Annotated in this window: 43 protein-coding genes, 2 tRNA genes and 1 pseudogene (1 of these 46 only partly in view); 28 read left to right on the top strand and 18 right to left on the bottom strand. The window is 58.2% G+C overall.

Annotated elements, in window-relative coordinates; translation table 11 throughout:
* Both N4Q37_RS07105 and ribBA read right to left on the bottom strand, forming a co-directional pair.
* Positions 1-216, bottom strand: the beginning of a protein-coding gene (locus tag N4Q37_RS07105; RefSeq protein ID WP_260956355.1) for an ABC transporter substrate-binding protein. The gene continues 810 nt to the left of window position 1, outside the view; the window shows 216 of its 1,026 coding nt (coding positions 1-216); the start codon lies at positions 214-216; the stop codon falls past the left edge of the window.
* 271 nt (positions 217-487) lie between these two features.
* Positions 488-1,597: a bifunctional 3,4-dihydroxy-2-butanone-4-phosphate synthase/GTP cyclohydrolase II gene (gene ribBA / locus N4Q37_RS07100; RefSeq protein ID WP_260956352.1), complete on the bottom strand. Its 1,110-nt coding sequence runs from the start codon at positions 1,595-1,597 to the stop codon at positions 488-490.
* Between the two features lie 84 nt (positions 1,598-1,681).
* Between ribBA and N4Q37_RS07095 the strand changes: the two genes are divergently transcribed.
* Positions 1,682-1,978 (top strand): DUF1330 domain-containing protein, encoded by a 297-nt coding sequence (locus N4Q37_RS07095; protein WP_260956350.1) that lies wholly within the window; start codon positions 1,682-1,684, stop codon positions 1,976-1,978.
* A gap of 46 nt (positions 1,979-2,024) precedes the next feature.
* Here the strand turns inward: N4Q37_RS07095 and N4Q37_RS07090 are convergent, their stop codons facing one another.
* The 8 genes from N4Q37_RS07090 to N4Q37_RS07055 all read right to left on the bottom strand — a co-directional run bounded on the left by N4Q37_RS07090 (position 2,025) and on the right by N4Q37_RS07055 (position 8,886).
* On the bottom strand, positions 2,025-2,588 hold the full coding sequence (locus tag N4Q37_RS07090; RefSeq protein ID WP_260956348.1) for an NUDIX hydrolase: 564 nt from the start codon (positions 2,586-2,588) through the stop codon (positions 2,025-2,027).
* A gap of 2 nt (positions 2,589-2,590) precedes the next feature.
* Positions 2,591-3,343: a GntR family transcriptional regulator gene (locus N4Q37_RS07085; protein ID WP_260956347.1), complete on the bottom strand. Its 753-nt coding sequence runs from the start codon at positions 3,341-3,343 to the stop codon at positions 2,591-2,593.
* Between the two features lie 81 nt (positions 3,344-3,424).
* A complete protein-coding gene (locus tag N4Q37_RS07080; RefSeq protein WP_260956345.1) occupies positions 3,425-3,814 on the bottom strand; it encodes a carboxymuconolactone decarboxylase family protein in 390 nt (129 codons plus the stop codon).
* A gap of 21 nt (positions 3,815-3,835) precedes the next feature.
* Positions 3,836-5,287, bottom strand: a complete 1,452-nt coding sequence (locus N4Q37_RS07075) for an NAD-dependent succinate-semialdehyde dehydrogenase (RefSeq protein ID WP_260956344.1) — start codon at positions 5,285-5,287, stop codon at positions 3,836-3,838.
* A 153-nt stretch (positions 5,288-5,440) separates the two neighbouring features.
* Complete coding sequence (locus tag N4Q37_RS07070; RefSeq protein WP_260956342.1) at positions 5,441-5,926, bottom strand: flavin reductase family protein; 486 nt, start codon at positions 5,924-5,926, stop codon at positions 5,441-5,443.
* Positions 5,927-5,938: 12 nt separating this feature from the next.
* Positions 5,939-7,420 carry an aldehyde dehydrogenase gene (locus N4Q37_RS07065; RefSeq protein ID WP_260956340.1) on the bottom strand — a complete coding sequence of 494 codons (1,482 nt, stop codon included), beginning with the start codon at positions 7,418-7,420 and terminating at the stop codon, positions 5,939-5,941.
* On the bottom strand, positions 7,417-8,250 hold the full coding sequence (locus N4Q37_RS07060) for an alpha/beta fold hydrolase (RefSeq protein WP_260956338.1): 834 nt from the start codon (positions 8,248-8,250) through the stop codon (positions 7,417-7,419). The genes N4Q37_RS07065 and N4Q37_RS07060 overlap by 4 nt, the downstream gene beginning before the upstream one ends.
* Before the next feature lie 45 nt (positions 8,251-8,295).
* Entirely contained in the window at positions 8,296-8,886 is a 591-nt protein-coding gene (locus N4Q37_RS07055) for an amino acid synthesis family protein (protein WP_260956336.1), read from the bottom strand.
* Positions 8,887-9,423: 537 nt separating this feature from the next.
* Between N4Q37_RS07055 and N4Q37_RS07050 the strand changes: the two genes are divergently transcribed.
* From N4Q37_RS07050 to nudC, 15 genes are all read left to right on the top strand, one after another.
* On the top strand, positions 9,424-10,284 hold the full coding sequence (locus N4Q37_RS07050) for a DMT family transporter (RefSeq protein ID WP_260956334.1): 861 nt from the start codon (positions 9,424-9,426) through the stop codon (positions 10,282-10,284).
* Positions 10,285-10,419: 135 nt separating this feature from the next.
* Complete coding sequence (locus tag N4Q37_RS07045) at positions 10,420-13,446, top strand: AMP-binding protein (RefSeq protein WP_260956332.1); 3,027 nt, start codon at positions 10,420-10,422, stop codon at positions 13,444-13,446.
* A 46-nt stretch (positions 13,447-13,492) separates the two neighbouring features.
* Positions 13,493-16,045, top strand: a complete 2,553-nt coding sequence (locus N4Q37_RS07040) for a type I polyketide synthase (protein WP_260956329.1) — start codon at positions 13,493-13,495, stop codon at positions 16,043-16,045.
* Between the two features lie 117 nt (positions 16,046-16,162).
* Positions 16,163-18,856, top strand: coding sequence for an SDR family NAD(P)-dependent oxidoreductase (locus N4Q37_RS07035; RefSeq protein ID WP_260956327.1), 2,694 nt, complete (start codon positions 16,163-16,165; stop codon positions 18,854-18,856).
* Between the two features lie 10 nt (positions 18,857-18,866).
* Positions 18,867-19,898, top strand: a complete 1,032-nt coding sequence (locus N4Q37_RS07030; protein ID WP_260956325.1) for a glycine betaine ABC transporter substrate-binding protein — start codon at positions 18,867-18,869, stop codon at positions 19,896-19,898.
* Between the two features lie 594 nt (positions 19,899-20,492).
* On the top strand, positions 20,493-21,902 hold the full coding sequence (locus N4Q37_RS07025; RefSeq protein WP_260956324.1) for a circularly permuted type 2 ATP-grasp protein: 1,410 nt from the start codon (positions 20,493-20,495) through the stop codon (positions 21,900-21,902).
* A gap of 3 nt (positions 21,903-21,905) precedes the next feature.
* On the top strand, positions 21,906-22,856 hold the full coding sequence (locus N4Q37_RS07020) for an alpha-E domain-containing protein (RefSeq protein WP_260956322.1): 951 nt from the start codon (positions 21,906-21,908) through the stop codon (positions 22,854-22,856).
* Positions 22,857-23,093: 237 nt separating this feature from the next.
* Positions 23,094-23,765, top strand: a complete 672-nt coding sequence (locus N4Q37_RS07015; RefSeq protein ID WP_260956320.1) for a DUF3313 domain-containing protein — start codon at positions 23,094-23,096, stop codon at positions 23,763-23,765.
* Positions 23,766-23,875: 110 nt separating this feature from the next.
* Positions 23,876-24,376, top strand: a complete 501-nt coding sequence (gene tpx, locus N4Q37_RS07010; protein ID WP_260956318.1) for a thiol peroxidase — start codon at positions 23,876-23,878, stop codon at positions 24,374-24,376.
* 190 nt (positions 24,377-24,566) lie between these two features.
* Complete coding sequence (locus tag N4Q37_RS07005) at positions 24,567-25,883, top strand: MdtA/MuxA family multidrug efflux RND transporter periplasmic adaptor subunit (RefSeq protein ID WP_260956316.1); 1,317 nt, start codon at positions 24,567-24,569, stop codon at positions 25,881-25,883.
* Positions 25,880-28,975, top strand: coding sequence for an MdtB/MuxB family multidrug efflux RND transporter permease subunit (locus N4Q37_RS07000; RefSeq protein ID WP_260956314.1), 3,096 nt, complete (start codon positions 25,880-25,882; stop codon positions 28,973-28,975). The genes N4Q37_RS07005 and N4Q37_RS07000 overlap by 4 nt, the downstream gene beginning before the upstream one ends.
* A gap of 103 nt (positions 28,976-29,078) precedes the next feature.
* Positions 29,079-32,183, top strand: a complete 3,105-nt coding sequence (locus tag N4Q37_RS06995; RefSeq protein ID WP_260956312.1) for an efflux RND transporter permease subunit — start codon at positions 29,079-29,081, stop codon at positions 32,181-32,183.
* Positions 32,180-33,655 carry an efflux transporter outer membrane subunit gene (locus tag N4Q37_RS06990; protein ID WP_260956309.1) on the top strand — a complete coding sequence of 492 codons (1,476 nt, stop codon included), beginning with the start codon at positions 32,180-32,182 and terminating at the stop codon, positions 33,653-33,655. Before N4Q37_RS06995 ends, N4Q37_RS06990 begins: the two co-directional genes overlap by 4 nt.
* Positions 33,656-33,902: 247 nt before the next feature.
* Positions 33,903-34,715, top strand: coding sequence for a crotonase/enoyl-CoA hydratase family protein (locus N4Q37_RS06985; protein WP_260956307.1), 813 nt, complete (start codon positions 33,903-33,905; stop codon positions 34,713-34,715).
* 6 nt (positions 34,716-34,721) lie between these two features.
* Positions 34,722-35,555, top strand: a complete 834-nt coding sequence (gene nudC / locus N4Q37_RS06980; protein WP_260956306.1) for an NAD(+) diphosphatase — start codon at positions 34,722-34,724, stop codon at positions 35,553-35,555.
* On the opposite strand, the gene N4Q37_RS06975 is transcribed toward nudC, so the two are convergent.
* Positions 35,523-36,302 carry a TSUP family transporter gene (locus N4Q37_RS06975; protein ID WP_260956304.1) on the bottom strand — a complete coding sequence of 260 codons (780 nt, stop codon included), beginning with the start codon at positions 36,300-36,302 and terminating at the stop codon, positions 35,523-35,525. The two genes, nudC and N4Q37_RS06975, sit on opposite strands and share 33 nt — an antisense overlap.
* Before the next feature lie 339 nt (positions 36,303-36,641).
* Between N4Q37_RS06975 and N4Q37_RS06970 the strand changes: the two genes are divergently transcribed.
* The 3 genes from N4Q37_RS06970 (at position 36,642) to N4Q37_RS06960 (ending at position 38,943) form a co-directional block, all read left to right on the top strand.
* A tRNA-Cys gene (locus N4Q37_RS06970) sits at positions 36,642-36,715 on the top strand.
* Between the two features lie 193 nt (positions 36,716-36,908).
* Positions 36,909-36,995, top strand: a tRNA-Leu gene (locus tag N4Q37_RS06965).
* Between the two features lie 382 nt (positions 36,996-37,377).
* The gene (locus N4Q37_RS06960; RefSeq protein ID WP_260956303.1) at positions 37,378-38,943 is read left to right on the top strand and encodes a BCCT family transporter; all 1,566 of its coding nucleotides are present in this window, start codon (positions 37,378-37,380) and stop codon (positions 38,941-38,943) included.
* A 66-nt stretch (positions 38,944-39,009) separates the two neighbouring features.
* On the opposite strand, the gene N4Q37_RS06955 is transcribed toward N4Q37_RS06960, so the two are convergent.
* Positions 39,010-39,372, bottom strand: coding sequence for an NUDIX hydrolase (locus tag N4Q37_RS06955; protein WP_260956302.1), 363 nt, complete (start codon positions 39,370-39,372; stop codon positions 39,010-39,012).
* Between the two features lie 248 nt (positions 39,373-39,620).
* On the opposite strand from N4Q37_RS06955, the gene N4Q37_RS06950 reads away from it, so the two are divergent.
* Positions 39,621-39,806: a hypothetical protein gene (locus N4Q37_RS06950; RefSeq protein WP_260956300.1), complete on the top strand. Its 186-nt coding sequence runs from the start codon at positions 39,621-39,623 to the stop codon at positions 39,804-39,806.
* Positions 39,807-39,918: 112 nt separating this feature from the next.
* Here the strand turns inward: N4Q37_RS06950 and N4Q37_RS06945 are convergent, their stop codons facing one another.
* Together N4Q37_RS06945 and N4Q37_RS06940 are read right to left on the bottom strand one after the other, a co-directional pair.
* A complete protein-coding gene (locus N4Q37_RS06945; protein ID WP_260956298.1) occupies positions 39,919-40,149 on the bottom strand; it encodes a hypothetical protein in 231 nt (76 codons plus the stop codon).
* 150 nt (positions 40,150-40,299) lie between these two features.
* Entirely contained in the window at positions 40,300-40,554 is a 255-nt protein-coding gene (locus tag N4Q37_RS06940) for a DUF6555 family protein (protein WP_260956296.1), read from the bottom strand.
* Positions 40,555-40,793: 239 nt separating this feature from the next.
* On the opposite strand from N4Q37_RS06940, the gene N4Q37_RS06935 reads away from it, so the two are divergent.
* Entirely contained in the window at positions 40,794-41,693 is a 900-nt protein-coding gene (locus tag N4Q37_RS06935) for a polysaccharide deacetylase family protein (RefSeq protein WP_260956294.1), read from the top strand.
* Positions 41,694-41,798: 105 nt separating this feature from the next.
* A complete protein-coding gene (locus tag N4Q37_RS06930; RefSeq protein WP_260956292.1) occupies positions 41,799-41,990 on the top strand; it encodes a DUF2188 domain-containing protein in 192 nt (63 codons plus the stop codon).
* Positions 41,991-42,041: 51 nt separating this feature from the next.
* On the opposite strand, the gene N4Q37_RS06925 is transcribed toward N4Q37_RS06930, so the two are convergent.
* Positions 42,042-43,829: a DAHL domain-containing protein gene (locus N4Q37_RS06925; protein ID WP_260956290.1), complete on the bottom strand. Its 1,788-nt coding sequence runs from the start codon at positions 43,827-43,829 to the stop codon at positions 42,042-42,044.
* Between the two features lie 254 nt (positions 43,830-44,083).
* Positions 44,084-44,938: a prohibitin family protein gene (locus N4Q37_RS06920; protein WP_260956289.1), complete on the bottom strand. Its 855-nt coding sequence runs from the start codon at positions 44,936-44,938 to the stop codon at positions 44,084-44,086.
* A gap of 1,296 nt (positions 44,939-46,234) precedes the next feature.
* Between N4Q37_RS06920 and N4Q37_RS06915 the strand changes: the two genes are divergently transcribed.
* The 3 genes from N4Q37_RS06915 to N4Q37_RS06905 are packed head-to-tail and all read left to right on the top strand — an operon-like array spanning position 46,235 to position 51,606.
* Positions 46,235-47,599 carry a tyrosine-type recombinase/integrase gene (locus N4Q37_RS06915; RefSeq protein ID WP_260956287.1) on the top strand — a complete coding sequence of 455 codons (1,365 nt, stop codon included), beginning with the start codon at positions 46,235-46,237 and terminating at the stop codon, positions 47,597-47,599.
* Positions 47,596-50,937 (top strand): hypothetical protein, encoded by a 3,342-nt coding sequence (locus N4Q37_RS06910; RefSeq protein ID WP_260956285.1) that lies wholly within the window; start codon positions 47,596-47,598, stop codon positions 50,935-50,937. Before N4Q37_RS06915 ends, N4Q37_RS06910 begins: the two co-directional genes overlap by 4 nt.
* Positions 50,938-50,940: 3 nt before the next feature.
* Entirely contained in the window at positions 50,941-51,606 is a 666-nt protein-coding gene (locus N4Q37_RS06905; RefSeq protein WP_260956283.1) for a hypothetical protein, read from the top strand.
* A gap of 120 nt (positions 51,607-51,726) precedes the next feature.
* Here the strand turns inward: N4Q37_RS06905 and N4Q37_RS06900 are convergent, their stop codons facing one another.
* Positions 51,727-52,896, bottom strand: a complete 1,170-nt coding sequence (locus tag N4Q37_RS06900; RefSeq protein WP_260956281.1) for an HNH endonuclease — start codon at positions 52,894-52,896, stop codon at positions 51,727-51,729.
* A gap of 101 nt (positions 52,897-52,997) precedes the next feature.
* Positions 52,998-53,174, bottom strand: a complete 177-nt coding sequence (locus N4Q37_RS06895; protein ID WP_260956279.1) for a DUF3606 domain-containing protein — start codon at positions 53,172-53,174, stop codon at positions 52,998-53,000.
* 245 nt (positions 53,175-53,419) lie between these two features.
* Between N4Q37_RS06895 and N4Q37_RS27840 the strand changes: the two are divergent.
* From N4Q37_RS27840 to N4Q37_RS06885, 3 genes and pseudogenes are all read left to right on the top strand, one after another.
* Positions 53,420-53,548, top strand: a pseudogene (locus N4Q37_RS27840) (pPIWI-associating nuclease domain-containing protein); the annotation flags it as partial.
* Between the two features lie 246 nt (positions 53,549-53,794).
* The gene (locus N4Q37_RS06890; RefSeq protein WP_260956277.1) at positions 53,795-55,636 is read left to right on the top strand and encodes an ATP-dependent nuclease; all 1,842 of its coding nucleotides are present in this window, start codon (positions 53,795-53,797) and stop codon (positions 55,634-55,636) included.
* On the top strand, positions 55,633-57,396 hold the full coding sequence (locus tag N4Q37_RS06885) for an ATP-dependent helicase (RefSeq protein WP_260956276.1): 1,764 nt from the start codon (positions 55,633-55,635) through the stop codon (positions 57,394-57,396). Before N4Q37_RS06890 ends, N4Q37_RS06885 begins: the two co-directional genes overlap by 4 nt.
* Positions 57,397-57,671: the final 275 nt, after the last annotated feature.

The following is a 57,671-nucleotide window of genomic DNA, read 5'->3' as shown; positions in this document are numbered from 1 at the left end:
CATGGCCTTGAGTTTGCCGTAGTCAGTCGGGCCATCCTGAACCACCGTGATGCCGCTGGCCTTGCTGAACGGGTCGGCCCAGGCCTGTTTCTGTGCATCCTGGGTGGTGCCACCCCAACTGACGAAGTTGACGCTTTCAGCCGCCATCGTCGTCTGGCTGGTGATACCCAGCAAGCCAGCAAAAAGAACGGCTACTGCACTTTTCTTCAACACCATTTTCACGCCCTCATTGTTGTGTTTATTGAGCGGGCTTGTGTGTGCCCGCTTATCGGGAGCTATAGGTCCATCTGGTTTTGCAGGACCGTGCCAAGGGCTGGATGTGTGTGCTTTCCCTGTCGGGTGCACTTGGCTGAAGCGTTCGGTCTATGGAATATCATATTATGGTATTCCAAACTTTCTGCAAGCATTTTGCCGTACCGGCTATCTGTCTGGAGCAGATTTTTTTCTAGGGTTTTTTCAGGCAGCACTTTCCTTGTGGGGGCGGGGTTCACCCGGTAAACGGAATGCTCTCCACCACCTCCAGGTCATACCCGGTCAAACCGGCATACTTGAGGGGCGGCCCCAGGTGGCGCAACTTGCCGACGCCCAGGTCCTGGAGGATCTGCGCCCCGGTACCAACCTCTGAATAGATGCGCGATTGGGAGCGGCTGAACTGTCGGGGCGGCTGGGTGAGTTGCGGCACACGCTCAAGCAGTGCCTGGGACGACTCGTGATTGGCGAGCACGACCACCACGCCGCTGCCTTCTTCGGCGACCCGCTGCAATGCCGCCCAGAGTGTCCAGTTGGAAGGGCCGTTGTATTCGGCGCCCACCAGGTCCCGCAGGGGGTCGATCACATGCACCCGCACCAGGGTCGGCTCTTCCCGGCGGATGTCGCCCATGACCATGGCCATGTGTACGCCGCCTTCGATGCGGTCTTCGAAGGTAAACAGGCGGAAGGTGCCATGCACGGTGGGCAGTTCCCGTTCACCAATGCGTACCACGGTGTGTTCGGTGCTCAGGCGATAGTGGATCAGGTCGGCGATGGTGCCGATCTTGATCCCGTGTTTGCGGGCGAACACTTCCAGGTCGGGGCGGCGGGCCATGGTGCCGTCGTCGTTCATCACTTCGACGATCACCGACGCCGGTGTGAAACCGGCCAGGCGCGCCAGGTCGCAACCGGCTTCGGTGTGGCCGGCGCGGGTCAGCACGCCGCCTTCCTTGGCCCGCAACGGGAAGATGTGCCCTGGCTGGACGATATCGGTAGGTCCGGAATCGGCGGCCACGGCGGCGGCGACGGTTCGCGCCCGATCAGCGGCGGAGATGCCGGTGGTCACTCCCGTGGCCGCCTCGATGGACACGGTGAACGCGGTGCTGAAGACGCTGCCATTGCTTGGCACCATCTGCTCGAGCCCCAGGCGCTGGCAGTGTTCGTCGGTCAGGGTCAGGCAGATCAGCCCGCGGGCTTCCCGGGCCATGAAGCTGATGGCCTGGGCGCTGCAGCGGTCGGCAGCCAACAGCAGGTCGCCTTCGTTTTCCCGGTCTTCGTCGTCCACCAGCAACACCATCTTGCCTTGGCGGTAGTCTTCGATGATTTCCTGAATACTGTTAAAGGCCATGTCGGGTTCTCTTTGTTTTGAATGGGGTGCAGGGTAGCAATGGCTTGTGGTATACCATAATACAAATTAACCCGAGAGGTCACTATGAAGGCGTACTGGATTGCTCATGTGGATGTCACCGACCTAGATCAATATAGCCAATACACCCAGCGGGCTCCGGCGGCGTTTGCCTTGTACGGCGGTCGGATGCTGGCCCGGGGTGGGCGTAGCGAGGCGATGGAGGGGCGGGTCACGCCGCAGCGCAGCGTGGTGATCGAGTTCGATTCCTACGAGCAGGCGCTGGCCTGTTATCACTCGGAGCAGTATCAGGAGGCCAAGCGCCACCGCAAGGATGTGGCGCGGGCCGAGGTGATCATCGTCGAGGGCGTGGCGCCCCTGTAGGCGTTGGCGTTTGCGAGAGCGAGCAGGCTCGCTCTCGCATCAGGGATCAGCGGATGAAGTGGATCTTGCCGCTGTCGTCGTTGCCGATGTAGATGCCGTAGACCCCGGCCTGGCGTTCCTCGATGTAGCGCTCGAGGATCTGCCGGATGGCTGGGTAGTAGATGCTGTCCCAGGGAATGTCTTGCGGGGCGAAGAACTGGCAGGCGAGGGTTTCCGGGCCGAACTGGTCGGTGATTTCCAGCGCGACGGCGCGGAAGATGATGTACACCTCGCTGATCTTCGGCACGCTGAAGATCGAGTAAGGCGAGACGATGTCGGCGCGCACGCCGGTTTCTTCCCAGACTTCCCGCAGCGCCGCCTGCTCGGTGGTCTCGTTGCCCTCCATGAAACCGGCCGGCAGGGTCCAGGTGCCGGGACGTGGAGGGATGGCGCGCTGGCACAACAGGTACTTGCCATCCTGCTCGATGATACAGCCGGCAATGATCTTCGGGTTGACGTAGTGGATGTAGCCGCAGCCACCGCACATCAACCGCTCATGGGTATCGCCCGCCGGCAGGCGCTGACTCAGGTCGCTGCCGCCACACTTTGGACAAAAGCTCGGGCTGAACATGTTCAGTGTCCTATGCGAGGTTCTTTCAGGGCGATGGGGGTCATGATTTCAGGAATATCGCCGGTCTCTTCCTGCTTGCGCTTGAGGTACTCCAATGCAACCTTGGCCGCGGCCCGTACATGATCCACCGACGCCTGGTGGGCGGCCAGCGGATCGCCGCTCTTGATGGCCTCGACGATACGTTCCATTTCCTGGTTGCTGGCGCCGCGGCGGTTTTCCTGGGATACCGAAGTGGCCCGCAGGTAGCTGATACGCGCTTGCAACTGACGTAGCTGGGTCGCGGCCACATGGTTGCCGGAGCCTTCGAGCAGCACATCGTAGAAACCCTGCACCGAATCCAGCACCTGTTGCAGCTCGCCGTCCTTGAGGGCCTCGCGATTTTCCTTGAGGGCGTTTTCAAGGGCCTTGATGTCCTTGGCACTGGCGCGCAGGGTGAACAACTGGACGATCAGCCCTTCGAGCACGCAACGCAGTTCATAGATGTCACCGGCATCGTCCAGGGTGATGATCGCTACCCGTGGGCCCTTGGCATCGGCGAACTCCACCAGACCCTCGGATTCGAGGTGGCGCAAGGCTTCGCGCACCGACGTGCGACTCACACCCAGGCGATCGCACAGGTCGCGCTCGACCAGGCGATCGCCCGGCAGAAGCTGGAAGTTCATGATGGCGCTTCGCAGCTTATCCAGCACGATTTCGCGCAGGGTAACGGGGTTGCGATTGACCTTGAAGCTGTCGTCGAGTGGCAGGCGTTTCATGGGCATTGCTCTTTGGGTGGCTGTCCACGCAAAAAGAGCACGTCGATCATCATCACGTGCTCTGTCCGGAAACAGCCAAGGTTAACTGGAGGCCTCGGCATCGGCTTCAGCGAAGGCTTCGCGGGCGAGCCGGAAACTGTCGACGGCTGCGGGTACACCGCAATAAATACCGACCTGAAGCAGAATTTCGCGTATTTGTTCACGACTCAGGCCATTGCGCAAGGCGCCGCGCACATGCAGCTTGAGTTCGTGAGGCCGATTGAGGGCCGAAATCATGGCCAAGTTTATCATGCTGCGTTCCTTGAGCGACAAACCCTCGCGACCCCAGACATGGCCCCAGCAGTATTCGGTGACCATCTCCTGCAAGGGGCGGGTGAAGTCGTCGGCGTTTTCGATGGAGCGCTTCACATAGGTTTCGCCCAGCACCTGGGTGCGGATCTGCAAGCCTTTCTCGTATTTCTCGTTGTTCATTTCGATTGTCTCCCGTGGGGCTCAGAGCCCGCCCATCAGGGTGTATTTGAGCTCAAGGTAATCCTCGATGCCATATTTGGAGCCTTCGCGCCCCAGGCCTGAAGTCTTGACGCCACCGAACGGCGCTACCTCGGTTGAAATCAGCCCTTCGTTGATGCCGACCATGCCGTACTCCAAGGCCTCGCTCATGCGCCAGGCCCGACCCAGGTCGCGGGTGTAGCAATAGGCGGCGAGCCCGGAATCGGTGTCGTTGGCCATCTGCACGGCCTGGGCCTCGCTGTCGAAGCGAAAAACCGCTGCCAGCGGCCCGAAGGTTTCTTCCCGGGCGACTTTCATCTGCGTCGTGACGCCGGCCAGCACCGTCGGCTGGAAGAAGCCGTGACCCAAGGCATGGCGTTCGCCGCCGCAGAGCACCCGGGCGCCGTGGACGAGGGCGTCCTGGACATGATCCTCGACCTTGGCGACGGCTCGCTCGTTGATCAGCGGCCCCTGGCTGACGCCGGCCTCGAAACCGCTGCCAACCTTCAGTTGTGCCACGCGCTCGGACAGGCGCGCGACAAAGGCATCGTGAATGCCATCCTGGACCAGGAAACGGTTGACGCAGACGCAGGTTTGTCCGGCATTGCGGAACTTGGCGATCAACGCACCGTCCACCGCGCGCTCCAGATCGGCGTCATCGAAGACGATAAAAGGGGCGTTGCCGCCCAGCTCCAGCGAGACCTTCTTCAAGGTTGGCGCGCACTGCGCCATCAGCAGTTTGCCAATGGCCGTGGAGCCGGTGAACGACAGCTTGCGTACCAACGGACTGCCCGTCAGCTCGCCGCCGATGGCCACGGCATCGCCGGTAATCACGTTGAAGATCCCGGCTGGAATCCCGGCTTGTTCCGCCAGGGCTGCCAGGGCCAGGGCCGAGAATGGTGTTTCCGGCGCAGGCTTGACGATGCAGGGACAGCCGGCGGCCAGGGCGGGGCCGGCCTTGCGGGTGATCATCGCCGCCGGGAAGTTCCACGGGGTGATGGCTGCGACGACCCCAATGGGCTCCTTGCTCACCACGATGCGGGCGTCGCCCTTGTGGCTGGGGATGGTGTCGCCATAGATGCGTTTGGCTTCCTCGGCGAACCATTCGATGAAGCTGGCGGCGTAGAGAATTTCGCCTTTGGCTTCGGTCAGCGGCTTGCCTTGTTCGAGGGTGAGGATTTCTGCCAGCGCATCGGCGTTTTCAAGCATCAGCCCGTGCCAGCGCTTGAGGATCTGGCTGCGCTCCTTGGCGGTCAGTCCGCGCCAGGCCGGCCAGGCCCTGTCGGCGGCAGCGATGGCCTGGCGGGCGTGTTCGGCGCCCAGGTTCGGGACGCGGCCGATCAACTCGCCGTTGGCCGGATTGAAAATGTCCTGGCAGGCACCATCGGGCGCTTCGACCCATTGGCCGTCGATATAAGCCTGCTGGCGGAACAGTTGCGAGGCTGCTGGACTCATGCCGGCTCCTGAAAATGCTGAAAAAGGTTCAGTTGGTGGGGAAATATCTGTGGGAGCAAGGCTTGCTCGCGATGCAGGCGCCTGGATCTTTGCAAAATTGCCTAGCACTCATCGCGGGCAAGCCTTGCTCCCACAGGTCCGGACCGATTCGGCTCAGCCCAGCGCGGGCAGGGCGCCCAGCTTGCCCTTGTGGTAGATCATCGGCGTGACCGGATCTTCGGGCAGGATCAGGTGCTTCACCGCGCCGACGATGATCGCGTGGTCGCCGCCGTCGTATTCGCGCCACAGTTCGCACTCGATGATCGCCGTGGCCTTGGCCAGGATCGGATTGCCCAGATCGCTCAAGTGCCAGTCGATGCCTTTGGCCTTGTCCTTGCCTTTACCGGCAAAGGCGTAGGCCTCGGCGGTCTGGTCGGCGGACAGCAAGTGGATCGCGAACTGTTTGCTGTCGCGCAGGATCGGGTAGGTGTCGGAGGCGTAGTTGGGGCAGAACAGCACCAGTGCCGGGTCGATCGACAGCGCGCTGAACGCGCTGGCAGTGATGCCGACGATGTTCCCCTCCGGGTCCAGGGTGGTGACCACCGTGACGCCGGACGGGAACGAGCCCATGACTTCTTTGTAAATGCCGGGTTCGATCATTTTTCAGGACTCCTAGCGCATCACGAACGGGTCAGGCATCGGGGCCTGGGAAAGGTTGATCCACACGGTTTTGAGTTCGGTGTAGGCGAGCACCGAATCGATGCCGCTTTCGCGTCCGTAGCCACTGTTCTTGAAGCCGCCGATAGGCGCCATGGCCGACACCGCGCGGTAGGTGTTGACCCAGATGATCCCCGAACGCACGTCCCGGGCCAGCCGATGGGCGCGGCCGAGGTCGCGGGTCCAGATACCGGCGGCGAGGCCGAACTGCGAGTCGTTGGCGATGGCCAGGGCTTCGGCTTCGTCCTTGAAACGAATCACCGAGGCCACCGGGCCGAAGACTTCTTCCTGCATGATCTTCATCGAATTGCGGTCGCATTCGAACAGGGTCGGCTCATAGAACCAGCCTTCGCCCAGATTCTGCGGACGCTTGCCACCGAGGCGCAGGCGCGCACCCTCGGCGATGGCGTCGGCCACCAGGCCTTCGACCACGGCCAATTGCTGGGCGGTGGCCATCGGGCCCATTTCGCTGCTGTCGTCTTGCGGGTTGCCGATGCGGATGCGCTTGGCGCGCTCTTCCAGGCGCGAGACGAACTCATCGTAGATTTCGTCCTGCACCAACAGCCGCGAGCCAGACACGCAACTCTGGCCCGACGCCGCATAGATCCCGGCAATCGCACCGTTGATGGCGCTGTCGAGGTCGGCGTCGGCGAAGATGATATTGGGCGACTTGCCCCCCAGTTCCAAGGACAGCTTGGCGAAGTTATCCGCGCTGCTGCGCACCACATGGCGAGCCGTGGCGGCGCCGCCGGTGAAGGCGATCTTGCGTACCAGCGGATGGCGGGTGAGGGCGGCGCCGGTGCTTGGACCGTAACCGGTCACGACGTTGACCACGCCGGCTGGAAACCCCGCCTGCAGGGCCAGGCGCGCCAGCTCCAGGATGGTCGCCGAGGCGTGTTCGGACGGCTTGATCACGATGGTGTTGCCGGCTGCCAGTGCGGGGGCGAGCTTGATCGCGGTCAGGTACAGCGGGCTGTTCCAGGGAATGATTGCCGCCACCACGCCCATGGCTTCATGCACGGTGTAGGCAAACATGTCCGGCTTGTCGAGGGGCAGGGTGCCGCCTTCGAGTTTGTCGGCCAGGCCCGCGGTGTAGTGGAAAAACTCCGGCAGATAGCCCACCTGGCCGCGGGTTTCGCGGATCAGCTTGCCGTTGTCGCGGCTTTCCAGCTGGGCCAGTTGTTCCTTGTTCTCGGCGATCAGGTCACCGAGACGGCGCAGCAATTTGCCACGGGCGGTCGCGGTAAGGCCACGCCAGGCAGGGCTGTCGAACGCCGTCTGCGCGGCCTGGACGGCGCGTTCGACATCGGCTTCGCCGGCATCGGGCAGTTCGGCCCAGGCCTGGGCCAGGGCGGGATTCAGGCTTTCGAAGGTCTTGCCGGACAGGGCATCGACCCATTCACCGCCGATGCACATCTGGAAGCGTGCGAGCGTCATGCAACGATCCCCTTTATTGGATTTTGTCGGGAGTACGCCTTGTCGAGAAACTCCAACAGCAACTGGTTGACCAGGCGTGGCGATTCCACCGGCATCATATGCCGTTGCTCGGCGAGTACGGCAACGGCGGCGCCGGGAATGCGCGCGGCCAGTTGTTCGGCCATTTCCGGGGTCGAGCCCGGGTCCAGTTCACCGGTGGCGATCAACGTCGGCACCTGGATGCTGCCCAGGTCATCGGCGCGATACATGTCCTGGGTGGCGAACAGTTCATAGGTGGTCAGGTAGCCCTGGGGGTCGTTCTTGGCCAGGGTCTGACGCAGTGCGGCGATCTGCGCCGGGTTGGCCGCCTGGTATTCGCGACTGAACCAGCGCGACAGCGCGGCCTCGGCGTTGGCGTCCGGGCCATGCTCGGCCGCCTGGGCGGTCCGGGCGATGACACCGGCGCGTTGCTCCGGGCTGCGATTGAACACACTGTTGAGTACCACCAGGCTTTGCAGGCGCTGCGGGTAATGCAGGGCAAATGCTCGCGCCACCAGCCCACCCATGGAAAATCCGATCACCGTGGCTTGAGGCAGTTGCAGGTGATCGAGCAGTTCCAGCAACTGATCGGCATAGCCCAGCAGCGACGTGCCATTTTCCGGACGTGGGCTGGCGCCATGGCCGAGCATGTCGTAGGCAATGACCCGGTATTTCGTGGCCAGGCCAACGATCTGGCCGCCCCACATTTCTTTGTTCAGGCCCACGCCGTGGATCAAGACCACGGGCTGGCCTTGGCCGGTCGCCAGGTAACTGGTGCCGGCCGGGGTGAGTTCAGCGGTGAGCCGAATCATTGAGCGCTCCTGCATGCCTTTTCTTGTTGTGGGTGCCGGGTCGGATTACTGCGCCTTCTCGGCAGCCAGTTCTTCCAGATCGATGTAACGGTTACCGATACGCGGATGTACGCGGCCGCCATCGGCGCAACCCAATACCACCACGATTTCATCGGCGCGCGGTGCGTCTTCGATCTGCATTTCCAGGGTGATGTAGTGCGAACGCAGGCCTTCGTCGTCCTTGTGCATCATCGGGATCTGGATCGAGGTGCCAGGGCCGCCGCGCTTGTTGGTGAAGCTCAGGTAGCTCTTGGCCTTGACCGCTTCGCGGTAATGGTTGCCGAAGCGCAGGGTATGGATCACGGCAGAGGCGTGCTCGATTTCACCGTCGGCGCCGACGACAGCGGCCTTGCCGTAGGCCTCGATTTTTTCTGCGCCGCCAATGATGCCCACCAGACGCTCGACCATCAGTGCGCCGAGGTCCGAGCAATTGGCACGGATTTCCGGCTTCAGGTCTTCGACGAAACCACGGCCCAGCCATGGGTTCTTGATGACGACTGCCAGCCCGACCATGGTCACCGGCTTATCGGTGGCCTTGCCGCCTTCGATAAAGGTTTCTTCGACATAACTGACGATCTTGCGGATTTCGAAACTCATGAGCTGCTCCATGGGAGGGGTGGGAAAAGTTGATACGTATGATGGTATACCATAATACTGTAAGCGCAAGTGGTCCGTTGAGTTTGTTCGCGAGCGGGCGACAGAAGGACTAGCCAGACAGGGCAGGCCCATCGCTCGGAGGGGCATGGGCGGCGGAGAACGACGAGAGAGGGGGGGGCGCTCGGAGTGGTTTTTCGCCTAGGGACTCTGCTTTGGGGGGTGGGGGCGCATGGCTCTTTCTCGTTGTATTAGGCTCTGTATGAAAAACCTTGATACTCGTTCATGCTGCGTTGAAAACAGCCTCGGAATGCTCATTGACAACCAGTCAACTCCGCTTTCTCGGCTGTTTTCGCCTTGCCTGACCTTCGTCTCAAGACTTTTCATACAGAGCCTAAGGCATAAGCTAATCGCAAATCGAGCTAAGAGAAAAAATTGACAATTCGTTATCTGAATATAGGCTTCCAAAGCGTTGCCTGGTGGGGACATGCAAGACTTGGCCAAGATAGCCGGGTCTGAGAATGTTGGGAGTTGTTCTGCATGGATAGCGGAGTGTTTGGCGGATTGATGGTGATGTTGTGTTGGGGGATCTCGGACTTTATTCAAAGTCTTATGATTCGCCAATTAGGCACAGCGAAAACAATGCTGGTCCGCAATTTATTTACCTTTGCTGTTGCGCTCCTTCTCGGGATATATCTGATCACTTCCCATCAGCTCAGGTTCGATACGAACGCTGTGTTGATCATCGCCTGCAGTTCTGCTGCGTATGTATCCGGCTATTACTTCTACATGCGTGGCTGTGAAGTCGGCAATTTGTCCCTGGTCTCTCCGATCGCTTCTACCTATAGCCTCGTCACTATCTTCTTTTCCATCATTTTCCTCCGGGAAAGCCTGGCCCCGGTTGCCTGGCTCGCGGTATCGATTATTTTCATCGGTATTGTCATGACGTCCGGCAATGTCTTCCAATCGCTGCGCGGCGGCTCGCAAGGCTTTCTCCAGGCCATCCTGGCCATGGTGGGGTTTGGCGTGGCCTTTTTCATTCTGGGTTTTTCCGCAAAGGCACTCGATGTCACCAATGCCTTCTTTTATTCCGCCTTGACCCAGGCTGTGTTTTTCACCGCACTGGCGTTGAGCAGAAACGGTCGGCTGGAAAAAGGTGATCTGACCCGACGCCGTGGCTGGTATTTCTTTACGCATTCCTTATTGGTTAATGCGGGTTGGCTGTTTTATATCTTCGCCTCCAAAGTGGGTGACCTCTCGCTTGTTACGCCTATCAGTTCGGTGTACTCCGGGGTAACGGTGTTGTTAGCCATTGCCATCTACAGGGAAATAACCACCTTGGGACAAAAGGTTGGTATAGGCACCGTTCTTGTTGGGGTCTTTTTGCTTAGTTATAAATGATCGACATTCAACTATGGCACTCCTCGTGGAGGGGTGACGGATATTGTTGTGCCAAATACCTTTGCTGGTCATTTGGCACTGCATACATGCCCATCTTAATTCTGTATGCCGATAACGGTAGAAGGAGTTCTTGGAATGATGCAGCCGAAAACAAGCCCTCTCGACGGTCCACCCATTACATTGGATCTTGTCACCAAAATCGATGAATGGGCGGATCAGTGCCCTGCAAGAACCGCGGTAGTGTTTCAAGGTCAGGCTGTCACCTATGCTGAGCTTTCAAATCGAAGAAAGGCGCTCGCCAAGCACCTCGTGGGTAAAGGTCTTGGCGTGGGAAGCAAGATCGGGATCCACTTGCCCAGGGAGCCTGACCTGATCGTCGCCTTGACTGCGGTTCTGTCGATAGGCGCCATCTTCATCCCACTCCCTCCGGATTCACCCCAGCAGCGTAATGAACTGATCTCCAGGCTCGCCCAGCTCGACGCCGTGATCAAACCTCAGTCGATTGATCTTTCCCAGTGGTCGCTGGGCACATTCCTGGATATCGAGGCGGTGGACTGGTGCGATTCGACATTGCCCTTCGAACCCCTTGTCGATGACCTCTCGCTGGCCTACATATTGTTCACTTCGGGTTCGACGGGACTTCCCAAAGGGGTGATGGTCCGCCGACAAAACCTCGCCTATTTCTTATCGGCGATCAATGAGGTGATCGATTTTCCGGCGTGGGGCGCGCTCGTTTCCACCACGACCTATGGCTTCGATATTTCCATCCTGGAGTTCTTCCTGCCGCTTGCCCACGGTGGCACGTTGTACCTGGCCAGCGAGCAACAGAGCCGGGACGGCCAGGCGATCGCGCATTTGCTCGATCGCTGCGACAGGGCTCTGCTTCAAGCCACCCCGGCTACCTGGAGGCTGCTGATAGCGGCAGGGTGGCCCCGTACCTGCGCCGTCGGAGCGCTGTGTGGCGGTGAAACTCTGTCCGTTGAGTTGGGGGAAAAAATCTTCCGCTCGGCGAGGGCGGCCTGGAACCTCTACGGACCGACAGAAACAACGATCTGGTCTTTCTGCCATCGCCTGCACGCCAGCGATTTCACCGGTTCAGCGACCAGCGTCCCCATAGGCCAGCCTCTGCCCGGCACCGGTTTTCGATTGTCTGCATCGCAAGACCCTTTGGAGTCTGAATTGGTGATCGGTGGGCCAGGGGTCAGCGCGGGTTATTTCAATCGGGACGATCTGACGGCGGAAAAATTTCAGTTGGCCGAAACAGATGGCGCTTCAGCGGCCTATTACACCGGTGATCGGGTTCGACAACGGCCTGATAACTCGCTGGTTTTTATCGGGCGTAAAGACCGCCAACTGAAACTGAATGGCTATCGTATCGAGCCCGGCGAGATCGAATCCGCCCTGCATAAATCCGGTCTGGTCAGTCAATCGGTCGTCACGCTCGTGGAGCATGCGCCGGATGACTGCCGGTTGGCCGCCTATGTGGTGCTGGATAACCAGGTGTCCAGCCAATGCGATGCGGACGCTGGTGTCTGGCTCGACGTGTGGGAAGCCGCTTACCTGTCGGCCCAGAAGAACGAAGCGGCCAGTGCGGAAAGTGGTTACACCTCAAGTTTCTCTGGCGAGTTGATCCCGGACAGCGATTTGCGCGAATGGGTGCAGGCGACGGCTTCGCGGGTCATGGCGTTCGCAGGCCACTCGGTACTGGATATTGGCTGCGGTATTGGCATGACGGGCGCGTTACTGCTGGAGAACGGGCTCCCTCGTTACGTCGGTTGCGATGCCTCCGAGGCGGCGGTCGAGCGCGCGCGCCTGCGTTTGGGGCCGCTCGCCAGTCCCCGCGGATCCTGTGCGGTGATGAAGAGAGCGGCCCACGAGCTGGGTACGCTGGATGAGGCACCTTTCGACGTCGTTCTCTTGAATTCAGTCATCCAGTACTTCCCGGACACCGCCTATCTTGTCGGTGTGCTTGAAAAGGCTGTCGAGCTGTGTCGCACAGGTGGCGTGATTGTCATCGGTGATGTCCCTTACGCGTCCCTGAAACCGGTCTTGTCCGCTGCCGCGAGCCGCACACGGAAAAAGTTGCAGCGCACACTTCCCGTGGTCGGAGAAGGGGAGTTGTGGCTGGATCCTCTGCAGATCAAGCAACTGGCCTACGCGCTGGAGCGAGTCGTCCATGTAGAGACTGAATTGCGAGCGGGGCAGGGCAAGGATGAAATGACCCGTTATCGTTACGACGTCATCATCAGGCTCGACAGGGATGAACGGACGATTCTGGAGCCGGCTGTACGCTATTCGTATCAACACGTGCGTCCTCACGAACGAGACCTGGGTCAATGGCTGGCATCGCGCCCTTCGGCGTTCATACTTTCAGGGGTTCCTAACGCCAGGATCAGCCTGGACCTGCAACTTGCCGAAGGCGGTTCCGCGATCCACCCGAGCGAGGCCTGCGACCCCGAATACATTCGTCAATGGGCCGCCAGCCGTCATCGCCAGGCCAAAGTGCGCTGGAGCGATCGCCTCCCCGCTGGGACAATGGACATCTTCGTGGGGCCCCATGACAGCCTGGACCCTACGTTCGAGCCGCGTCCTGCGATGGGCGACACGTCGATTGAACCCCCTGCTGTCCGGGAAGTCGGGGATGCCGCCATGCGGCAAGAGGTCATCGAGCAACTCAAGGCCTCTCTCCGAGCCCATGTGCCTTCCTACATGATTCCCGCCCATTTCATTTTCCTGGAGCGCTTCCCGCTGACCTTCAACGGCAAGTTGGATGTCGCCGCCCTTGAGCGGTTTGCGCCTCGCGTCCAACCCAGGCACTGGCCTGCGGACGATCAGTCATTGTCGGTCAAGCAGCGCCTGACGCAGATATGGTCGGACATCCTGATGATTGCCTCGATACATCCGACGCAGAGTTTTTTTGCCCAGGGAGGATCCTCTCTGCTCATCGTCAACCTGACCCGGGCATTGAACGAGGCCTTTGGCTTGAAGCTTCAAGTCACCGAGCTGTTCGAAGAAAACAGCCTCGATGCGCAAACCCGCCTGATCAATCAAAAGCTGGGGGCGGGTGACGCCTTGTCCGTGAATCCGCCTTCCTCTTCGAGCGTGGACCGCAGATCTGCGGCCATCCGATCAGCAGCGCGTAGACGCCAGAAGCAGCTCTAGTGGCCACACAGGCCACTCGTCACCTTCAATTTTGGGAGAGAAGAGGATGAGCGAAACCAACTATCACGGGAATGATATTGCCGTCATTTCCATGGCTTGCCGATTTCCGGGTGCCAATTGCGTCGACGACTTCTGGGACAACCTGGTCTCGGGGCGGGAATCCATCGACTCCATTTCGCGGGGGGCCTTGCTGGAGGCCGGGGTGGCGGCCGAACGGGTCGACCGAGAGGACTACGTTGCCAGGGCGGCCCGCCTGGACAATATCGATCGGTTCGATGCCGGTTTCTTCGAGATGCCGGCCCGCGAAGCGGCGATTACCGATCCCCAGCATCGACTGCTGCTCGAATGCGCCTGGGAGGCGTTGGACGCCGCGGGGTTGAGCAAGGACCGTGAGGCCCTGAACATCGGCGTTTTCGCCGGTGCAGGCAATAACGACTATCTGCATAACCAGGTTTTAGGCGCGCAGAGCGGCGAAATCGGTTTTCTGGACAGCAGTGCCGGCTTCATGAATCTGTTGGGCAACGACAAGGATTACCTGTCGACGCGAATCGCTTACAAACTGGGCTTGCGGGGGCCCGCGCTGAATATCCAGACGGCGTGCTCGACTTCGCTGGTCTCGATCCACATGGCCTGTCAAAGCCTGTTGCTGGGCGAGTGCGATGTCGCTTTGGCGGGTGGTGTGAGCGTGCTGGTCCCCCATGCCGTCGGTTACGTCTACCAAGAGGGGATGATCCAGTCGCCGGATGGGCATTGTCGGGCATTCGATTCATCCGCTCAGGGCACGATCTTCGGAAGCGGCGCCGGGCTGGTCACGCTCAAGCGTCTTTGCGACGCCCTGGAAGCAGGCGATTCCATCCAGGTGGTCATCAAGGGATCGGCGATCAATAACGACGGCGCCAATAAGGTCAGTTTTGCCGCGCCCAGCTCTCAGGGACAAGCCCAAGTCATTGAGCAAGCGCTGGCGAATGCGCAGGTGAGCGCTGCGACCCTGGGTTTCGTGGAAACCCATGGGACAGGCACCCCGTTGGGTGATCCGATAGAGTTCAAGGCGCTTGGGGATGTGTTCAAGCAGCACGGTGCCAGGGCAGGCGCCTGTGCATTGGGGGCGGTGAAAACCAACATCGGTCATCTCATCGCCGCCGCTGGCGTGGCAGGTTTTATCAAGACCGTGTTGGCCCTCAAGCACCGGACGATTCCCGCCACGCTGCACTTCACCCAGGCCAATGAAGACATTCATCTGGACGGCAGTCCGTTCTTCATCAACGCTCGAACCCTCCCTTGGCCGGCCACTGACTTGCCGCGCCGCGCAGGCGTCAGTTCTTTCGGCGTAGGGGGGACGAACGCACACGTCGTTCTCGAGGAGGCTCCGTCGCGGCCGGCCCCTTCGGAGAACGAGGCCGACGGCCCTTATCTCCTGGCGCTTTGTGCGAAGGACCGCGGCGCCCTGAAAGAGCAGATCGCCCAGTACCGGGAATGGCTTGACCGTCCTGGGACGCCGTCCCTCGGCGATATCTGCTACAGCGCCCGGGCCGGGCGGGCGGAGTTCCCTTTTCGTTTTACCGCATCGGCCTGCCAGGCAGAAACCCTGCTCGCCAAGCTCCAACAGGCAGACCCGGCTATTCGCTGGGTCGACCCTGCCAGGGAGACCGGGCTGGTGTTTGTGTTCACCGGGCAAGGTGCCCAGTTTCCAGGCATGGGCAAGGATCTCTACGCGCATAACGAGGTGTTTCGGGCGTCCCTCGATCGCTGCGATGCGATTGCGCGATCCTGCATGGGCGTCTCCTTGCTCTCGATCCTTTACCCTTCAGCGAAGGATGATGCCGGGCTGCTCGATCAAACGCGCTACGCACAACCTGCGTTGTTTGCGCTGGAATATTCCCTTGCCCAGGTGTGGCTGAGCTTGGGCGTCGTCCCGGATATCCTGCTCGGGCATAGCCTCGGTGAGTTTTCGGCGGCTTGCGTGGCGGGAGTATTCAGCCTGGAAGACGGTATGAGCCTGGTCGCCGAGCGCGGTCGCCTTATGCAGGCGCTGCCCCGCGATGGTGGAATGTCAGCCATCACCCTCCAGCGCGACGCGTTGGAACGACTGCTGGCGGAACACGCCATTGACCTGAGCATCGCGGCCATCAATGGCCCGGAAAATGTGGTGGTTTCCGGCGCCTTGATTGAATTGGACAGGCTTCACGGCGTGCTCGATACCCGGCAAACCCGCTACACGCGCCTGAATGTTTCCCACGGGTTTCACTCGTCACTGATGGAACCGATGCTGGCCTCCTTTGGCTCGGTGCTCAAGCGCATCAGCCTGTCGCCACCGCGCTATCCATTGATCAGTAACGTCAGCGCAAAGATCGCGACAGCGCCCCTGGTGACGCCGGAGTACTGGCTGGAACATGTTCGCCAGCCGGTACGCTTCATGGACTGTATCCAAGGTGCATTCGAAAACGGTGGCCGCACTTTTCTGGAGATCGGGCCGAAGGCGGTGCTGTCAACGATCGGGGCGGCGTGCCTGCAACCCGATGATGCCGACCAGGCCACTTGGATAGCCAGCCTGAGCAGTAAGGTCGCCGATCGGGAACAGCTCCTGCAAAGCGCGGGATAGCTATTCGAGTCCGGGGTCGAGCTGGACTGGAATAGGCTTCTGAACGGCTCGACATCGACACGCGTCACTGTCCCGAACTACCCCTTCCAGCGCTCCTGTCATTGGATAGGGCGCCCTGTGCCGGCCAAGTCGCAATGGCTGACGGCCGTGGACTGGGTGCCGCTACCCAGCCATACGCCAGTCGTCGACGACCAGGGACCTGTTGGGGTGTGGCTGTTTATCGGTGGCACAGGTGAGCTGGTCCAGGGTATTCGCAAAGGCCTGCCCAGCACGGACGGGCCGGTGGTTCATGCCGTGTTCGCCAATGATTACCGCCAGGTCAGCGCCGATCTCTGGCACATCAGGACTGGCTTCCCCGAGGACCTCCACGAACTGTTTCAGTCGCTGCCAGTCTCTGCGCAATGCCCGCTCAAAGGCGTGGTTCACCTCGGCGGGACCGAGCAGGCATCGCCCCAGGATCACCCTTCAGGTCACGAAGACCTCGCGTCCCTGGAGACCGGTCTCTACAGCGTGCTGGCCACGCTGCAAGCGTTGGCGAGCGCACCCCGGTCGGAGACCGCCAGGTTCTGGATCGTGACGCGCGCAGCGGTCAAGGTCCGTTGCGCTGCTTCGTTGATCAACGTTGCACAGGCCCCGCTTTGGGGATTGGCCAAAGTGATCGCCCAGGAAGAGCCCGCACTCTGGGGCGGTTTCATCGACCTGCCGCCAGACGTGGAAGATGTCGACCTGCGTCTTGCCGCGCAATTGATGCTTGCGAGCAGCAAGGAGGACCAATTCGCTATTCGCCAGGGTGGCATTTACGTGCCCAGGCTTGTGGAGGCTTCGCCAGGGAAGCCGCAGCTCGTGGCGTTAAGCGCGGAGGCGACCTATCTGGTCGTCGGCGGGCTCGGCGGACTAGGGCGCGAAGTCCTTGCCTGGCTGGTGGAAAAGGGCGCCTGTCATTTGGCGGTGGTCGGACGCAAGTCGCTGGACGCAACCGGCTCGGCCGTACTGGACAGGTTCAGAGACCAGGGTGTGAGCATCGATTATCTGCGTATGGACATTGCCACGCGCGAGGCCGTCGAAGCCCTGACGTCGTACATGGGGGCTCTGCAATGGCCACTACGAGGTGTGTTGCAGTTGGCGGGGGCGGTGGATGACGCTGTCCTGTCGAAACTGAGCGCGTCGTCCCTGCGTCATGTCCTGTTGCCAAAACTGCAGGGCACCCAGGTGCTGGATCGCGTCACTCGCGATCAGCCTCTGGACTTTTTCATCGGGTTCTCCTCGATCAGCGCGGCGCTGGGATTCAAGGGCCAGGCGAACTATGTCGCGACCAACAGTGCGATGGACGCCATCATGGAAAATCGCGTCATGGCGGGCTTGCCCGGTTTGAGCATCGCATGGGGCCCCTGGGCCTGCGAAGGCATGGCCAGTCGGATCGACAATGTGTTCAAGAAACGCCTGTCGACGTTGGGCATCAACTTCCTCTGCGCACAAGTCGGCTTGCGGCAGTTGTGGGACAACCTGTCCGCAAAAGGCGTCCTGGGAATCGCGTCGATCGATTGGAAGCCCTATAAGGCGCACTTGCAATCCAGCGACTGGCCCTACCTGTCGCTGATCGATGTGCAGCGTCCAACGGGCGAAACGATGGAGGAGGGCGAGACGGTGCCTTTCCTGGACGCTGTGTCGTTGCTGGATGACGAGCAACGACAGGCGTTCATCCTGGGGCAGTTGAGGTCTGTTGCGGCACGTGCCGCAGGAGGCTTCGACGCCGATGCAGCGCCCTTGGACAAGTCGCTCACGATGATGGGTTTCGATTCGCTGATGACCGTTGAATTTCGCAACAGTCTGAAAAAGCTTGGCATCAACTTTCCCCTGGGCAGGCTTATCGTTGGTGCCACGCTCAACGACATCGGCGATTTCGTCCTTGAACAGGTCGAGGCGGCCCGTCAGGGCGATCCAGTCGAGCCGGCAAAGGCTGGCCCGCCCAGGTTGCAAGCCGAGCAGACCTCTGGCTGCCTGGTAATTCCCGTCCCTCGGCCTGAGGCGACGCTGCGCTTGATCTGCTTTCCCTATGCGGGCGGCGGGCCGGCGGTGTTCAAGGGGTGGGCAGACCGACTGCCGGATCATATCGAGCTCTGCCTGCTGCAATTGCCTGGGCGCAACGCGCGACTGGGGGAAAAACCGTACACCCGCATGGAAGAGTTGGTGGCAAACCTGACGCCTGATCTGCTGCCCTACCTGGACCGGCCATTCGCATTCCTGGGCTTGTGCCTGGGCGGTGTCCAGGCGTTTGAAGTGGCTCAACGCCTCGCCAAAGCGCATGACTTGCACCCCTCGCACCTGATCCTTGCCGGAAGCCGGGCACCGCATTTTTACAATGAGCATCAATTTGCTTCGGATGTCCTGCAGTTCAATTACGAGTCCGATGACGAGTCCACGGCAAGGGGGGACAGCGAACTCATCGCCATGCTCAAGGAAATGAATTTCGCCAACAACCAGGCGCTGTTCGATGACGCTGAAATGCGTGACCTGATGCTTCCGATCATCAAGGCGGACTACGAAATAAATAACACCTACCTGTACCAGGCCCACCCCCCGCTGGCGGTGCCCATTACCTCGATTGGCGGACGGATCGATCCCTACGCCACAGGCGTGCACATCACCGGTTGGCGCGAACATACCCGCGATGCATTCAGGTCGTTGTTCTGCGCGGGGGACCATTACTTTGTGGAAGGGCAGCGGGATCTGATCGCCCGCATGGTGGTGGAAACGCTTGCCGGTTTCCCCGCCCCAGCCACCCATCGCCCAGCAGAAAACGTTCATCCATAGGAGAATTCAAATGCCTTCAATGTTCCTGCGTACTGTGCTGTGCTTCATCCTGAGCCTGACATCCCACTGGGCTTTGGCGACATCCGACCCGCGTCCAATCCGGTTCTACGATGGTGGCTGGGAAAACATCCAGATCGATAACCATATCGCCATGTACATCCTCAAGCATGGATACGGGATGAATGTGGAGTCCGTCAGCCTGGATATTGCGCAAATGCAGAGCGCGATGGAGACCGGTGCCATCGACATCAACATGGAAGTCTTTACCTCGCTGATGCCTCAGTGGGTTCAGGATCAGACGGCGAAGCAAGCCATCCTAGACTTCGGCCCCACCTACGAACGCCTCACCCAGGCGTTCTATGTCCCCACCTACATGATCAAGGGCGATGCCGCACGCGGGATCAAACCGACGACCCCGGATCTGAAAAGCGTCGCAGATCTTCCCAAATATGCAGAGCTCTTCAGGCAGGCATCGGGTTCGGGCAAGGCGACCTGGTTGAACTGCATCAGCAGTTGGGCGTGCCGGGAAATCAACCTGATTAAAATGGCCACCTACGGGATCGATAAAACGTTCACGCCAGTGGAGCTCAAGTCCGAGTCGGCGCTCAACGCCGCCATCGTTTCCGCTTACGAAAAAGGGCAGCCCTTCATGACGTACTACTGGGATCCGAGCCCCCTGATGGGCGAGCTGGCCCTCACGCGCCTGGAGGAGCCCGCCTATAGCGAAGCCTGCTGGGAAGCGATCAAGCAAAGCCTTGCCCAGTTCAAGGAAGGCATCGGGAGCCGACAAGCCTGTGCCTACGCTGATATCCCGCTCAATAAGTACACGTCGGCCCGGTTCGCCAAAGAGCATCCGGGCGTCATTCCGTTCCTGAAGTCGATGTTCGTGGGAACCGATACCATCCGGACGCTGGCCACCCGAATGGTTGCCAACAAGGAGACGCCCGAGCAAACGGCACGCTATTACTTGCGTAACCACACCGCCGATTGGAAAGGATGGGTGCCTGAGGACGTGTTCAAGAAAGTCTCTGGGACGCTGTAAAGAAAACGTTGTGCGTCGCGCTACGCCGTAACAGAAGCCTGTCCGCACGGACAGGCGGTGACGGAACAAGGCATATCGGGTTAATCGGTATGCCTTGTTTTTTGTTCCTGATGGTGAGAAGGCGTTCTTGCACGCCTTGTGCCGCGAGTAAAAATTTCCCCTTTTCAGGGCATTCGCGCGCTGTTACCGGTCCTTGTGCACCTATTCGACTCGTTCCCGCGTCCTCCTGGGAACGCTGGAATAAAACGTTTCAGCGGTAGCGCCTGCTTCTGTCGCAAAAGCGACAAAAAATTTCGCCCGATCGTAATTTTTGCTGTTTTTTTCCAGCAATTTCTTGCTGCCCGGTGCTTAGGCATAACGTTTGCTACGCTTCAACAATCCAAGCCACGCACCGATGGCTTCATTGCAGGAGGGGATTCATCACGCGGATTTAACCTAAGGGGGGCGCACGTCATCCAGACGCAAAGGCCGGACCAGAGACCCATGCCGACGAGGTACTCAGAGAAACAGGGCTCATTAAAACGAAGCAAGGCCGAATCATTGGAATGACGAAGTGATAAGAAATGCCGTGTAGAACGCGGCTGGGAGTTGGCTATGCCCCGAGCTTTTTTTAATGAAATGTATGACGCCACGGGTGACTGCCGCCCGCACTATCAAGCCTTCGCTCGCTGGCTGGCGGACGCGCCGACAGAACTGCTCGACCAGCGCCGCCGCGAAGCCGACCTGCTGTTCCATCGAGCCGGTATCACCTTCACCCTCTATGGGGACGAACAGGGCACCGAGCGCCTGATTCCGTTCGACATCATTCCGCGCAGCATCAAGGCCAGTGAATGGAAGGTGGTCGAGCGCGGCTGCATTCAACGGGTGCAGGCCCTGAACATGTTCCTCGCGGACATCTACCATGGGCAGCGGATCCTCAAGGAGGGAATCATTCCGGCCGAACAGGTGCTCGCCAACGAGGGGTACCAGGTCGCGATGCAGGGCCTGAACCTGCACCGGGACATCTACGCCCACATCGCCGGCGTCGACCTGGTGCGCGACGGCGACGGCAGTTATTACGTGCTGGAAGACAACCTGCGTACCCCCAGCGGCGTGAGCTACATGCTCGAAGACCGCAAGATGATGATGCGCCTGTTTCCCGAACTCTTCGCCGCCCAACGCGTGGCGCCCATCGACCACTACCCGAACCTGTTGATCGATACCCTCAAGCGTTCGAGCCCGCTGGAAAACCCGACCGCCGTGGTCCTGACCCCGGGGCGCTTCAACAGCGCCTATTTCGAGCATGCGTTCCTGGCCCGTGAAATGGGGGTGGAGCTGGTGGAGGGCGCCGATTTGTTCGTGCGTGACGAGCGCGTCTACATGCGTACCACTGCCGGCCCGAAACCGGTGGACGTGATTTACCGGCGCCTGGACGATGCCTATCTCGACCCGCTGGCCTTCAACCCCGATTCCATGTTGGGCGTTCCGGGGCTGATCAGCGCTTACCTGGCGGGCAACGTAGTGTTGGCGAACGCGGTCGGGACCGGCGTGGCCGATGACAAGTCGATCTACCCGTATGTCGACGAGATGATCCGTTTCTACCTCACCGAGGAGCCGATCCTGAAGAACGTACCCACCTGGCAATGCCGCAAACCCCAGGACCTGTCCCATGTGCTGGCGAACCTGCCGGATCTGGTGGTCAAGGAAACCCAGGGCTCCGGAGGCTATGGCATGTTGGTGGGGCCGGCTGCGACCGCTGCGCAGATCGAAGATTTCCGCGCCCGCCTCAAGGCCCGTCCCGAAGCCTACATCGCCCAGCCGACCTTGAGCCTGTCGACGTGCCCGACCTTTGTCGAGAGCGGTATCGCGCCGCGTCACATCGACCTGCGCCCATTCGTGTTGTCGGGCAAGGAAACCCGCCTGGTGCCCGGTGGCCTGACCCGCGTGGCGCTGCGCGAAGGCTCGCTGGTGGTGAACTCGTCCCAGGGCGGTGGCACTAAAGACACTTGGGTCGTGGAGGACTGACACATGCTTTCAAGAACCGCTTCGGACCTCTACTGGATGTCCCGTTACCTGGAGCGTGCCGAGAACCTGGCGCGCATGCTCGAAGTCAGTTACTCGCTGTCGCTGATGCCCCAGGCCGGGCGCAGCGAGGGGCATACCGAACTGGCGATGTCGTTGCTGGCGGCCGGTACGCTGGACGACTACCACGCCCGTCATGGCGCGCTCAACAGCGAACACATGTTGCATTTCTTTGCGCTGGACGAGACCAACCCGGGAAGCATCTACAGCTGCCTGCGGGCGGCACGGACCAATGCCCACGCCGTACGCGGACGCATCACCGCGGACATGTGGGAAAACATCAACGCCACCTGGCTGGAGATGCGCAACATCGCCAGCAGTGGTCTGGGGCGCTATGGCATCAGCCACTTCTGTGAATGGGTCAAGGAGCGTTCGCACCTGTTTCGCGGCGCCACCTCGGGCACCATCATGCGCAACGATGCCTATCGTTTCATCCGCCTGGGTACTTTCATCGAGCGGGCCGACAACACCCTGCGCCTGCTGGATTCGCGCTACGAAATGTTCGGCGAGGAGTCAGAGGAAGTCAGCGACAATTCGGCCCGTGGCTATTACCAGTGGAGCGCCTTGCTGCGGGCGCTGTCTTCGTTCGAGGCATTCAACGAAATCTACCGCAACGCGCCCAATGCCGAGCAGGTCTCGGAGATGTTGCTGTTGCGCGCCGACGTCCCGCGCTCGCTGCACGCCTGCATCGAAGAACTGGACGACATCCTCGCCAGCCTGCCGGGCCACAACGGTCGGCCGGCCCAGCGTCTGGCGGCCGAACTGAACGCCCGCCTGCGCTATTCCGGCATCGACGAAATCCTCGCCTCGGGCCTGCACCCATGGCTGACCGACCTCATCGAGCAGATCCGACACCTGGGCGAAACCGTTCATGAGTCGTACCTGGAGGTGGTGTAGGCATCTGACAAGCGGGCGCCGCCCAGGCTGTGGGAGCAAAGCTTGCTGATGAAACAGGCGCCTCAATTCTGCAGGACCGCGTCGTCTTCATCGCGGGCAAGCCTTGCTCCCACATAGCGGGAGCAAGCTCCTCGCCACGGGCGCTGCGCTGAACCCTACGCCATCAAGGCAAAATACCTGACCCTTGGCTATACCTGTAGTTCTGGCCCGCTTCCCATGGCCTACAGGAGTAGCAGCATGAAATTTTTTTCCTTGATCGGCGCTGTTTGCGTTGCCTCGCTCGCCTTGGCGGGTTGTTCCAGCAAAGTCACCCAGCCGGATGAGTATTCCGGGTTCCTGGGCGATTACAGTCGCCTCAAGGAGGAAAAGTCACCGTCGGGGGCCGAGGTGATGCGCTGGGTCGATCCAAAAATCGATCCGCGCAAGTTCACCAGCCTCTACGTCGAACCGACACAGCTTTATCCCAAGCCGCAGCCGACGGTGAAGATTCCCCAGGCCACGCTGTCTGGTATCACCGCCTACTATGACCAGGCCCTCAAACGCGAAGCGGGCAAATCCCTGCCTTTGGCGACCGCTCCTGGCCCGGGCGTATTGGTGATACGCGCCGCCATCACGGCCGTCAGCAGCAAGACCGAAGGCCTCAAGCCCTATGAAGTGGTGCCGATTGCGCTGGTCGCGGCGGCCGTCAGCACCGCCAGTGGCATTCGTGACCAGGAAACCACCCTGGGCACCGAGGCGGTGTTTCTCGACGGCGGCAACAATACGGTGGTCGCCCAGGTGGTGCGCAAGGGTACGGGCAAGCCGTTGTCCAATGACGCCCAGGTGATGAAGCCCGATGATGTCAAACAGGTCATCGACGGTTGGGCGAACGACATGCACCAGTCATTCCTGCGGCTCAAGGCGAAATAGCCGCAGGGTGTCGATGGCGTGTCTTTTTATGTCCAGCCATAGGTCGTAGCCCCATTTCATGGTTAACTCCGGCCTTCGACTTTTTCTAACCTGTCAGAAGGAATCCGTTCATGGCTCAAGTCACTCTCAAAGGCAACCCGGTCCAGGTCAACGGCCAGCTGCCACAAGCCGGTTCCAAGGCACCTGCCTTTTCCCTGGTCGCCGGCAACCTGTCCGACGTTTCCCTGAAGGATTTCGCCGGCAAGCGCAAAGTGTTGAACATTTTCCCGAGTGTCGACACACCGACCTGCGCCACTTCCGTGCGCAAGTTCAACGCCCAGGCCAACGACCTGAACAACACCGTGGTGCTGTGCATCTCCGCCGACCTGCCGTTCGCCCAGGCGCGTTTCTGCGGTGCCGAAGGCCTGGAGAACGTCCAGAACCTGTCCACACTGCGCGGCGCCGAGTTCATCCAGGACTACGGCGTGGCCATTGCTGACGGTCCGCTCAAAGGCCTGACCGCACGTGCCGTGGTGGTGCTGGACGAAAACGACACCGTGCTGCACAGCGAACTGGTCAAGGAAATCGCCGAAGAGCCGAATTACGAGGCTGCGCTGGCTGCCTTGAAATAACTGGTCTGAAATTAAGTTTTAGTAAAAATGTTAGCGGCCTGGCCTCGTCCAGGCCGTTTTCTTTTGTGCTTCAAGGCGTTAGTCGATCTTGCGCTGAGTAAACCCAACGTAAATTGCCGGTAAAGGCGCTTTGCTAAAGACCCGCCAGTGCTTATCGTTCAGCCTTCGATAAAAGAAGCCCACGCGTCCAATGGTTGATCCTTCCATGCAATCCTCTGTTTCCCGCAATTCCCGTCGCTGGCTGTTCGGCCTGTTCATCGTGTTGGTTGTCGCGGCATTGGCCTGGAAGTTCTGGCCCGCCAGCACAGGCTCAAAGTCCGGGGCAGAGCAGAAGGCCGCCGCAGGGCACATGGGGCGCTCGGGCAACGTGCGGCCGGGGTTTGGCGGTGCAACCGGGCCGATCCCGGTTCGGGTGGCACCGGCGGTGACCGGCGACTTCCCGCTGTACTTCAAGGCCCTGGGCACGGTCACGGCCCTCAACACCATCAACGTGCGCAGCCGGGTGGGCGGCGAACTGGTGAAGATCGCCTTCGAAGAAGGGCAGATGGTCAAGGCCGGCGACCTGTTGGCCGAGATCGACCCGCGTCCCTACCAGAACGCCTTGCTCCAGGCCGAAGGCACGCTGTTGCAGAATCAGGCCCAACTGAAGAATGCGCTGGTGGACCTGGAGCGCTATCGCGGCCTGTACGCCGAGGACAGCATCGCCAAGCAGACCCTCGACACTGCCGCGGCGCTGGTGGGCCAATACCAGGGCACGGTCAAGACCAACCAGGCGGCGGTCAACGACGCCAAGCTCAACCTTGAATTCACCAGGATCCGTGCCCCCATTTCCGGGCGGGTCGGCCTGCGGCAACTGGACATCGGCAACCTGGTAGCGGCTAACGACACCACGGCCCTGGCAGTCATCACCCAGACCCAACCCATCAGCGTCGTATTCACCCTGCCGGAAAACCATCTCGACACGGTGCTCGCCCGCTACCGCAGTGGCGCGAAGCTGCCGGTCGAAGCCTGGGACCGTGGCGACGTTAAACTCCAGGCCAGTGGTGTGCTGCAAAGCCTGAACAACCAGATCGACGTCACCACCGGCACCCTGAAGTTCAAGGCCCGCTACGATAACCGCGAGCAGGCGCTGTTCCCGAACCAGTTCGTCAACGTGCGCCTGCTGGCTGACACCCTCAAAGGCGTGGTCCTGGCACCGGCCGCCGCCATACAGTTCGGTACCGATGGCACCTTCGTCTATGCCCTGGACGGTGACAAGAAAGTCACCATCAGGAAGCTCAAGGTCGGCGCCAGCGACGGCACCAACACGGTGGTCACCGAAGGCTTGGCGGCCGGCGACCGGGTGGTGCTCGAAGGCACCGACCGCTTGAAGGAAGGCAGTGAGGTGGAAGTGGTCAACGACAGCCAGGACGTGCCCACCACACCGACAGGGCACTTGCAGGGCAAGACCGCCGCGGCGCCGGAAGATGCGGCGGCGGCCGACAAGGCGAAAAAGGACGGCGCATGAACCTCTCGCGGCTGTTCATCCTTCGCCCGGTCGCCACCACGCTGAGCATGCTGGCTATCGTACTGGCCGGCCTGATTGCCTATCGCTTGCTGCCGGTGTCGGCATTGCCCCAGGTCGATTACCCGACCATCCGGGTGATGACCCTGTACCCGGGTGCCAGCCCCGATGTGATGACCAGCGCGGTGACTGCGCCCCTGGAGCGACAGTTCGGCCAGATGCCGGGACTGACGCAGATGGCGTCCACCAGCTCCGGTGGTGCATCGGTGATCACCTTGCGCTTCAATCTGGAAACCAACATGGACGTCGCCGAGCAGCAGGTGCAGGCGGCGATCAACGCGGCCACCAATCTGTTGCCCAAAGACCTGCCGGCGCCACCGGTATACAACAAGGTCAACCCGGCCGACACCCCGGTGCTGACCCTGGCGATCACCTCCAAGACCATGCTGTTGCCCAAGCTCAATGACTTGGTGGACACCCGCATGGCGCAGAAGATCGCGCAGATCAGCGGGGTCGGCATGGTCACCATCGCCGGTGGCCAGCGCCAGGCCGTGCGCATCAAGGTCAACCCCGAGGCCCTGGCGGCCAATGGCCTGAACCTGGCGGACGTGCGCACGCTGATCGGTGCTTCCAACGTCAACCAGCCCAAGGGCAACTTCGACGGCCCGACCCGGGTCTCGATGCTCGACGCCAACGACCAATTGACCTCGCCCAAGGACTACGCCGAGTTGATCCTGGCCTACGCCAACGGCGCGCCGCTGCGGCTCAAGGATGTGGCGGAGATCGTCGACGGCGCCGAAAACGAGCGCCTTGCCGCCTGGGCCAACGAAAACCAGGCCGTGCTGCTGAACATCCAGCGCCAGCCGGGGGCCAACGTAATCGAGGTGGTGGACCGGATCAAAGCCATGCTGCCGAGCATCACCGACAACCTGCCCGCCGGCCTGGACGTCACCGTGCTGACCGACCGCACCCAGACCATCCGCGCCTCAGTCACCGACGTGCAGCATGAATTGCTGATCGCCATCGCCCTGGTGGTCATGGTGACGTTCCTGTTCTTGCGTCGCGTCAGCGCCACGATCATTCCATCGGTGGCCGTGCCGCTGTCGCTGATCGGCACGTTCGGCGTGATGTACCTGGCCGGTTTCTCCATCAACAACCTGACCTTGATGGCCCTGACGATTGCCACCGGTTTCGTGGTGGACGATGCCATCGTCATGCTGGAGAACATCGCCCGTTTCATCGAGGAAGGCGACAGCCCGTTGCAGGCCGCGCTCAAAGGGGCGAAACAGATCGGCTTCACTCTGGTGTCCCTGACACTATCATTGATCGCGGTACTGATCCCGCTGCTGTTCATGGCCGACGTGGTGGGACGGCTGTTCCGCGAGTTCGCCATCACCCTGGCGGTGGCGATCCTGATTTCCCTGGTGGTGTCGCTGACCCTGACGCCGATGATGTGTGCCCGTTTGCTCAAGCGCGAACCCAAGGAAGAGGAGCAGGGCGGTTTCTACCGCGCCAGCGGTGCCTGGATCGACGGGCTGATCGCCGCCTACGGGCGCAAATTGCAGTGGGTGCTCAAACACCAGCCGCTGACCTTGCTGGTGGCGGTGGGCAGCCTGGTGCTGACCGTGGTGCTGTACCTGGCCGTGCCCAAGGGCTTCTTTCCGGTGCAGGACACCGGGGTGATCCAGGGCATTTCCGAAGCGCCGCAGTCGATTTCCTTCGCCGCCATGAGCGAGCGCCAGCAGCAACTGGCCAAGGTGATCCTCGCCGATCCGGCGGTGCAGAGCCTGTCCTCCTACATTGGCGTCGACGGCGACAACGCGACCCTCAACAGCGGGCGCCTGTTGATCAACCTCAAGCCGCACCGCGAGCGGGATGGCAGCGCCAGCGAGATCATCGCCCGCTTGCAGCCGCAGTTGGACCGGTTGGTGGGCATTCGTCTGTACCTGCAGCCGGTGCAGGACCTGACCATCGAGGATCGGGTCAGCCGCACCCAGTACCAGTTCAGCCTGTCCTCGCCCGATGCCGGGTTGCTCACGCTCTGGAGTGGCCGCCTCACCGAAGCCTTGTCCCGTCAACCGGAGCTGACCGACGTCACCAGCGACTTGCAGGACAAGGGCTTGCAGGTCTATCTGGTGATCGACCGCGATGCTGCTTCACGCCTGGGTGTCTCGGTGTCGAACATCACCGATGCGTTGTATGACGCGTTCGGCCAGCGGCAGATTTCCACCATCTACACCCAGGCCAGCCAATACCGCGTGGTGTTGCAGGCCCAGGCCGGGGAACGGATCGGCCCCCAGGCGCTGGACCAGATTCACGTCAAGACCACCGACGGCGGGCAGGTGCGGTTGTCGAGCCTGGCCCGGGTCGAGGAACGTCAAGCGCAGTTGGCGATTGCCCACATCGGCCAGTTCCCGGCGGTGATGATGTCGTTCAACCTGGCGCCGGGCGTGGCCCTGGGGCATGCGGTGAACGTGATCGAGAAGGTCCAGCAGGACATCGGCATGCCGGTGGGCGTGCAGACCGAGTTCCAGGGCGCGGCCCAGGCATTCCAGGCGTCGTTGTCGAGCACCTTGCTGCTGATCCTCGCGGCGGTGGTGACCATGTACATCGTCCTGGGGGTTCTCTACGAGAGCTACATCCATCCGATCACCATTCTCTCCACCTTGCCCTCGGCGGCCATCGGTGCCTTGCTGGCATTGATCCTCAGCGGCAACGACCTGGGCATGATCGCCATCATCGGGATCATCCTGCTGATCGGCATCGTCAAGAAAAACGCGATCATGATGATCGACTTCGCCCTCGACGCCGAACGCAACCAGGGCGTCGACCCGCAGACCGCCATCTATCAGGCCGCGCTGTTGCGCTTCCGGCCGATCCTGATGACCACCCTGGCGGCACTGTTCGGCGCGATCCCGCTGATGTTCGCCACCGGCTCCGGCGCCGAACTGCGCCAGCCGCTGGGCTTGGTGATGGTGGGTGGGTTGTTGGTGAGCCAGGTGTTGACGCTCTTTACGACGCCTGTCATCTACCTGGCGTTCGATCGGTTGGGACGGCGATTTACTCGAACCGACACCAACGAGGTGTCGGTATGACGGCGCGAGCGGCAAGCGGCAAGCGGCAAGCTGCAAGAGAAGAGCAGGGGCGGCGCACGCCTTTAGCTTGCAGCTTGAAGCTTGCCGCTTGGAGCTGTCGTCGATGAATCTCTCCGGCCCCTTCATCAAGCGTCCCGTGGCGACCATGCTCCTGAGCTTCGCCATCATGCTGCTCGGATGGGTGTGTTTCGGCCTGTTGCCGGTCTCGCCGTTGCCGCAGATGGATTTTCCGGTGATCGTGGTCCAGGCCAACTTGCCGGGGGCCAGCCCGGAGGTGATGGCGTCGACCGTGGCGACTCCGCTGGAGCGGTCCTTCGGCGCCATCGCCGGGGTCAACACCATGAGCAGCCGTTCCAACCAGGGCTCGACCCGGGTCATCCTGCAATTCGACCTGGACCGCGACATCAACGGCGCCGCGCGAGAAGTGCAGGCCGCCATCAATGCCTCGCGCAACCTGTTGCCCAGCGGCATGCGCAGCATGCCCACCTACAAGAAGGTCAACCCGTCCCAGGCACCGGTCATGGTGCTGTCGCTGACCTCGGATGTGCTGCAAAAAGGCCAGCTCTACGACCTGGCGTCCACCATCCTGTCCCAGAGCCTGTCCCAGGTGCCGGGTGTCGGCGAGGTGCAGATCGGTGGCAGTTCGTTGCCGGCGGTGCGCATCGAACTGGAGCCGCAGTTGCTCAACCAGTACGGCGTGGCCCTGGACGATGTGCGCACCGCGATTGCCGACAGCAACGTGCGCAGGCCCAAGGGTTCGGTGGAGGACGATCGACGTATGTGGCAGGTCCAGGCCAACGACCAGCTGGAAAAAGCCAAGGATTACGAAACGCTGATCATCCGCTACCAGGACGGTTCGGTGCTGCGACTCAAGGACGTGGCGAAAGTCTCCGACAGCGTCGAGGACCGCTACAACAGCGGTTTCTTCAATAACGATGCCGCGGTGCTGCTGGTGATCAACCGCCAGGCCGGGGCCAACATCATCGAGACGGTCAACGAGATCAAGGCGCAACTGCCGGCGTTACAGGCCGTGCTGCCGGCCAGCGTCAAGCTGAACCTGGCAATGGACCGTTCGCCAGTGATCAAGGCCACCTTGCACGAAGCGGAAATGACCTTGCTGATCGCCGTGGCCCTGGTGGTGCTGGTGGTGTTCCTGTTCCTCGGCAACCTGCGGGCCTCGCTGATCCCGACCCTGGCGGTGCCGGTGTCGCTGGTGGGTACCTTTGTGGTGATGTACCTCTACGGTTTTTCGCTGAACAACCTGTCGTTGATGGCGCTGATCCTGGCGACCGGGTTGGTGGTGGACGATGCCATTGTGGTGCTGGAGAACATTTCCCGGCACATCGACGAAGGCGTGCCGCCGATGAAGGCCGCTTACCTGGGGGCCAAGGAAGTGGGCTTCACGTTGCTGTCGATGAACGCCTCGTTGGTGGCGGTGTTCCTGTCGATCCTGTTCATGGGCGGGATCATCGAAAGCCTGTTCCGTGAGTTTTCCATCACGCTGACGGCGGCCATCGTGGTTTCGCTGGTGGTGTCGTTGACCCTCACGCCGATGCTTTGCGCCCGTTGGCTCAAGCCTCATGTGCCGGGGCAGGAAAACCGCTTGCAACGCTGGAGCCGGCAGATCAATGAGTGGATGGTCCGCGGCTACGCCAGTAGCCTGGACTGGGTGCTGCGCCATCGGCGCCTGACCCTGCTGAGCTTGCTGGTGACCATCGGCGTGAACGTCGCCTTGTATGTGGTGGTGCCGAAAACCTTCATGCCACAACAGGACACCGGCCAGCTGATCGGTTTCGTGCGTGGCGACGACGGGCTGTCGTTCAGCATCATGCAACCGAAGATGGAAATCTTCCGCCGTGCCGTGCTCAAGGACGATGCGGTGCAGAGCGTGGTGGGTTTCATCGGCGGTAACAACGGCACCAACAACGCCTTCATGCTGGTGCGTCTCAAGCCAATCAAGGAGCGCAATATTTCCGCGCAAAAGGTCATCGAGCGCTTGCGCAAGGAAATGCCCAAGGTGCCTGGCACGCAATTGATGTTGATGGCCGACCAGGACTTGCAATTCGGTGGAGGTCGCGAGCAGACCACCTCACAGTATTCCTACATCTTGCAAAGCGCTGACCTGGCGTCCCTGCGCCAGTGGTACCCCAAGCTGGTGGCCGCGTTCAGGGCCTTGCCGGAGCTGACCGCCATCGACGCCCGCGACGGCGGTGGAGCCCAGCAAGTGACGCTGGTGGTGGACCGCGACCAGGCCAAGCGCCTGGGGATCGACATGGACATGGTCACCACGGTGCTCAACAACGCCTACAGCCAACGGCAGATTTCCACCATCTACGACAGCCTCAACCAGTACCAGGTAGTGATGGAGGTCAATCCCAAGTATGCCCGGGACCCCAACACCCTCGAGCAGGTCCAGGTGATCACCGCCGAGGGTGCACGGGTACCGCTGTCGGTCATCGCTCACTACGAAAACAGCCTGGAGGATGACCGGGTCAGCCACGAAGGCCAGTTCGCGTCCGAGGGTATTTCGTTCGACATGGCCGAAGGCGTGACGGTGGAGCAGGGCACGGCCGCCATCGAGCGAGCCATTGCCAAGCTCGGCATGCCTGAGGACATCATCGTGAAGATGGCCGGCACCGCCGATGCTTTCGCGGCCTCTCAGAAAAGCCAGCCGTTCATGATCCTCGGTGCGCTATTGGCGGTGTACCTGGTGCTGGGCGTGCTGTACGAAAGCTACATCCACCCGCTGACCATCCTGTCCACCTTGCCCTCGGCCGGGGTCGGCGCCTTGTTGTCGATCTATGTGCTGGGCGGTGAATTCAGTCTGATCTCCTTGCTGGGGCTGTTCCTGTTGATCGGCGTGGTGAAGAAAAACGCGATCCTGATGATCGACTTGGCGCTGCAACTGGAACGCGCCGGCCAGGCGCCGTTGGAGTCGATCCGCAACGCCTGCCTGCTGCGTCTGCGGCCGATCCTGATGACCACGCTGGCGGCGATCCTCGGCGCCTTGCCGTTGTTGCTCGGCGGTGCCGAAGGCTCGGAAATGCGCCAGCCGCTGGGCCTGACCATCATCGGCGGGCTGGTGTTCAGCCAGGTCCTGACGCTCTACACCACGCCAGTGGTTTACCTTTACCTCGACCGCCTGCGCCATCGCTTCAACCGTTGGCGTGGCGTGCGCACCGATGCTGCCCTGGAAACTCCGCTATGATCGACCGTTCGCTTTTCAATCTTGTCGCGCCGCTGGCGGCCGCCCGCGGTTCCCGGACACTGAGCCTGGCGCTGTGCGTGGCGATGCTTAGCGCCTGCGCCATCGGCCCGGATTATCAGCGTCCGACAGCAGCGACAGTGGCGCAGTACAAAGAGTCCGAGGGCTGGCGCCGGGCCAACCCCAGCGACGCGCTGAGTCGTGGCGCCTGGTGGGAGCTGTACGGCGACGCACAGCTCAATGGCCTGGTGGAAAAACTCAACACCTCCAACCAGACCGTCGCCCAGGCCGAAGCCCAATACCGGCAGGCCCAGGCGTTGGCCCGCAGTGCCCGGGGCGCGTTCTTTCCGACCGTGGACCTGACAGTCGGCAAGACCCGTTCCAGCCAAGGCACCGGCAGCAGCAGTTCGAGCCTGAGCAGTTCTTCCAGCGGTATCCGCAACACCTACAGTACCCAGGCCGGGGTCAGCTGGGAGGCGGATGTCTGGGGCAAGCTGCGCCGGACCCTGGAGGCCAACGAGGCAAGCGCCCAGGCCAGTTATGCCGACTTGGCCGCCATGCGCCTGAGCCAGCAATCGGAGCTGGTACAGAATTACTTGCAGTTGCGGGTGATCGATGAACAGAAGCGCCTGTTGCAGACCACCGTCGACAACTATCAACGCTCGCTGAAAATGACCGAAAACCAGTACCGCGCCGGTGTGTCCGGCAAGGATGCGGTGGCCCAGGCGCAGAACCAGCTCAAGACCACCCAAGGCGACCTGGTCGACCTGATCTGGCAGCGGGCGCAGTTCGAGAATGCCATCGCCGTGCTGATGGGCCTGGCGCCGGCCGAGTTCAGCCTGGCCGAAACCCGCGACATTCCGGCGTTGCCGCAAATCCCCCTGGCGCTGCCGTCGCAACTGTTGGAGCGTCGCCCCGACATTGCCTCGGCAGAACGCTCGGTGATGGCCGCCAACGCCAACATCGGCGTGGCCAAGGCCGCTTACTATCCCGACCTGACCCTGAGCCTGAGTGGTGGCTACAGCAGCAGTACCTACGACAACTGGGTGAGCGTGCCGAACCGCTTTTGGTCGGTGGGGCCGCAACTGGCGATGACCCTGTTCGACGGTGGCCAGCGCTCGGCGGAAGTCGACCGTACCGTCGCGGCCTACGACCAGACCGTCGCCACCTATCGCCAGACCGTGCTCGACGGCTTTCGCGAGGTGGAAAACTATATGATCCAGCTCAAGGTGCTGGAAGACGAAGCCCGCGTGCGCCAGGAAGCACTGGATGCCGCGCGCGAGTCCCTGCGCCTGACCCAGAACCAGTACAAGGCCGGATTGATCGCCTACCTCGACGTGGTCACCGTCCAGGCAACGGCGCTGAGCAACGAACGCAGCGTGTTGAGCCTGCAGCAGAGCCGACTGATCGCCAGCGTACAATTGATCGCTGCGCTGGGTGGTGGGTGGGATGGGCAGTTGCAAGCAAGCGAATAAGCCCGACGCAAGCAAACCTGTGGGAGCAAAGCTTGCTCGCGACAGCGGTTGCCCAGCCACCAAGGATGTTGAGGCACTGGCCTCATCGCGAGCAAGCTTTGCTCCCACAGGCGCTGTTCCTGCAAGTTTCACTCCCAGGTTCAGAACCGGGCTTCAGGTCCTGCTTTTGGCCGATGCACTGCCTACGTCCTGTCGCAATGGCTTGCTATAGTTCAGGCCTCTTTTCAGCCGGTAAAGGATCACTGCCATGTCGCAATACCAAGCGTTCAACGTCGAACTTGCAGACAACATCGCCCATGTGCAGATCAACCGCCCGGACAAGATCAACGCGATGAACGCCGCGTTCTGGAGCGAGATCGTCGAGATCTTCCAATGGATCGACGACACCGACCCAGTGCGAGTGGTGGTGCTCAGTGGTGCCGGCAAGCATTTTTCCTCCGGGATAGACCTGATGATGCTGGCGGGTGTCGCCAACGAGCTGGGCAAGGATGTGGGTCGCAATGCGCGGCTGCTGCGGCGCAAGATCTTACAACTGCAAGCCTCGTTCAACGCCGTGGACAACTGCCGCAAACCGGTGCTCGCCGCCATCCAGGGCTATTGCCTGGGCGGGGCTATCGACCTGATCGCCGCCTGCGACATGCGTTATGCCGCCGAGGACGCGCAGTTTTCCATCAAGGAAATCGACATCGGCATGGCCGCCGATGTTGGCACCTTGCAACGCTTGCCCCGGATCGTCGGGGACGGCATGCTGCGTGAACTCGCTTATACGGGGCGCACCTTCGGTGCTGACGAAGCGCGCGAGATCGGCCTGGTCAATCGCGTCTACCGTGACGCCGCCAGCTTGCTCGACGGTGTAATGGGCATTGCCCGGGACATCGCCGCCAAGTCGCCGATCGCCGTGACCGGCACCAAGGAAATGATCCGCTACATGCGTGACCACCGCATCGACGACGGCCTGGAATACGTCGCCACGTGGAATGCCGCCATGTTGCAATCGAACGACCTGCGGGTGGCCATGGCCGCCCATATGAGCAAACAGAAACCTGAATTTCTGGATTGATCGATCATGATTTCACGCTGGACGACCACCACAGTACTCGACACCGACCTTCCCGGCGGCTGGGCCGTGGCCCGCAGTCCCGAAGGTTTTCTGTTTGACGACAACGGCGCGCTGTTTCCCCGTGACTGGCTCAAGCGCCAAGACCTGTCGATCCTCGCTGAGCATGGGATTGGTCACCTCGATGGTGAACCCGTCTATCTGCTGGAACTGCACAGTCCACTGGAGATCCCCGGCTGCAACTGGAAGGGGTTGCGGGCTTTCATGCTCGAAGACGATTACACGCTGTTCAAGGTGCTGGGCTATGCGGCGCAGATCGGTACCTGGGCCCGGGAACATCGGTTTTGCGGCAGTTGCGGCAAGCGCATGGGCCAGATCCCGCGAGAGCGGGCGATGTATTGCGATGTGTGCGACCTGCGGCATTATCCGCGGATTTCACCGAGCATGATCGTGCTGATCACTCGCGGCGACGAGGTGCTGCTGGCCCGTTCGCCGCGTTTCGTCACCGGCGTCTACAGCACCCTGGCTGGCTTCGCCGAGCCTGGCGAGTCGGCTGAGGATTGTCTGATCCGCGAGGTGCGCGAGGAGGTCAGCATCGAGGTGAAGAACATCCAGTACGTTGGCAGCCAATGCTGGCCGTTTCCTCACTCGATGATGCTGGGCTTCCACGCCGAATACGCCAGTGGCGAGATCGTGCCCCAGGAGGACGAAATCGAGGATGCCCAGTGGTTCAACATCCATGACCTACCACCGCTGCCAGCCTGGCGCTCCATCGCCCGCTACCTGATCGACCTTTATGTGGCGCGGCGTCTAGGCCATGCTGAACCAGCGCTGCCAGGCTAGCCGCACGGTCAGCCCGAGCACCACGGTGATGAACACCGGCCGGATGAACTTCGCACCGCCGCTGATGGCGGTGCGAGCGCCGAAGAACGCGCCGATCATCACCGACAATCCCATGCTCAGGCCGATGATCCAATCCACTTGCCCCGAGAAAATGAACACCGCCAGCGCCGCGATGTTGCTGACGAAGTTCATGCTGCGGGCCACGCCACTGGCCTTGACCAAGTCGATGGGGTAGAGCAGCAGGCTGCTGACGGTCCAGAATGCACCCGTGCCCGGACCGGCCACACCGTCATAGAAACCCAGGCTGAAGCCTTGGGGCGACTGCCAGGTTTCCTTGATCGGCGCGTCGCTGTCCAGCGGCGCCTTGGGCGTGCCGCCGAACAACAGGTACAGGCCACAGGCAAAGACGATCACCGGGAGCATCTTGTTCAGCCATTCGGCGGGCAGGTAATGGGCGACGATGGCGCCGGTCAAGGCACCGACCAGCGTGCCGACGAGGGCGTGGGTCCACTGCCGTGGATGGAACAGCTTGCGCTTGTAGAAGGTGAAGCTGGCGGTGGCCGAGCCGAACGTCGAACTGAGTTTGTTGGTGCCCAGCACCAGGTGCGGCGGCAGGCCGGCGGTCAGCAGCGCCGGGGTGGTCAACAGGCCACCGCCACCGGCGATGGCATCGATGAAACCGGCAATGAACGCGACAACGGCAAGGATAGCGAGGGTAGTGAGGTCAACGCTGAGTTCGAAAGGCATGGAATGGGCTTATTCGGCAGGTCGCAGCAGGTCTGCGGGGAAGGCCGGTATGTTACCCACTATGGTGGCGGGCTGCGACAGCCGGTGTGTGCTCAGCCCTGTCAGGTCAATCGGGCCCACGGCGTAAAAGAAAAGAAGCGACACTGGCCGTCGGCTGATTTTTTTTTGAAATCAAGGGGTTGTCAGCCTCGGTAAATGAGTACATAATTGCGCCCATCGAATGCATTGGGATGTAAAAAAACTCAATGTTTTCAATAGGTTAGAGTCGCTTTAAGGCGATTCGATCCTGAGTCAGGTTTGTAAGCGTTGGATGGTGTTTCATACCATCGGGCGTTCTGAGGCCGAATAGCAAAATGGTTATGCAGTGGATTGCAAATCCACCTACGCCGGTTCGATTCCGACTTCGGCCTCCACTTTTGAAAAGCTCTGTAGATCGATGATCTACAGAGCTTTTTCATTTTCGAGGTGAGGAAAAGCCTTGTCTGTAAATGGGCATGGATAACCTTGCTTCACCGGGGAGGGATGTATATATTCCTCCCTCTTGCTGCACCAGCCAGGGCATGGGCGTTTCGATTCGCCGATGTCAGACGGCTGCACCGCGCTACCGCCCGAATGGCGAAACTGGTAGACGCATGGGACTTAAAATCCCCCGCTCGTAAGGGCGTGCCGGTTCGATTCCGGCTTCGGGCACCATCTGAAATCAAGGGTTTGCGAGCGAAAGCTAATGCAAATCCTTGTTTGCTTCTGATCGGTAATTGGGAAAGCGGTGGGTAATTCACCGTGTCGAAATGACTTTCTTTCCGAGTGCGAACGTACTTCCAGGGAATCGGCGCCCATCATTGGTTTGTCCATCCTGCGCCACGCTCTATCGCCTCGATCTCCGTTAATACCGACCTTCCTGAATCCAGATACGACTTCCTTGCCTCCACACGCTGGGCATTGCTGATAACGCTGTCGTTATTTGAATAGCAGGGATCGTCCGTGCGTAAACCATCGTTCGATTGGCAAGCGACCATCGCGGGGCAGTAGCTATGGCTCGCGACAGCGGGTTTCACACTTTGCTGGAGGATGGAGTATGCAAAAAATTCCTGGGTCACCCATCGACAAGGTGGTTTTCTGGGTGGCTGCCATGATTTCCGCTTCGTTCGTGGCCTGGGGGGCATTAGCGCCCAAGGCTATGGCGACCGCGATGCAGACGTTACTGGACACCATCATCGACGAGTTCGGCTGGAGTTTCGTCATTTCCACTGTTTTCTTCCTGGGTTTCGCTTTGTTCCTGGCGTTCAGTCGCTTCGGCCGAATCACCCTGGGGCTGGACGGGGAGCAGCCCGAGTTCAGCACGGCATCATGGATCGCCATGATGTTCAGCGTCGGCATGGGCATCGGGCTGATGTTCTGGGGCGTAGCCGAGCCAATCACGCACTTTGCGACGCCACCGCATGGGCTGGCGCAGCCGCACTCCAGGGAGGCTGCCAAACTGGCCATGGAGTACGCCTATTTCCACTGGGCGTTCCACCCTTGGGCTATCTATGCCATCGTGGGCGTGGTCATTGCCTATTTTTCGTTCCGCAAGGGGCTGCCGAACCTGATATCCAGCGCTTTTACGCCGCTGATCGGCGAGGTGGGTGTGCGCGGGCCGTTGGGCAAGTCGATCGACGTGCTGGCGGTCCTGGCGACACTGTTCGGCACGGCCACCTCGCTCGGCCTGGGCGCGCAGCAGATCAACAGTGGCCTCAATTACCTGTGGCACACCGGTGAATCGAATGGCATTGCGTTGACCATCATCGCTGTGATGACGGTGCTCTTCATCCTCTCCGCCGTATCCGGGGTCGGCAAGGGGGTGCAGTTCCTGAGCAACTTCAACATGGTGGTTGCCGTGGTGCTGTTATTGTTCCTGGCAGCGGTGGGGCCCAGCGTTTTCATCATGAACACACTGGTCGCGTCGGTAGGCGAATACATTCGCGAGCTGATTCCGATGTCGTTTCGCACCGCGGCTTTCAGCGACGGGAAGTGGCTTGCCGGCTGGACCATCTTCTACTGGGCCTGGTGGATTTCCTGGGCCCCCTTCGTGGGCACTTTCATCGCACGTATTTCCCGTGGTCGTACCATTCGCGAGTTCGTCGTCGGCGTTATCTTCATTCCCAGTGGGGTGACGATGGTGTGGTTCTCGATCATGGGCGGTGCGGCCCTCTACTCGGAATTGGTCGGCGTGGGTGGCATTGCCTCGATCGTGAAGGAACAGGGGCCCGCAGTGGCGCTCTTCGCGCTGCTGGCCCAGTATCCAGCGGCAGTGCTGACTTCGTTCGCGGCGATCGTGCTGGTCGGGGTGTTCTTCATCTCGGGGGCCGATGCCGGCGCCATCGTGATGAGCATGCTCTGTGCCCATGGCAACCTGGAGCCGCCGCGCTGGCTGGTGGTGCTATGGGGCTCGTTGGCCGGTGCGGCGGCCTCAGTGCTGTTGGTGATGGGCGGTCTGGGTGGGCTGCAGACCGCAGCCATCATCGTTGCCGCGCCGTTCCTGCTGGTGATGATGGGAATGTGCGTGTCACTGTGGCGCGCGCTGCTTAATGACCTGCAGAGCAGCGAAGTGCCTGAAGCACGTCTTGGCGTCAGCGATCCAGAGCGTTCGGCTTTGGACTAAGGACCGGTCCATAAAAAAGGGTTGCATGAGGTATCTCACGCAACCCTTTTTGTGCTCAAGGCAGGCTCACAACCGCCGTCGAAACGCCTCAAGAATTTCCCGCATGCCTTTCTTCATCTGCAATTGTGCAATGGCGTCCAGCGGATGCCACAGGCAATCGCTGATTTCGTTCCGTGGGCTCGCCATTTTGCCGTCGATGACGGACACCTCGAAAACGTGGTGTTCGGTATCGCCTTCATTGACACGCATCAGGTAGAGCAGGTTTTCCGCGCTGAGTCCGGTTTCTTCCGCCAATTCCCTGATGGCCGCGTCGACATGGGTTTCGCCGCACTCGACGGTGCCGCCCGGCAACGCCCAACGGCTCTTGGGTTTGCGCACCAGCAAGATCTGGCGGTCTTGCTCGCAGATGACGGTCGCGCGGATTTTCATAAGTGTGTTCGGTCAATGATTGTCATAAAAGTGAAATATAACTGAAATATATGCTTGCGGTGTATCTACTAAAATTCTGCTGAGGTCATGTCATTACGACCACGGGCGCGGGCGAATGATTTCACTTATTTCATCGGCTGCCCGGCGCTCGGCTATCGACCGATCATCGCCAAAAATGAATCAGAGTCGAAAAAACGCATCCATGTTGGGTGGATGGTCGACCCCGGGCATGGGGGAAGAGAGGAAAGATGACTACCGTTGAAGACTTCAAGATCAAATCCCACGAGTTGCTGGTAGAGCTTGACACGGCAACATCGGAAATGATGACGCTCATCTGTGCCCATCAAATGGCGGGGCTCGCCTGGGAGGAAGCGGTCCAGCGTCAGCATGAAGCCTATGAGCGGTGGGTTGAATATCTGAACGAGCGCTCCTAGGAACTTGACCTCGAGCGCTGGCAGATTCTTTGAGTGGTCCCTGAGCGGTCGTGCCTGATCCATCGGTTTTCCAACCGGTAACGTTCGGGGAGAACGAGTTGACGCAAAAGCGTTAACGGAATTTAGGCAGCGGTGGCTCAACGGGTTTGAGCGACGTCAATGCACTCTGGATCGATGGGGCATCCTTATCGATATCATTGAGCCGGTCCCGAATACGCACAGCGGTCGGGTGCCCGCCCTGATGGTCGACCCAGTCGGCGATTTCCTTGCAGGCCGCCGCCAGCCGTGACTGACGGGACTCCAACAAAGTGAGCAGGGTGGTGATGGACTCTTTTTCTGACATGTCACACCTCCATTCAGCGTTGATGGGGCAGCACGAAGCCCACCCGAAGGCGAGTCGTACTGTTGTTAAGCGTAGTAGAGTTATTTCGGGTCTGTCGGGAATCCGGTGTCCGACTGGACAGCCGGTTCTCCGAATGGTGGGGTTTACATGTCAGCCAGACTCCTTGACCCAGGCCGGCGCCGCACTGGCTCGCCAGCGCACGTCGGTAATGCCGTACTTTTCCGCAAGGGGTTTTGAAACCCGTTTGACCTTCTCCCTGCCGAACTTGGGTATGCGCCCGACACCTGCGTCGCAACTGGCCCAATGCCAAGCTTCGGAGTTGTTCATCACTTCGGCGCGAATGATGAAAGACTTCGGCTCGCCATGGAGCGTGTAGTCGATGATGTAAAGCGATGGCCCGCCCATAAATCCTCCCTAATCAAGTCCTATACGGATGGATACGGGGGCGTACAGAAAATTCCATTGAATTTCCAGGCGGTAGCAATAAGGTCGCATGACCTGTGGACGAAGCCGCGGCGAAAACGGTCCGGCGAGCAATGTTCGCGGCCCGGAACCAAACCCGGGTAACCTTCTCCAAGATGAGCTTTTCCACCCTCGGCCAGGGAAAAAGGCCAGGCAGTACGGCATTCACATCAGGGCAAAACATGAAAAACATCGCCAGGGCGCTGGTCATCGCAGTCTTCGCCATCGGTCTGTCTGGTTGCATTGGTCCACCCATCGAACTGACGCCACAAACCAGGCAACATTTGCTCGAGCAGCCCCCGATCCGCTTCCTGTTGACCTTCGACGACGGGCCCAGTGCATCATCCTTCTGGAACCCGAGCCAGCAGATACTGGACTCCTTGGCACACAATTCCATACAGCCTGGTATCAAGGCGGTGTTCTTTGTGCAGACCCGCGCGCCACGCGCCGGCGACAGTGATATCGGGCGTTCGGTCATGCATCGCGAGCAGCGCGAGGGCCATGTGCTGGGTTTCCATACCGCGACCCACTGGCACACGAACCATCGCTCCCTGAGCCCCGAGGATCTGGAGCAGTCGTTGGTTGACGGCAGCGCTGACATCGCCGCCATCAGCGGTACACCCCCCACACTGGTCCGGCCGCCGTTCTGGAGTTACGACAAGCGCACCTTCGCCGCCTACCAGCGCCATGGCATGCATGTGTTGTTGACTGATCTGAGCGCCAACGACGGAAAAGTCTGGGGCATCACCGCCAGCCCACGACGGCGAAGCAACCTGATACGCCAGCTCTCGGAAGTGCGTGAGCGCATGGCGGCTGGCGAGTTGCCTGCGGTCGATGGCGTGATCCCGGTGGTGGTCACTTTCCATGACCTCAACCGCTATACCGCCCGGCACTCCCTCGAGTACTTGCAGATCTTGCTCGATGCCGCCCAGGTCACCGGGGTGACTGTCGATGCCAAGCCGTTCTACGACGATCACCAGGCGCTGGAACGCGCGGCCATGGCGCGCACCGTCCAGAGCGCCGGCCAGCCGGTGCGCTTGCCCGGCCTGTGGAACTGGATCTGGGATTCGGACTCCCATTGAAGTGCGGTGGTGCTGGCAAACGTTGCGACGCTCGGTCGGCACACTGCGCGAACTGAGAGTAAGGTGGATGATGCAATCCGGGATTATTTCGGAGGAGGGTTAGTTATGAGTACTGCGATGCTGAGGAAAATCCACATCAATGGTTACGACGTGCTCAGTGTAAACAGTGGACCCTGGAGGGTCTGTACCCAGGCTGACCGGTTGGGCGCCTTTGCTTCCCGGGAGGAAGCGCTGGCCTATGCAGCCGCGTTACCGGCACGAAAGAACCGCAGCGGCGCGACGGCCAACGTCAAGTAGCGGATCGCGCGTTGCCTGGGGCTGGCTGCGGGGCAGCCAGCCTGTTCGTTTTCAAGCCAGTTCCAGCGGAATATCCAAGGTGAACACAGCGCCTTGACCTGCCCCGTCGCTGTGGACGGACAGGTGACCGTTCATTTCAACCGCCGCCAGGGCACAGCTGTGCAGGCCAAACCCGTGACCGTCCTTGCGGGTGGTGAAACCATGGTTGAATATCCGCGCCAGGTTCTCGGGCTTGATCCCTTCGCCTCGGTCCTTGACGCTGAGGCGTAACGTCGTTTGATCGACCATCTGGATCCCCAGCGTCATTTCGCGTGGATCGCTGGTGTGCGACATCGCGAACTTGGCGTTGCTGATGAGGTTGATCAGGATCAACAGCAGCCGGTGCTTGTCGCCCAGGATAGGGGGGACGTCCTGGTAGTCCTTGATGACCGTGACATGATGCCGGCTCAGTGCGCCGGAATTCATGCGCAACGCATCTTCGAACAGATCGCTGACCTTGAGCGGTTCGATCAGCCTGGCAGCGCCGGCATAGGTTTGCTGGGTCGTGACGATTTCCTTGATGTGATCGATGCTCTTGGTCAGTTGCGCCAATTCGTCGATGAGCAGTGTTTGTTCGACCGCGATGGAATCAACCAATTCATTGAAGTAGCGGGGCAGCAACTTGCCTTTTTCATCCGTGGTGATGAACTGGCCAAGATCGTCGGCATGTTCGTTCATCATCTGCACCGCTTTGCCCAGCCCGGCGGTCTTGCTGTGTTTCAACTTGCGGGTGACCAGCTCGGCGGAAATATTCACGCTGTTGAGCACGTTCCCCACGTTGTGCAACACGTTGGTGGCGATTTCCGCCATGCCCGCCATGCGTGCGGCGTCCACCAGCTCGCGTTCCGCCTCCTTCAGTTCACGGGTCCGCTCTTGCACGCGCTCTTCCAGCCGCTCGTTGGACAATTGCAGCGCATGGTTGATCTGGTTGATGACGGCAGCACTGCGAACCAGCCGCACAGTCAGGTAGATCATCAGGATCGCCATGAGGCTGGCGCACACCGCCAGGTAGATATGGTATTGGCGGTCCGTCGCGGCGGTCCGGCGCTGGGTCTCGTTCAACAGCTCATTGATACTGTCCAGCTCCTGCGCCACCGGTATCACGCTGATGCGATCAAGCAAATCATTGACGATGGGTTGCTCGCGCAGGATGACTTGCACGTGATCGATGAGTGCGAGGAAGGCCGGCTGATCGTTCGTTGGCAACTGAGCGACGTACCGGGCCATTTCATTTAACTGGCCCTGCGCTTCATCGGCCTTGTCCACGCTGACATAAAGGGCGTATTCAAGCGCGGTCAACGTCAGCTCCAGCACGTTGGAGGCTGCCGTCAGGCGTTGCGCGGCACTTACACTGTTCATTTCCTTGAGCCGTATCTGCAGTTCGTCCTCGATGATCGGCAGTGCATCCAGGGACGTGCGCAACGCGGCATTGTGTTGCTGGAACTGATCCACCAGCAGGGTCTTGTTCTTGACCGCATCGACATAGCCCTGGCGTCGGGAGGCCCAGAGTGCCGCCAGGGGGCCGGCATTATTGAGGTGTTCCAACTGCTCCCATCGACTGTTCGCTTCCGGCGGTGGCGTCAGCGACAGATTATTGTTTACGCCGATCTTCTTCCTGAGAATCTTGACGTTCCAGTTCGCATCGGACTGCTTGAGCTGGCGAATGAAGTCGCGGGATTCGAAATAGGTTGTTGAGTCGTAGGTGTAGGACTTGATCAAAAAGAAGATCAGGGCTGAAAAAACTACCAGTGCGATCGCCAGCAGGGCGGGCCATTTGTATTTTTTGATGAGTCTGGTCACGCTGTTCTCCTGGGCAGGGGCGTTGTCGAAGGAGTCGGTGAGATCCCGGGCGAGGGGCGATGGTCAGGGCGTAAAGCGATGGCAAGGGAGAAGGGCGAGTGTCGCGTAGTTGCGTTCATGCATGGGTACACGTTGAGCTTCCTGCTAACGATGGACTTTGCAAATCATGGATGACGTGAGTGTAGCGTCAACGCAACGCACGGTGTTACAGCGCGGCTTACGGGCGCGGCCCAGGCAGGCCGCACCGCGGGATGTCACTTGGTGTCGATGAAGGGGATTGCGCCGTTTGGTAGCACGGTCGTTGGCAACACGCCGTTCCAGCGTTCGGCCTTGGTCAGTTCCACCAGGTTCTGGTTGCTGGCCAGGGCCTGGGCCCGAGCCTTGATGGCCTCGGCTTCGGCCTTGCCGCGCAACTCGGTGGCCAACGCGTCCGCCTTGGCCTGGGCCACTTGCGAATCGGCTTCCGCCTGAGCCTGGGTGACGCGGATCTGGGCCTGGACCTGCTCGGTGGCCAGTTGCTGCTCACGGGTCTTGACCTGGACTTCGGCGGCCATGCGTGCCTCGATGGCTTTTTCATAGGCATCGCTGAAGTCGATGTTCTCGACCTGGACGCTGTCGATGATCACGGGGCCGGTGATGGTGGACTTGATGGCGGTGGAGATATCGTTGACCAGTTGCACCCGATTCTGCACGGCAGCGACGGCATTGAAGCGGCCAAAGACGTTTTCCACCTGGGTCGGCACCTGGCGGCTGATCATCCGGTCGCGGATACCGTCCAGATCCTTGAATTGGGTGTAGACCTTCGCCACGTCGGAAGGCGCGATGTGCCAGGACACCGACACCTTGAGCTGGGCGGACTGCTGGTCCTTGCTATAGGCCTGCAAGTCTTCGTAGGCCGTGACCTGGCTCTGGACGCTGATCAGGCGTACGGACTCGATGAATGGGGTCTTGAACGATAGGCCGGGTTCCACCACCCCAACGAGTGCGCCGTTGCGCAGCAGCACACCGCGCTCGGTTTCGTCGACCGTGTACCAACTGCCGAAAAAGACGCACAACAAGACGACGCCTACGACGGCCGCAACGAGAGAACTGATGGTCTTGCTGTTCACTTTTCTTTCCTTGAGTTGGGAGGATGGGAGCAACGCGGCCGCTGTCGACGCGGGCACCGAAAGCGCTCTTGCCGAACGCCAGGCACAAAAAAGCCCTGAATAATCAGGGCTTTTTTGTATGAAGATGGCGGAGGCGATGGGATTCGAACCTTTATCATAGGTTCCCCCCTGTATCTGCAGTTTTCTACACTGCTTTGATCGCTATCCTGTTGTGGCAAAATTACAGAACTCAAGGCGTCCACGCAAGCATCTCTTCCGAGCTCAAGTGTGCATCTGACTGCATACTGACAGCATTCCTTGGCACACAGCCTCTCTAGGGACGGATGAGTCTCTTTGAAAATTTAGATTTGTTTGACAGCGTCTGAGCCTGTCCTGCTAGAACTCAATCAGGCTGCAGTACCTTGTAGAGTTGAGTCTGTTACTGAGTTTCTTTTTCGCTTTGACATGCTTGTTAGATGCTGTTTTGCACCCAGAGGCAGTGTGTGGCTAGGCGATTCGATCCATCGCCGCATCTACGACCAGCCCACTCAATGTGATCATTTTCACTTTTCATCGAGCCTTCCTGGCGGCATTACGCTTGATCTGTTCCAGCGTCGAAATGCGAGTGCATTTCACCAAGCATTAATTGCTCAGTTCACTTGTCGCACCATGGCGAGCAGAGGGAGCATCATCCATTTGTCCGCTGAGGGCTACGGCACCTTGCCAGCACCAATCGTTGATCGCTCGTGGATCAGATTTCAGTGGTCAGGCCGACTGCGATAGGAGGGTGATACGCATGACGGCGGGTTTTGAGCCCACCTCGAAATGCTTTTTTCATACACAAAACCTCCACCGATCAATGACAGGTTTTACGCGCGGGAAAGTAGTGTTGCTATTTCTGACAGGTATCAGTCTCCGCTTTCCATTTCTTTTAGACCCAAGTCCGACTGTCACTGCTGTGCGTTAGCGCAGGGCAGGTGGGGGCTTCATGAAGGAGCCTTATTTTACTAGGAGTTAAAGTATACCGGGTGTACTTAGTTAAAATTGCCTCCTATAAATGGAATGATGGAAAGAGTTCCGTATTCTATAAGAAGTACACTTGGTGTATATGTTTAAAAATACACTTAGTGTACTTATTTTGTGCTTGAAAAAATTTGAAAAAGTGCTCTTGCAAGGCATGAGATTCCTATGGAATGATGGATATACAAACCAATATAGGAACTCTCAGTGCTAAGGTCGCCCAACAATAATCCTCGAGTTTCAGCTCCGCATGTGGACATGCTCGAGACTGTGCGCGATGGTCGAAGAACATTCAGATTGCTCTCTGATGATGAGCTGCAAAACAAATTCTTCGATAACTGGGCGTATCAGCTGAGCCGAAAGCTTAAGCACAAAACCGTGTCGACATATTGCTATGCAGTTAAGACATTTTTGAACTACATTGCTCAGATAGCATTCCAGAATGGAGGTTTGACCTCAGCGCTTTTGGCTGATGCTCTGGAGAACTATGAAAGTTTTTTGGTGTTTGGAACTTCAAGCAGCATCGAGATGGTTCGAAAGGCGGCGCGAGTATTGGGGGATCGAAATCTTTCTGGCTCATCGGTAGTTACAAATTTCGCTGGTATTAATCGCTTTATCGATGCAAGTGAAATGCTACGAAGGGGATTGATTGAGTTGGAGGAGCGTGGAGCTATTACGTCAGGCTCCCTGTCAGGATTTTCACTGCAGACAACTGTAAAAATTAAAGCCCCTACAAAAGTTCGATCCGCAATAAAATCAAATAGTTGGTTGGCAGGGTGCATAGCCGGTGGGGTTCGGCGAATCAAGTGTGCTGGCCTGTCACCTGTATCAAAACCCTCAGAGCTTGCGTTCACTGACGAGTTTGGTGGGGATGAGCTGACATTTCCAATAGACAAGTGTGTCGAGCTGATAAAAAAAGCGCCAAGTCTTCGGGATAAAGTTCTTTGGAGCCTAATTGCTGCAACGGGGTGCCGTGTTTCGGAAGCCCTAACAATATTGATGTGCGATATAGTACCTAACGCAAAAGATTATGACTGTAGCAAGATCTTCATAGTCGACCCCGCAACAAGGCGCCATGTGTTGATCAACTATATTTCTGAGGAAGTCATCAATCAGCTTCCTCATAAAGGCCGGGCTCACACTGAGACGTTTATGATTGAGCCATTTGCATCAATGTTTTGGATCGCGTTGGCCGAGTACAAACAGGAAGAACGGAGGAAAGAGAAAAGCCGTTTGACGCCAGTGTGCCACAATTTTTTGTTTCGCAATCTGAAAAACGGCGACCCGATACCACTTTCCTATCAGACAGTTTACGAGCGGTTTACGAAGGTGGCGCGGGAAATTACAGGCGAGACCTATGGGTTTCACAGTTTGCGCCACATGTATGGATATTACCTAGTAAACCACTGTGTGAATCCAAATCCAAATGGCGGTCGGCGCTATGGTTTGGAACTGTACCTAGTACAGAAATACATGGGCCATAGCGAAATATCTAGTACCAAGCGCTACGCTCGTCAAGATGCGCAGATGCTGCATGCCACTCTAGCAGCAATCAATCTAGCAAGATTGGGTGGAGGGCCGCGTACAGTTCGGGAAGCCCGAATAGCCTATCTTACAAGCGAACTATCAATTCTCGAAAATCAAGTTTTGGAAGCGGCATGATTAATCTATCGAAAACCGATGCAGTTTGGTTGATACCAGAAGATGATATCGCTGTTGAGTTTGATAAGGCGATAGCTGTGGTAAAAAACTTGTATAAGAACAAATATGGCGCTTACTCTAAGGATACCGCTCAGACGTTTTTAAGAAAATTAGGGGCGCTTGGGCCTGCTTTGTTTAGAGGATGGAGTCTTGAGCGTATCTCCAGTGTGTTGGCTTGTTGTTTTAAGGGTGGAAAAAATATTCGATCGCTTGATGAGTTTAAAAGCTTGACACCTGGTCAGACGGGGAGCGCGAGTACTTTCTTTAAAATGGTATTTATCGTGCTTTGGTGTGAGCGAAAAGTATTGTTGCCACTTAACTTTACTATTCCTTATAATCAGGATGATCTTGTTGATAAGATTACTCTTCAGTATGGAGCCGAAACGCTGGTGTACGCACGGAGTGTTAATCCTTGTTCATCGATACCTTATACAGGTGCGCTTGATACTAGGCGCCGAGCTCACCGTGCAACATTTTGGTTTCGACTAGTGCTGTGTTCAACTATATATAATCCTATTGATTTTACCGAGGAAGATATTAGGGAGTTGCACTCGCGTGGCAGTGGAAGTAGAAATTTGTTGTTAGCGCGGTATTATATAAATGACTTCATGTTGGTCATTGCGGAAAGTACGCCGATGCGGACGGTGCTTGGCGAATTTTTTACTGTTGTTGGCGAAAAAGCCGCCGTGCAGCGTGTGGAGGCAAAAAGAAGGCGGAAAGAAAGTGTCAAAAAAAATTCGGACGCGATAGCCGCAGAGACCACGTTGAATTTTCTTGAAGGGAAGGATCACTCTCTTGAGGGGCTCCTTCGCTTTTATGGTGGTACAGCAATTGTTCGGAAGTGTTTTGCTATTGATGATGTTAACTCGTTACCTGAGGGGTATCAGCATTTACCAAAAAAAGTTATAGATTTTTGTATCCTTGTTGATGGGGTGTACAAATCGTTCATTCGTACCAAGCGCCTACAGCAAGACAAAAATGCTTGGGCTCCTCTGAATTTTATGTTGTGCTATTGCGCAATGTATTTGTTTAAGTATTACATGGATCGAGATGGTCATCTTGGAAACTATCCATCGACCTTAAATGATTTTTCCTGCTCGCTTTACGTGACTGCGGATGATCTTTTACTTGAGGGTTTTGCCCAATTTACAGATGAACCCCCACAGACCCTGCTTAAATTTCTCAAAGGGGTCAGCGAGCGCAATTTTTGGAGCAATGATACCTACTACCAGCGGGTGCAACCAGTAGATCATCTATTTACGTACATCGTAGAAAATAGCCATCGGATACCGGAATCGGACAAGGTTATAAACACATTTACAGAAGCATGCTATCCCCGGCTACGGAAGCGACACGGTACGGTAAAAAAGCCAATTCCTCGCGCCTATTTTGCCACGTTTCTGAATATGCTCTACTCTCTGGAGTATCTCGTTATGCATCTCAACGAGATGGCTGACGGAAAAATGCCCGGAATAGTGAATGATAAACTAGTGTGCCCCACTATTGTTGAGCTCAACGAGCATCCTGACTGGTCTGGGATATGGGGAACTAAGGGGTTGGCTTGCGAAAGCGTAAACCTGGCAGTACTTAATTACTCACCTATATTTTATCATGAAGATAAAATCCAGCGGTTTGATTACATTCCACGATTCTATCGTATCGCTGAGATGGAGATTCACAATCGCATCGAACGACGAGTCGTGCCAAATGATGTTCGGCTGACCCAACTAATGTGCGAAACCGGCATCCGACAACAGCATTTGATTTGGTTGGATAAGGAGCAATATGATCGCTACCTGGATCGTAGCAGCAGAAGGGTGCTCGCGCCATTGTTTGTGAGTACGGACAAGGCGCATGGCGAATGGAGCGCAATCACCTCCAGACACGTAATTGATCTTCTAGATCGCCAGCGCGATTGGTATGACGCTTGTATCAGCGATGAGTATCGCCGGGATTTGTGGTACGGTATGACAGTTGAGTCACAGTTTGGCAGATTTAAGCCTCTTTTTCGTACCGCTGGGGTATCTAAGGATTGGGCGAATTATAGAAGTTTTCCGCTCTTGTTGTTGTGCCTTCAGTATTTTATTCGCGCTCAGTTGAAGGACTTTATACTCCCAGATTTTGTGTGGGTGAGGAACAGAGGTCAAGCTAAGGAGGCTATTACAGATTATCGGCTAGAATATCTCGCGACTCTAGTCGTGGCATCCATTAGAAGTGATGCAACACCGCATGGGCTACGAGCTGGATTTGTATCAGAAGCGATAAAGTTCCTCCCTCCTTCGTTGATTGGACGATACTTCACCGGGCAAACCGAAGAGCTCGTCTATTATTATGCATTGATTGACGATGATCCTATTGTTAGTCATGAACAACTACTGTTTAGTGCGGTGATGAAGAACGTTGAAAAAGTCCAAAGAGGGGAGGCGCCTCACCTTTCAGATGCGGTGTTTAAACTCAATCAGAGGCTTATGGCCGCCATCCAGAAGGATCCCGAAGAGGCCATTACCAAACATCGCTTGATGAGCTTGGCAAGGGTAAGGGGCGCTAAGAGTGGCATTGATATTATACGTGCTAAGGAATCCACGAACCCCGCGTACAATGCTACCCATATATGCCCATTCAATAATATTTGCCCTAAGGAAGTGGCAGAAATGTTTGGATTTACAAACGTCTGTGCCGTGTGCCCATTTGCCATTCGTGGTGTTGATCACCTTCCGGCTATCAGTGCTGAAAAGGACAAATACAAAGAGCTTATGATCGGGGTCCTACAGATGATTGAGGATTTACTCCAGCGCAAGCCAGAAAGTCGAAATGAAGTGGAGATCGAAAAGCTTGAACGTGAGCACGATCATTTTGCCCGCCAAGCGGTAGTCCTCGAGGCAATCGAAATGCAGTTGGTCGAAATGGCCAATAGCGGCCAGCGAAACGAGCTGGTTGTTCAGAAAAAAGAAGAAATCATAGGCCACTATCAGAGAACTACAGTTGGCGACAATGAAAAATTGCTGAAACGGTTGGTTGATGCTCAGAACTTCCCTGATCTGACAAGTCCTGATCTCGACAGCCGACTTGCCTATCTCAGAGGGATTCTGCAGATGCAGCCTGGGAACCTCAAAGAACATTTGGGGATCCAGTACAGATCGGCAGGGACAGCAGCTACACAACTGGCTGGACAAATAAACAGTATGGTGAACTCCGGGGCAATTGATGCTTTCGATGTTTACGCCGCCTTTGAAGGCGAGCAACAACTGCACCAACTCGTCGTGCAACCGGTAAAGCTCATTTCCCAGTACATCACATAAAATATGAATACCAAATTAAAAAGACAGTCTACATTTGACCTGTATATAACTGGGCGATCAGCCCATGTCGAAGCAATTGTCGCTCAAGCGATTAGCACTATCGATGCTTCAAAATATGGACTTATCACCGACTATTGCAAAACGTTAAGTGCGATCATCACACAGCTCAGAACTGCCAAGGCGGTCAGCCCAAGCTCTCCGTACTTTAATAAAGAAGTAAAGCCATTCAGTTATACTACTTTGTTGCGAAATAAAGCATATCGGGAACTGGTCGACAGGGCGTTCAACGGTAGTAGGGTTGCTGGGGGAGAGCTAGAAGAAGAGTCAGATGAAGATGTCGAAGGGCTGAAACTTCAAGTAGTTAGCCTTTTGGCGCAAGTAAATATTATGAAGGATAGGATAGTCGCGATAGATTCCGGTCGCGGACTTGCGTCCATTGATAATGCTGAGGCTGAAAAAGTTATTGCCAAACTCAACCATCGTGTCGATGTGCTAATTCGGGTTAATCAGGATGTCCTGAATTCCGTTAATGGTGCGTTCAGGCTCGTTCTCGATCCCACCGAAAAACAACCAGTGCCCGGTATGTATGGGCCGAGAGGGTTTGTCGCAAGCCTTGACGATCTAGATGAAATTCAAAAGGCAATGAAGGAGCATCCCCTGACGCTCTGAATTTTAGAGGTTCATCAACGGTGAATGGTTTATAGCATTCATTCTGTTGAGCTAAGCGCTGTTCGTTTAGCTCCTCTCCGGATACCCCATCGGAGATGGGGCATATATCGGAGAGTGGCTTCAATCATCACCATTGCTAGGCTTGAGCATTGACCGAATTTCAGTTGGACTCATCCGATACAGATTGTGGAATTTTCTTTGCTCCACATGTACTAGGGTATGGCACCCATTACATAGCGAAATCAGATCGAAATCGTTTTCAGCTCCTAACCTGTCGTAGAGGATGTGATGCACGCATTCGGCGGTGTTCTTACACGACTGACACTGATAGTCATCCCTATCGAATATACGAGCACGCGTCCTTGCCCATTCCGGTGAGTCATAGTAGGTGCCGAACCTGGAATTATCTTTCCAGCTCAGCTCTCTTCGTTGAAGCCTCTGCTGGATGTTGACCTTGTAGTCCTGAAAGTCGTTTCTCGACGCTTCAGATCGTCTCCGAGCCCATGCTGAAAATTCTTCTTTCGATCTTTTGGCCAACGCGTCATCGAAAGGAGAAAGAAGTGCCCAGTCGGGGTGTTTGCTTTTACTTGCCGCTCCAACGTGGTGTCCGCACGTTATACATTGCATAACCACAGCGTTTCCACCCGATGGGTAAGTTCGAAGGCGTGCGTCTATCAGCTTATGGTCACAGCTTTCCAAGCATGGGGCAGGATCGACTCTTCGAAATTTGTCTTCAAAGGCCGTTCTGTCGTAATCCGGTATATCACTGCCATTTCGCATCTGCGCTTCATATACGGCCCAGCGGGCCTCTGACCAAAGGGTTCGCTCAGCAGTGAGGCGGTGGTAGAGCCCTTCATCGAAGTCTGGCAGTGTGCCAAGGTCATGCCCGTTTTTGGGAAGCGACCTCGGCTGCGTTCCGCACTCTGGGCATTGAAGTACGACGTGCAAGGCACCGTTACGGAAAATACGTTTCGTCGGCCTGGCCTGGGTATGTTGGCAGCTGGAAATATTTAACTTTGGAGGCTCTGGATGCTCTCGGTCGAAGCGTTCAACGGCAAGTTCGGCGGCGCTTTTGTAGCGATCAAACGCCCTCTCAGGAAGATCGTACTCCAGCTTGAGTGTCCGAATTTCTTGCTGTAAAGCCAGGATGGTTTTTACTGCGCTTGCCCTTGAGTCCGGAGCGGCGTCTTCATCTAGTGTGATGCAACTCGCTTTGAATTCCCGAAACCGCAGATCGAAGAATTTGCCCAGGTATTCATCGAGAGGATTGTCATAAAAGGGGTATCCCATCTTGCTTCGTGCTTCCTTGATGGCGTGCTTTTATAACTTGCCGCATTTATCGGTACTCAACAGGGGTGGCGAACCCGCAGGAGGTTCGCCTGCATCATCTGTCACTTGTTGAGATGAGCACGCACATCGTCAGCCCAGGTACCGACAGCATCGACTGCCTTTTTGAGTTCAGTCTCGGTGCAACTTAGGGATTTGCACCAGTTTTTGACCTCAAAGGGGTCGTTGATGTCGATGCGCTGAGCGTCGGTAGGGTGGGTAATGTGCTTATTGTCCGGCATGATGAACATCCTTAATGATTGATGGCGAAACGCCATCCAAAGGAGTGAGGGCGCCCATACCTGATTTCAAGAGGGCGAGTAAGCTATCCACCACTCGTTCTAGAGTGGCTGCGTGCATGGCTGCCCATCCAATGGATCAACAGATAGTCAAACTAGTCATCAGTAGCTTCTAACTCAACCTGTACTTGGCCGCTATGCGGTACCTGTCGGATACGGCAACCAGATTCGATTAACACTTTGCCTATTCGATGCGTGAGGTCAGCAGGCAATTCCTGCACCGGCTTGTACCTGATGCTGAGGTTGTAAGGTGCCCTTGGTATAGGCGCATCGCCAAAGAGGAGGGAGCCATTGCCAGGTTGGTGCGAGCTGCCTAGGCTATCCACGGTGATCTTCCTGAGGGGGAGCTGGGGCGAAACTCTAAGACTCGATATCGTTGAGATGATCAAGTGCCTGAAGGTCGGCAATCGACGGGGTAGCTATACGCATGATGTTTTGAAACGAATGGGCGGGTAACGGCAACCCAATTCCTAATACGTAAAGCGGTAAACCAAACAAAAAACATTGTTCCCATGTGTTTCTGAAGCCTTCGAGCACAGGGTATCCAGGGAAGTAAATTCTGTATGCACATTAGTCGAATCACGATCAAGAACTTCAGAAACTTTAAGCATCTCGACGTTGAGCTTGGGCAGCATGCTGTTGTCCTTGGCGAGAACAAGGTGGGCAAGACGAATCTGTTGTTCGCTTTGAGGATGATCCTAGATCCGACCCTTCCTGACTCAGCGCGCAGATTGCGTCTTGATGATTTCTGGGATCGCCTGCCTAGGCCGCTGAAGGCTGATGATGTAATTGAAATTTCGGTGGAGTTCAGCGACTTCGAAGGCAGCGAGGAGCTGCTGGCAGTGCTCGCCGACCATCTGATCCAACCTTCGCCCATGGTGGCGAAGGTTACGTACCGCTTCCAACCGATCGCAGGCATTGATCGAGTACCACGAAGCGAAGCGGACTATGAGTTTGTAATCTTCGGTGGTGATCGCCCGGAAAACTCGGTCAGCTACGAATTGAGACGGTGGATGCCAATGGACCTGTTCCCCGCGCTTCGCGACGCGGAGTCGGATCTTGCACGGTGGACGCGTTCCCCACTGCGACCGTTACTGGACCGAGCGGCTCAAACCATTGACGAAGAAGAGCTGGAAGAGATCGCCAAAGAGGTGCACGCAACGACATCAAGGATTGCAGGCTTGCCTCAGCTTGCTGACGTGGTGAAGCAGGTCAATGGCCAGCTCACAACAATGATCGGTGATAAACATGCAATCGAAACGGCTCTGGGCTTTGCGCCAACGGAACCCGAACGGTTACTTCGTGCATTGCAAATGATGATTGATGGAGGTAAACGAAGGGTTGCGGAGGCCAGCCTTGGCTCCGCAAATGTGCTGTACCTTGCGTTGAAGCACCTTGAGCATCAGTACTTGGTGGAAGAAGGGGAGCGGCAGCACACGTTCTTGGCAATCGAAGAGCCCGAGGCGCACCTGCACCCGCATCTACAACGCTTGATCTACCGAAACTACCTAAAAACTCGTGATGAGGATCAGCAAGGTCAGGAGCTGCGTAGCATCCTACTGACAACGCACTCGCCAAATGTCGCCAGCGTTGCTCCGCTCGCCAACGTCGTAGTGCTAAAAAATGTTCCAGAGGGAGGGCATACGGTTGCTCGATCCCTCACGGGGATCAAACTCGAATCTGCTGATCAAGAGGATCTGGAGCGCTACATCGACGTAACGCGCGGTGAGCTTTTCTTCTCGAAGGGCGTCATCCTGGTAGAAGGCGATGCCGAAAAGTTCCTCCTGCCTACGCTAGCCAAGTTGTACGATAAGGCCTTCGATTTCGATGCCATGGGCATCACTGTCTGCTCGATCGCCGGGACCAATTTCGCTCCTTACGTAAAGCTACTTGGACCTGAAGGGCTCGACATCCCATTCGCTGTACTCACCGACTTCGACCCGAAAGGCTCAGAAGTGAGCCAGGAAGATGACGATCCGGACGGCGGTGGAGTGAACGACAACTACGGGGAAAATCGAGTGGTGAATCACATCATGCAGAATTTGATTCCCGAAGATATTTGGGATGGGCTCGAATTCCATGAAGTGCTTGAGCATGCACCGGGGTACGGCATTTTCCTCAACAAGTTCACCTTTGAGGTCGATGTATTCAAGGCCGGTGCTGAGGAGCACTTCAAGACGGCCGCTCTGGCGCTGTCGTCCAACAAGAAGATGCATGCACGCTTCAGCGCATTGGCAATTGACCCCACGTCCTTGGATGCGAAGCAGTTTCTCAAAGATATCGACTCTATCGGCAAAGGGCGGTTTGCCCAACGGTTGGCTTCAGCACTGCTCGCGGCAAAGGCTGATGTATGTCCCGACTACATCAAGAATGCCTTGAAGTACATGCAGGAGAAACTGGGATGAGCATCGCCAAACCAGCCTATCTCGTTGCCGCTGAGGATTTGCGCGGTAACGAGGATCAATGGAATGCCTACGAGTCGACAGGCAACTGCGTCATCCTGGCAGGCCCCGGTAGTGGGAAGACCAAGACCATCACCGTCAAGATCGCCAGGCTGCTCGCGGAGTCAGTGCGCCGCCCGCAACGCATCGCCTGCATCACCTATAGCAATGCCTGTATTAGCGAGCTGAGATCGAGATTGACAAAGCTTGGTGTTGAAGATGGGAATCGCACTCTCATCTCCACCGTGCACTCGTTCTGCTTGACGGAGCTCGTACTACCTTACGCGGCAATGGCTGGACTTGCCGTGCCCACCCCACTGGCCGTGGCAACGCCGGCAGAGTCTCGCCAGCTCTTCGGCGAGGCTTACCGCTCCGTGCGTGGCGAAGCCCCGAGCAGCTCTTCTCGCACAGCGTGCGACAAGCTGCGACGCACCATCCCAGACCGAGACTCTGACGAGTGGCGGGCGTGGGCTAAGCGAGAAACACGTGTTGTCGAAGCCTACGAAGATCTCCTCCTAGCACGGGGGCTGATCGATTTTGACGGCATAGTGCTCGCAGGTCTGGAATTAATCGAGAAGCACGAATGGGTGCGGCTAGCCGTGCGGGCGAAATACCCCGTCGTGGTGATTGACGAGTACCAAGATCTCGGTTTACCACTGCACCGCATAGTGCAGGTATTGCTTGATGCGGGGGTGAGGGTCATCGCCGTAGGAGACCCGGATCAGTCGATCTATGGATTTACCGGTGCCAATCCGGCCCTGCTAAAAACTCTGGCGCAAAACCAGCGTGTAGAAGCCATAACACTCAGGATGAACTATCGCTGTGCCGATCGCATCATTGCAGCGTCCAGGTCGCTCTTTCCGGACCGCGCAGAATTCCAATCCCATGATGACCGGCAAGGTGAAATTCGCATCCACAAGCTAGAGCGTGACCTCGCGGGACAGGCAAAGTATGCGCTCGAAACGCTGGTCCCAGCCCTGCTCGACGCCAATCCGACTTGGAAGCCAGGCGACATAGCCCTGCTGTATCGGTCCATGGCTGAGGGTAAGCAGATTGCCATGGCAGCTGATCGTATACAAACGCGCTACTTCCGCCTCGACAATGGTTCACCTATCAAGCGCACACGCCTCACGGAGTGGCTAACAGAGGCCGCGCAATGGTGTGCCGGGGGATGGCAAACGGGGCAGGTGCAACTTTCGCAATTGCTCAAGTCCTGGCAACGCATGCAACGCACAGGAAAGAGCGAAGCTCAGTGGCTTGCTTCTCGTAAACGGGTGATTGCAGCTCTTTTCTCATTGCGGGATGGCCACCTGTCGCTTTTCAAATGGCTAAAATCTCTAGCTGAAGCTGTCCTCGACGAAATGCTCCGCAGCGAACTTGGCCTGAGCGACGAGATCGACATCCTCGCTGACCTTATCAACGAGGCGGATACGGGTGGGGCGCTTGAAGAGTTCACCGTCGAGATCTTTGGCAACCAGGGCAAGAGCCCAGATCAAATCAACCTGATGACGCTTCATAGCTCAAAAGGACTGGAGTTCCAGGCTGTCATCATGGTCGGTCTTGAGAAAGGCGCATTACCAAGTAGTTATGATAGGACTCCCGAGCAGGTGGAGGAGTCCACACGCTTATTCTACGTAGGCGTTACCCGCGCCAAATCCCAGGTCCACTTGACGTTCAATACTATCGAGTCGCCACTACTCACTACGATTCGAACGGCGACCTAGCAGTGTCCACGGTTTCCCTCGGGAATTTGGGCGGGTAAACGGACAACTCATGGGCTGAGTTGATCGTCTTTGGAGTTGGCTGCTTCAAAGCATGACATTGAGCGAGCCTCTCGATCTTGCCGAGGGCAGCCAGTTGGCAATGACCGGAAGTGAATGAATCGAAGGTTTGACAGGTAACACTCGTCGGATCCTGAATAATCCTGAGCTATTGTTTGTAAGTACATAATAGAAAAATTGGATCGATAGTTTTAGATTTGCCAATGAGCCAACCGTCC

The organism is Pseudomonas citri (genome assembly GCF_025336485.1).
Lineage (GTDB): Bacteria > Pseudomonadota > Gammaproteobacteria > Pseudomonadales > Pseudomonadaceae > Aquipseudomonas > Aquipseudomonas citri.
Note: the sequence above shows the minus strand (reverse complement) of the source record. Positions and strands in the feature narration are given on the sequence as shown.

Bases quoted from the DNA above. Each gene is read 5' to 3' on its own strand.
- ribBA (WP_260956352.1), bottom strand. From the start codon at position 1,597: ATGGCCTTTAACAGTATTCAGGAAATCATCGAAGACTACCGCCAAGGC.
- N4Q37_RS07095 (WP_260956350.1), top strand. From the start codon at position 1,682: ATGAAGGCGTACTGGATTGCTCATGTGGATGTCACCGACCTAGATCAA.
- N4Q37_RS07090 (WP_260956348.1), bottom strand. From the start codon at position 2,588: ATGTTCAGCCCGAGCTTTTGTCCAAAGTGTGGCGGCAGCGACCTGAGT.
- N4Q37_RS07085 (WP_260956347.1), bottom strand. From the start codon at position 3,343: ATGAAACGCCTGCCACTCGACGACAGCTTCAAGGTCAATCGCAACCCC.
- N4Q37_RS07080 (WP_260956345.1), bottom strand. From the start codon at position 3,814: ATGAACAACGAGAAATACGAGAAAGGCTTGCAGATCCGCACCCAGGTG.
- N4Q37_RS07075 (WP_260956344.1), bottom strand. From the start codon at position 5,287: ATGAGTCCAGCAGCCTCGCAACTGTTCCGCCAGCAGGCTTATATCGAC.
- N4Q37_RS07070 (WP_260956342.1), bottom strand. From the start codon at position 5,926: ATGATCGAACCCGGCATTTACAAAGAAGTCATGGGCTCGTTCCCGTCC.
- N4Q37_RS07065 (WP_260956340.1), bottom strand. From the start codon at position 7,420: ATGACGCTCGCACGCTTCCAGATGTGCATCGGCGGTGAATGGGTCGAT.
- N4Q37_RS07060 (WP_260956338.1), bottom strand. From the start codon at position 8,250: ATGATTCGGCTCACCGCTGAACTCACCCCGGCCGGCACCAGTTACCTG.
- N4Q37_RS07055 (WP_260956336.1), bottom strand. From the start codon at position 8,886: ATGAGTTTCGAAATCCGCAAGATCGTCAGTTATGTCGAAGAAACCTTT.
- N4Q37_RS07050 (WP_260956334.1), top strand. From the start codon at position 9,424: ATGGATAGCGGAGTGTTTGGCGGATTGATGGTGATGTTGTGTTGGGGG.
- N4Q37_RS07045 (WP_260956332.1), top strand. From the start codon at position 10,420: ATGATGCAGCCGAAAACAAGCCCTCTCGACGGTCCACCCATTACATTG.
- N4Q37_RS07040 (WP_260956329.1), top strand. From the start codon at position 13,493: ATGAGCGAAACCAACTATCACGGGAATGATATTGCCGTCATTTCCATG.
- N4Q37_RS07030 (WP_260956325.1), top strand. From the start codon at position 18,867: ATGCCTTCAATGTTCCTGCGTACTGTGCTGTGCTTCATCCTGAGCCTG.
- N4Q37_RS07025 (WP_260956324.1), top strand. From the start codon at position 20,493: ATGCCCCGAGCTTTTTTTAATGAAATGTATGACGCCACGGGTGACTGC.
- N4Q37_RS07020 (WP_260956322.1), top strand. From the start codon at position 21,906: ATGCTTTCAAGAACCGCTTCGGACCTCTACTGGATGTCCCGTTACCTG.
- N4Q37_RS07015 (WP_260956320.1), top strand. From the start codon at position 23,094: ATGAAATTTTTTTCCTTGATCGGCGCTGTTTGCGTTGCCTCGCTCGCC.
- tpx (WP_260956318.1), top strand. From the start codon at position 23,876: ATGGCTCAAGTCACTCTCAAAGGCAACCCGGTCCAGGTCAACGGCCAG.
- N4Q37_RS07005 (WP_260956316.1), top strand. From the start codon at position 24,567: ATGGTTGATCCTTCCATGCAATCCTCTGTTTCCCGCAATTCCCGTCGC.
- N4Q37_RS07000 (WP_260956314.1), top strand. From the start codon at position 25,880: ATGAACCTCTCGCGGCTGTTCATCCTTCGCCCGGTCGCCACCACGCTG.
- N4Q37_RS06995 (WP_260956312.1), top strand. From the start codon at position 29,079: ATGAATCTCTCCGGCCCCTTCATCAAGCGTCCCGTGGCGACCATGCTC.
- N4Q37_RS06990 (WP_260956309.1), top strand. From the start codon at position 32,180: ATGATCGACCGTTCGCTTTTCAATCTTGTCGCGCCGCTGGCGGCCGCC.
- N4Q37_RS06985 (WP_260956307.1), top strand. From the start codon at position 33,903: ATGTCGCAATACCAAGCGTTCAACGTCGAACTTGCAGACAACATCGCC.
- nudC (WP_260956306.1), top strand. From the start codon at position 34,722: ATGATTTCACGCTGGACGACCACCACAGTACTCGACACCGACCTTCCC.
- N4Q37_RS06975 (WP_260956304.1), bottom strand. From the start codon at position 36,302: ATGCCTTTCGAACTCAGCGTTGACCTCACTACCCTCGCTATCCTTGCC.
- N4Q37_RS06960 (WP_260956303.1), top strand. From the start codon at position 37,378: ATGCAAAAAATTCCTGGGTCACCCATCGACAAGGTGGTTTTCTGGGTG.
- N4Q37_RS06955 (WP_260956302.1), bottom strand. From the start codon at position 39,372: ATGAAAATCCGCGCGACCGTCATCTGCGAGCAAGACCGCCAGATCTTG.
- N4Q37_RS06950 (WP_260956300.1), top strand. From the start codon at position 39,621: ATGACTACCGTTGAAGACTTCAAGATCAAATCCCACGAGTTGCTGGTA.
- N4Q37_RS06945 (WP_260956298.1), bottom strand. From the start codon at position 40,149: ATGTCAGAAAAAGAGTCCATCACCACCCTGCTCACTTTGTTGGAGTCC.
- N4Q37_RS06940 (WP_260956296.1), bottom strand. From the start codon at position 40,554: ATGGGCGGGCCATCGCTTTACATCATCGACTACACGCTCCATGGCGAG.
- N4Q37_RS06935 (WP_260956294.1), top strand. From the start codon at position 40,794: ATGAAAAACATCGCCAGGGCGCTGGTCATCGCAGTCTTCGCCATCGGT.
- N4Q37_RS06930 (WP_260956292.1), top strand. From the start codon at position 41,799: ATGAGTACTGCGATGCTGAGGAAAATCCACATCAATGGTTACGACGTG.
- N4Q37_RS06910 (WP_260956285.1), top strand. From the start codon at position 47,596: ATGATTAATCTATCGAAAACCGATGCAGTTTGGTTGATACCAGAAGAT.
- N4Q37_RS06905 (WP_260956283.1), top strand. From the start codon at position 50,941: ATGAATACCAAATTAAAAAGACAGTCTACATTTGACCTGTATATAACT.
- N4Q37_RS06900 (WP_260956281.1), bottom strand. From the start codon at position 52,896: ATGGGATACCCCTTTTATGACAATCCTCTCGATGAATACCTGGGCAAA.
- N4Q37_RS06895 (WP_260956279.1), bottom strand. From the start codon at position 53,174: ATGCCGGACAATAAGCACATTACCCACCCTACCGACGCTCAGCGCATC.
- N4Q37_RS06890 (WP_260956277.1), top strand. From the start codon at position 53,795: ATGCACATTAGTCGAATCACGATCAAGAACTTCAGAAACTTTAAGCAT.
- N4Q37_RS06885 (WP_260956276.1), top strand. From the start codon at position 55,633: ATGAGCATCGCCAAACCAGCCTATCTCGTTGCCGCTGAGGATTTGCGC.